Below are 57026 nucleotides of genomic sequence, written 5' to 3' on the forward strand. Positions count from 1 at the left end.
CCGGCGCTCGCCGAGGTCGCGGGCGGCGCGCTGGTCCAGCTCGGGTACACGCCGGTGCTGTGCACCCGTACCGCGGGCGGCCTCACCGAGGCCGAGTACGTCTCGATGCTCCTCGACCAGCACGTCTGTGGCGTCATCTTCTGCGGCGGACTCACCGAGACCGAACATGCCGCCCTCCTGAAGCGGGGGGTGCCCGTGGTGCTGCTGAACGCGGCCGTCGACTACGCGGGCTTCCCACGGGTGTCCACCGACGACGCCGCCGCCGTGCGCCAGGCGTACGCACATCTGTCGGCCATGGGACACACAGACATCGGGCTCATGGTCGGCCCCGAACACCACATGCCGTCCCGCCGCAAGGTCGCCGCCTTCACGCAACTGACCTCCGGCAGCGCGGGACGCCATCCCGTCGGCCACGCGCTGTTCTCCTTCGAGGGCGGCCAGGCCGTCGCCGCCGAACTGCTCTCGGCCGGTGCCACCGCCCTGATCTGCGGCAGCGACGTCCTCGCCCTCGGCGCGATACGTGCGGCCCGTCGCCGGGGACTCGCCGTGCCCGGCGACCTGTCGGTCGTGGGCTACGACGACTCCGCGTTCATGAACTACACCGACCCGCCGCTGACCACCCTGCGCCAGCCCATCGAGGCCATGTCCCGGGCCGCGGTCACCCTGCTCGCCAACCAGATCTCGGGGGAGAACCCCACCCCGCAGGAGCTCCTGCACGAACCCGAACTCGTCGTCCGCAACTCCACCGCCCCACCGCTGACCGCACGATGGGGAGCGGCACGCGGGGCATAGCCGCAGTGGGAGGCAGCACCTTGCTGACATTGGATCTGCACCCGATCTTCAGGAACAACCGCGACATCGAACTCGCTCTGCGGCAGGCCGTCTTCAGGGCGCGACACACCGGGGAGCCCCTCCAGATCATCCACGGAAAGGGCACCGGCCGCCTCAGGGACCGCGTCCTCGCGTTCCTCGGCCAGAAACACATCAGGAGCATGTACGACCACCTGGAGGTCGACCCGGCGTACCCGGGCCGCATCCTGGTCCACTTCGCGCCGCGCCCCTGAGCCCGATCCGACTCCGTCGCGAGGTCACCCCTCGGGACGGAGCGGCCTGCGCGAGGGCGCCTGCCATGCCGTCAGGCCGTCGGGGCGCCGCCGGTGACGGGCCGTTGCCCAACTTTCTGACGCTGCGGCGGGCGATGACCCAGTGGCTCCGGGGGTGTCCTCCGGAACAGGAGTCAGTCGATCACGGCGGACCGCCAGGTCTCCTCATCGGCGTCCAGGAGAGCCGCGAGGAGTGCGGCGTCCGGCAGCGGGCCGTGGTCGGCGGCGACCTTCAACGCCGAGGCCGCGGTGAGATGGCCGAGGCGCAGGGCGCGGTCCACGGGCAGCTGCCGCAGCACGCCGCCGAGGAATCCGGCGGCGAACGCGTCGCCCGCGCCCACGGGTTCGGCGACCCGCACCTTCAGGGCCGGCACACGGTGGACGGCGTCCGCGACGAACGCGGTGGCCGCGCGGGCCCCGTCCTTCACCACGAGGACGTCCGGACCGGGCAGGAGGTCACGAACCCCTTCGGCATCGGTGATCCCGTCCCCCCACAGGGCCTGGGCCTCGTCGAGGCCGACGAGGACGATGTCGGCCAGGTCCGCGAGCGGACGCAGCACGTCGGCCGCGGACCGGCCGGACCACAGGGCCGGGCGGTGGTTGACGTCGAAGCTGACGGGCCACGGGCGGTCGGGGCGCAGCGCGCGTTCGACGAGGGCCCGGCAGCCGGGCGACAGGGCGGGGGTGATGCCGCTGAGGTGGACCAGCGCGGCGTCGGTGAACGCCGGGTCGTCGAGTATGTCGGGGGTCAGGGCCGAGGCGGCGGATCCGGCGCGGTGGTAGTGGACGCGGGTGCCATGTGCGCCCGGGTCCTTGAACAGCAGTCCGGTGGGGCGTTCCGGGTCGATGCGGACGCCGCTGACGTCGACCCCGCCCGCGGCGATCCGGGCGCGGACGCGACGGCCGAAGGGATCGTCGCCCACCGCGGAGACCCAGCGGGCGGGAATGCCGTGGTCGGCGAGGTAGAGGGCGACGTTCGACTCGGCGCCCGCGATGTCGACGCGCAGCAGGTCGGCGCCGTCCAACGGACCCAGGGGGTCGGGGGCGAGGGCGGCCATGGTCTCGCCGACGCAGGTCACGGGGCCGTGACGCAGTGGCCGATCGGTGTTCATGGTGGGCTTCCTAGGGGGTTTCGGCGCGGTCCGGCGGGGCCGAGGCGGAGGGGATCGCGGGGCGGTACGGAGAGGCTCGGGTGCCGGGAACGTCGACCCGGACCGCGAAGACGGCACCGTCGAGGGGGCCCGGATCGGGCAGGCCGATGTGTGCGCTGGTGACGAGGAGTGTCCGGCCGTCCGGGCCGCCGAGGCAGAGTCCCGCGGGCTGCCCGGCGGGCAGTTCGACGACCCGGTCGAGGCTGCCGTCGGGCCGGTAGCGGTGGACCTGCCCGGCGCCCCAGACCGCGGTCCACAGGCAGCCCTCGATGTCGGTGGTCATGCCGTCGGGGCTGCCGGACGTGAGGGCGACGAAGGGTTCGGGCGTGCCCGGGTCGCCGGTCCCCGGGTCGACCGGGTAGCGGCGGACGACGCCCCGGGCGCTGTCGGCGAGATACATGACCGTTCCATCGGCGCTGAAGGCAGGGCCGTTGGGAATCGTGATGTCCTGAAGGACCCGGGTGACACGGCCGTCGCGGTCCAGGCGGTACAGGGAGCCCGCGTCGTCGGTGGCCTCGTACGCCATGCTGCCTGCCCAGAAGCGGCCGTGCGGGTCGGCGACGCCGTCGTTCATCCGCATCGGCACACGTGCGTCGTCCTCGGGGCGCGCGATCCAGTCGACGCGGCCCGCGGGGTCGATGTGGCAGATGCCGGTGCCCGCCGCGGCGATCCAGTGGCCAGGGCGCCCTTCCACCGGTGCCACGGCGCCCAGCGGGCAGGGCAGTTGCGTGATCTGCTCGAGCCGTTCGTCGGGCCGGTCGGGCAGGGCGAGCAGCCTGCCGGTGAGGATGTCGGTGAGCACGGCACGGCCGTCCGTCCAGCGGATGCCCTCGCCCAGCTCCAGACGGTCGCTTCCCAGGACCGGGGGAGTGGTCATGGGCGTGCCTGCGTGCGGACGACGTCCAGGAAGGCACGGGCGCGCTCGCGCAGGGCGGTGAGATCGCCACCCGCCGCGGCATCGCCGATCAGGGGAGAGCCGACGCCGACGGCCGTGGCCCCCGCGCGCAGGTAGTCGGTGGCCGCCGCGGCGTCCACTCCTCCGACCGGTACGAAGGGCAGGTCCGGGAAGGGACCGCGCAGGTCTCGCAGGTAGCCGGGCCCCCCGGCGCTGCCGGCCGGGAAGAGCTTCAGGGCGTCGGCGCCGAGCCGCCGGGCCTGGAGGATGTCGGTGGGGGTCATCACGCCCGCGAGGACGGGGAGTCCGAGTTCCCGGCCGGTGGCGATGGAGTCGCTGACCGCCGGGGTGACCAGGAACGCGGCGCCGGCCTTTTGGGCGGCGCGGGCGTCGTCGGAGGTGAGCACGGTTCCGGCGCCGAGCATCGCGTCGGCGCCCAGTGCGGCACGGGCCCGGGCGATGACGTCGAGCGCGTCCCGCCCGGAGAGCGAGACCTCGATGAGGGCGACCCCCTCCTCGGCGAGGGCGAGCACGGTGCTCAGCGCGGCGTCCGGGTCGCTGCCGCGGACGATGGCGAGCAACCGGTGGGCGCGCAGCGCGGCGAGCAGGTTCATCCGGAATCCCTTCTGGTGACGGGTGTTCAGAGGCGGCGGGTCTCGTGACGGGTGTTGCGAGTCGACCGGACCGGTGACGGGTGTTGAGAGCGGGCCGGTCCGGTGACGGGTGTTGAGAGCGGGCCGGTCCGGTGACGGGCGTTCAGAGGCGGCGGTCCGCGGTCACGGTCAGCCGCCAGGCGACCTCGCCGCTCGGCGGTACGACGGCGGTGTCGCCCTCGCCCGCCGCGGCGCGGTCGAAGACGCGCCCGAGCATCGGCTCGACGCCGACCGAGCGGTACGGCGCCTCCTGGGGGAAGCCGCCGAGGTTGCGCCACAGAGCGACCGCCACCGGCTGTCCGTCGGCCTCGACGGACAGGTGCAGGGTGTCGGTGCCGTCGTGCACGGACACCCGGGAGGTCAGGACGACCGCCCCGACGGCGCTGCCGTCGTCCGGGCCGAGCCGGTCCAGGGGCACGCCGCCGACGGTGGGCCAGGCCCCGGCGACCCATCGGTCGCCCTCGTCCGGGTAGAGCCGTGCGAGAGCCGGCCTGGCGACGCCGATGCGGGCGGCCGTGGAGAGGTCCAGCAGGGCGTGGGCGGCCCAGACGAAGCGGTAGCCGGGCTCGGCGGCGAGCGTGTAGTCGGCGACGACCGCGTTCCCACGTTCGCCGATGCGCCGGGTCAGGCGGAAGTCGGGGCACTCCACGGTGTCCTGGTCCCCGGCCCGCTGCCAGGACCGTGACCAGGCGTCCCCGTGGTCGGGCAGTCCGCGCACGGTGGGCACGCACTCCTCCAGCCCTCCGGCGTCGGCGAAGGAATCACCGGGCCGGACCAGGTGGCGGCGGGGTTCGTTCCGGTGCCACAGCCACTCGCGGCCGCCCGCGGTCAGCGATGTCCAGCGTCCGTCGTGGTCCATGTCGGTGGTGACACGGACGGGCAGCGAGGCGACCCTCACCATTCGGCGAAGGAGCCGTCGGCGTGCCGCCAGACGGGGTTGCGCCAGGCGTGGCCGGACCGGTCGGCATTCCGTACCGCGTCCTCGTCGACGGCGATCCCGAGTCCGGGGAGTTCGGTGCGGTGCGCCTGGCCGTCGACGAAGCGGAAGGGCTCGGTGTCGACCAGGTAGGACAGCAGGTCGGCGTCCTTGTTGTAGTGGATGCCCCGGCTCTGTTCCTGGATCAGGAAGTTCGGCGTGGCGAAGGCGACCTGGAGGCTCGCGGCGAGCGCGATCGGTCCGAGCGGGCAGTGCGGCGCCAGGTGGGCCCCGAAGGTCTCGGCGAGCGAGGCGATCCTGGTGACCTCGGATATCCCGCCGGCGTGCGACAGGTCCGGCTGGGCCACGGCGATGCCGGCCGTCAGCGCCGGGAGGAAGTCGGCCCGCCCGTAGAGCCGTTCACCGGTGGCGAGCGGTACCGGCGAGGCGGCGACCAGGCCCGGCAGCAGGTGTCCCTGCTCGGGCAGGACGGGTTCCTCGACGAACAGCGGGTGCAGGGGGGCTATCTCGTGCAGCACGCGCCGCGCGTTGGCGGCGCTGAAGCGTCCGTGGAAGTCGACGGCGACGTCCCGGTGCGGGCCCAGAACCTCGCGGGCGGCCGCCACGCGCTCCACGACGGCGGCCGTCTCGGCGGGGCTGCCGATCGGCGGGGTGCGCCCGGCGGCGTTCATCTTGACGGCGGTGAAACCGGCCTCCACCTGGGCGGTGACCTCCTCCTTGAGCCGGTCCGGTTCGTCGCCGCCGACCCAGGCGTACACCCGTACCGTGTCGCGGACCGGGCCGCCGAGCAGAGTGTGCACCGGTACCCCGAGGGACTGGCCGGCGATGTCCCACAGGGCCTGGTCGATACCGGCGACGGCGCTGGAGAGGACCGGCCCGCCCCGGTAGAAGCCGCCCTTGCTGAGCACCTGCCAGTGGTCCTGGATCCGCAGCGGGTCCTGGCCCACCAGGTACTCCGACAGCACCTCGACGGCCGACCGGACCACCTCGGCCCGGCCCTCCACCACCGGCTCGCCCCAGCCGACGACACCGTCGTCGGTCTCGATACGGCAGAACAGCCAGCGGGGCGGGATGAGAAAGGTCTCGACGCGCGCGATCTTCACTGTGCCTGGCCGTCCTTCTTCTCCGGTGAATCGTCCGCGCCCTGCGGCTCCTGCGGGCCGCTGACCCTGTCGAGATCGCGGGTCGCCTGGTCGAGGAGGGCGCGCATGGCGCGTTCCGCGGCGTCGGGGTCCCGGTCGCGCACGGCGTCGAGGACGGCTCGGTGGCTGGGGACCGGGTCCTCGCTGTGCGGGGCGCTGTGCACGAGCTGGTCCCGCTGGGCGAGGCCCGACTCGATGACCATCTCCATGCGTTCCAGCAGTTCGTTGTGGGTGGCCGCGAGCAGTGCCCGGTGGAAGGCGAGGTCGGCCTCGACGGCGTCGCTCGCGCCTCCCTGGAGGCCCATGGCGGTCAGGGCCGCCTCCAGCGCCTCCAGGTCGGCGTCGGTGCGGCGGTCCGCAGCGAGGCGTACGGCCGCGGGCTCGATGATGCCGCGGACCTCGCCGAGGTTGCGCAGCAGTGCGGTGTCCGCACCGGTGGCGCTGCTCTCGGAGAACTGCCAGCGCAGCATGTCGGCGTCGAGCAGGTTCCAGTCCGAACGTGGTCTGACGAAGGTGCCGCGCTTCTGCCGGGCGTCGACCATGCCCTTCGCGGCGAGCACCTTCAGGGCCTCGCGCAGAGCGGTCAGGCTGACGTCCAGCTCGCTCTGAAGGGCCGCCATGTCGAGCGTCGCTCCCTCGGGGATGGCGCCGCTGAGCACCCGGTGGGCGAGGGCCTCCACGGTCTGGCCGTGCACTCCGCGGCGTGCGTAGGGCGTCATAGGTATGCCTTTCTTGCTGTTCGGTCGGTGGCTGGAGCGGTTGGTTGTTGTGTCAGGCCGAGGACTTGGTGACGCTCCAGCCGCCGTCCACGAGCAGACTCGATCCGGTGATGTACGAGGCTTCGTCGGCGGCGAGGAAGGCGACGGCGGCGGCGACCTCCTCGGGGGTGCCGAAACGGCGGGCCGCGGTCTCCGCGACGCTGAGCTCGCGGTCGGCCTGCGGGACCCGGTCCCACGCGGCGGTCAGGATCGGCCCCGGCAGTACCGCGTTGACGCGGACGTCCGGGCCGTACTCGACGGCGAGTTGACCGCACAGGGAGAGCAGGGCGCCCTTGCTCGCCGCGTAGGCGGGGTGGCCGGGGATGCCCCGGTGCGCGTGCACGGAGGAGACGAGCACCACGGACCCGCCGTGTGCGCGCAGGTCCGGCAGTGCCGCCTTCACACCGAGGAAGGCGCCGGTGAGGTTGACCGAGAGCTGCCGTTCCCAGGAGGCGAGCGTGGTCTCGTGGGCGGGCGCGACGGCCACCGTGTACGCGTTGTTTACCAGGACGCCCATGGGCCCGAAGGCGTGCGCGGCGGTGACGACCCGTTGCCAGTCCTCCTCGCTCGCGACGTCGGCGGCCACGAACACGGCCCTGGCCCCGTCCTTGCGCAGCCGCTCGGCGGTCTCCTCGCCGCGCTCGGCGGCGATGTCGACGAGGACGACGGCCGCGCCCTCCGCGCTCAGGCGGGCCGCGCAGGCCGCGCCGATGCCTGACGCGGCGCCCGTGACGACGGCGACACGGTGGGTGAAACGGGCGGCTGGATTCATGGGGTGGATCTTCTCCTGTTCGAGGGGCCGGCGGGGCGCGGATTCGTCCGCTGTCGTCACTGACGGGTCAGGACGGTCAGCTCCGCGTCGTGTTCGGCGGTCCAGGCGTACGGCAGGCCCGAGTGCAGCAGATGGGCGCCGCTGTAGCGGGTTCCGGTGGCGGTGTCGGTGTAGACGGACGCCGGGGTGAGGCCGCGCAGGCGCAGCCGGGCGGGCCGTCCGGGCACCAGGGGCGCGCCGTCCAGCGGTCCGGTGTTCCAGGCCGTCACCACCACACGCGCACCGCCTCGTTCCTCGAACTGGAGACCGCACGTCGGGTCGGCGGGGCCGCCCAGCAGATGGACCTCGCCGTGGTGAACGACGTCCCGGATCTCCTTGTACCGGGCGATCCACCCTGCGGCCTCGGCACGCTGCGGCGGCGTCCAGTGGCGGATGTCAGCGCCGATGCCGAGCACGCCCGCCATGGAGTTGACGAAGCGGAAGGCGAGCGAGCGCGGCCGGGCATCGAAGACGCCGGGGGCGTCGGTGACCCAGGAGCTCATGGTGTGCGGGGCGTGTGCGTGGAGGTAGCCGTACTGGATGCGCAGCCGGTCCATGGGTGCGGTGTTGTCGCTGGGCCACACCACATCGGTGCGGGCGATGGTGGCGTGCTCGACGCGGGCGCCGCCGCCGGCGCAGCCCTCGACCGTGACATGCGGGTGGGCGCTGCGCAGATGGTCCAGGACGCGGAGGTAGCCGGCCACGTGCGCGGCGTCGAGGTCCTGCCGCTCCGGGTCGGGACCGTCCGGGTGACCCGGGCGGCCGCGTTCGGTGGGAGGCCGGTTCATGTCCCACTTGAGGTAGCCGATCGCGTGGGAGCCGAGCAGCCGGTCCAGGGTGCCGATGACGAACTCCTGGACATCCGCACGGCCGAGGTCGAGCAGGAGCTGGTTGCGTACGAGCGTCACCGGGCGGCCGTCGATCCGGTACACCCACTCGGGGTGCTCGGAGTACAGCTTCGAGCGGGGACTGATGCCCTCGGGCTCGACCCACAGGCCGAAGTCCATGCCGAGGGCGCGTACGTCCTCGACGAACCGGTCGAATCCGCCGGGGAATTCAGCCGGGTCGGGGTACCAGTCGCCGAGGCCGCCGGTGTCGTCGGGGCGGCCGGTGAACCAGCCGTCGTCGACGACGAAGAGTTCGGCGCCCAGCCCGGCGGCGAGCGTGGCGAGTTCGAGCTGGCCCGCGGCGTCGACGTCGAAGCCGGTGGCCTCCCACGAGTTGTACAGGACCTTGCGGGGACGGTCGATGCGCTCGCCGGTCAGGTGCCGCTCGTAGCGGTGCCAGACGCGGGCCAGGCCGTCGAGGCCGTGCGGGCTGAAGGCGCAGGCCAGGCGGGGCGTGACGAGGGTGGTGCCGGGGGCGAGGCGGACGGCGCCCTCGTGGGGCACCCGGCCGGCGCGCACCCGCACCGCGCCGCCGGGCTCGGCGTCGGCGGTGATCCGCCAGTTCCCGGACCACTCCAGCGCGAGACCGTACGTGGGGGTGGCTCCCTCGGTGGGGAAGGCGGCGTCCTGGACGGCGAGCCAGGGGTGGTAGGCGTGGCCGGCCGAGCCCTGGGTGCTCTCCATCTCGAAGCGCCCGCGGTGCAGTTCCACGTTCTCGAGCTGGAACTCCTGCGACCACTGGCCGGCCAGGTACGTCAGCCGCGCGCCGCCCTGGACGGGCACGTTGACGGCGGCGGAGTCGAAGCGCTCCAGCCGCACCTCGTCCTCGCCGGTGCAGGCGAGCTCCGTCCAGCGCAGGACGACATCGGTGCCGGGCACCGTCTCGTAGCACAGGGCGGTGCGCAGTCCGAGGAGGTCGTCGGCGAACTCCAGACGCAGCGCACGGTCGCCGTTCTGCGTGGCGCCGTCGAACCGCCACCAGCTGCCGCGGTCGCCGCCGGGGCGGGAGGCGATGAGGTCGGCGCCGGTGAACGGCCGCAGCCCGTAAGGGATGTACTCGGCCGGGGCGGCGTCGGCGGGGGTGATGAAGTGGGTGCGACGGGACCAGTCCATGGGCGACGGTCCGTCCTCGGCGCCGTGCGGCCCCCACGCGGCGAGTTCGGCCCAGCGTCCGTCGCCGCCGAGGGTGACGGCGTAGGTGGTGGTGTCGGTGCGCAGCAGCCACCGGTCGGGCGAGGTCACTTCACGGCTCCGAGGTTCAGTCCGGCCACGAAGTGGCGCTGGAAGCGGAGGAAGACGGCCACGGTCGGGGCGGCGGCGATCACCGAACCGGCCGCGATGACGTTCCACATGGACACGTACTGGCCTTGTAGCCCGATCAGTGAGGCGGTGACGGGCATCTGGCTGTCGGTGCGCAGCACCGTGATGGCCCACAGCAGGTCGTTGAAGATCCAGGTGAACGACAGGGCGGTCAGCGCCGCCAGCGCGGGGCGGGCCAGCGGCAGGATGATCCGCCAGTAGATCTGCCACGGGCTCGCGCCGTCGATGACGGCGGCCTGCTGGATCTCACCGGGGATCGCCCGCATGAAACCGTGCAGGACGAAGACGTAGAAGCCGACGCCGAAGCCGACCTGCACGCCGACCAGGGCGTACAACCGGTCGTAGATGCCGAGCACTTCACTCAGCTTGGAGACCGGGATCAGCAGGATCTGCGGAGGCAGCAGGTTGCCGCCGAGCATGAGCAGCAGCAGGACGCGCCGGAAGGGCAGGTCGTACCGGCTGAGCGCGAACGCCGCCATGGAGGCCAGACCGAGCGAGAGTGCCACGGTGGGCAGGGTGACCAGCATGCTGTTGATGAGAGCGCGCTGCTGGCCGCCGTCCACCCACGCCTGGCGGAAGCCGTCGAGGGTGAACGAGTGCGGCCGGCTGCCCACGCCGTGCGCGGCGATGTCGTCGAACGTGCGGGTACTGGTGACCAGCACGAGGACGATCGGCAGCAGCCACAGCGCGGACAGCGCTCCCGCGGAGAGGTGGAAGCCGGCCGTGCGCAGCCTGCGGCCGTCCAGGACGGGGCGGCGGGGCGTCGCGGTCTTGGCGGGTGCGGTGCGGACCTCGGTGTCCTCGGCGTGTGCGGCCGTGTGGGTGGCGGTCATCAGTCGGCCTCCCGGAAGGCGCGCACGAGGTAGCTCACGATGACGCCGAAGGCCAGGACGAAGATGACGACGGCGAGTGCGGAGCCGTATCCCAGGCGCAGGGACTGGAACGCGGTGGAGTACATGTAGGTGCTCAGCAGTTCGGAGGAATGGTAGGGGCCGCCGCGGGTGAGCGCCCAGACGACGTCGAACGAGCGCAGCGAGTCGATGACGATCACCGACAGGACGACCGCGTTGACGCTGCGCAGCTGCGGCAGGGTGATGTGCCGGAACTGCTGCCAGCGGGTGGCGCCGTCGACCTTGGCGGCCTCGTACAGGACGGGGTCGACGCCCTTGAGGCCGGCCAGGTACAGCACCATCACATAGCCGACCTGGCGCCACAGCGCGGGCACGATCACCGCGTAGAAGGCGGTGTCCTGGTCGGCGAGCCAGGCGTGCTTCCAGCCGCCGAGACCGACGGCCTCCAGCACGTTGTTGATCAGGCCGTCCGGCTGGTACATCGCCTGCCACACCAGCGCGGTCGCGACCAGCGAGAAGACCACCGGCAGGAAGAGCGCCGCCCGGTAGAACCCGATGCCGCGCCGCTCCTTCTGCAACAGCATCGCGGTGCCGAGCCCGAGGGCTGCGGAGAGCCCGCCGAAGAGCAGCAGCCACAGCACCGTGTTGATCGCGGCGGTGCGGAAGACCGCGTCGTGCACCATCTCGCTGTAGTTGCCCAGGCCGACGAACTTCGGGGCCGCCAGGCCGTCCCAGGAGGTGAGGGAGAGGTAGAAGCCCTGTAGGGCCGGCCAGAAGACCCAGAACCCCTCGGCGAGCAGCGGGACGAGGACGAAGGCCAGGACCACCGGGGGCACCCGGGTGGCCCTGGACCGTCGTGCGGAGCCGATCAGCGCCATCGTCACTGGCTCCAGATCTTCTGTGCGCTGCGCTGCCAGGTGGTGAGGATGGAACCGATCTCCTTGGGCTTGGCCAGGTAGTGCACCAGGGCCGTGTCCGCGGTCGGCTGGAGCGCGTCGCTGGAGTCCCGGTTGAAGAACTGGGTGAGCTCGGCGGCGCTCTCGATGAGCTTGCGGCCCTTGAGGACGAGCGGGGTGCCCGCGTCCTTGGCGTCCGGGTGGGTCGGCAGCGAGGTGCCGGACGAGCTCTTGAGGTAGAGCTCCTGCGCCTCGGCGGTGGCGAGGTAGCGCATCAGCTCCTTGACGTCGTCGGCACGTCCGGTGCGGGCGCTGGCGAAGTAGCCGTCGGTGGGCGCCTCTTCGGCGACCGGCACCTTCGGGTCGATGATGGGGAACTGGAAGAAGTCCAGGTCGCCCAGGGCGTCCTTGGGCGCGGCGTCGGCGAAGAAGGTGCCGATGAGCATCATGCCGGTCCGGCCCTGGAGCAGGGCGGTGGTGGCGTCCTGGAAGGGGATCGCCGTGCCGTTCGGGTCGAAGTACGGGCGGACCTCGTCCCACTTGTCGAAGACCTTGCGGACCTCGGGGCCGTCGAAACGGTGCTTCCCGGCCAGGAGTTCGCGGTGGAACGTGGCGCCGTTGACGCGGATGTCGAGGTAGTCGAACCATGCGGAGGCGACCCACGGGGTGTCGCCGCCGGCGCCGAGGCCGATCGGGGCGACGCCCTTGCTCTTGAGCTTGTCGCACAGGTCGAGGAACTCGTCCCAGGTCTTGGGCTCCTGCACGCCCCACTTCGCGAAGTTGGACTTGCGGTAGAACATGCCCCACCAGTAGTAGCTGGTGGGCACGAAGACCTTCTTGCCGCTGGAGGCCGAGGTGCACAGCTTCTTCAACGCGTCCGAGTAGCCGGAGAGCTCGGGCTTCGTCCAGATGTCGTCGAGGTCGAGGAGCAGGTCCTTCTTGGCGTACGACTCGGCGACGGAACCGGGGTACCAGGTGTAGACGTCCGGCGGGTTGGCCGACGTGAGGTAGGTCGGCAGCTGCGTGCGGAAGGTCTCCGAGGCGACGGTGTTGAGCTGCGCCTTGGCGTCGCCGCGCTTGTCGAAGGCGGCGACGATCTGCTGCATCGCGGTCTTGGCCTGCGGCGAGGAGAGGTTGGACTGCAGGGTCACGGGGCCGCCGGACTTGCCTCCGGAGGCGGACGGGCTCGAGGTGACGCAGCTGCTGAGCAGCGCGCCGGCGCCGACTGCGCCTGTTCCTATGAGGAATCTGCGGCGGGTGGCGTTGAAGGCGGTCATCTGTGCACTCCCTTGGTGCCATGGAACGGAGCTTGGGGCCCCCTGACGGCCCGGCTCAGGGCGCGGCAGGCACAGCTTGGCTCAGGGGTCGGAGGGCCGTCAAGATTAATTAGTAATTTATTTCGTGGAGGGTGTGCCCCAGGGCGAACAAGCCTCCAGGACACACCCGTTGGCGCGGGGTGAAGCCGGATCGGGCGGTGATGCGATGGTGCGGTGGTACGGAACGACGCAGATGGAACTGGACTGAACCGGCTGAAAACCTCTGGAACTTGATGGAACTCGATGGAACCGCGTCGGGCGGGTCGAGCGGGCCGAGCAGGTCGAGCAGGTCGAACGCGCAGCTCAGAGCCCGGTCTGGTGGACGCGCCCGTCCACTCCCCGGAAGGCGACCAGCACGTTCCCGTCCGGCCCGGCCACGGCACCGAGCGCCCCGTCGAAGGCGCCGCTGACGAAGCCGTCGACCTTGCTCCAGCCGGCCCAGCCGCCGGATGCCGTCCAGCTGCGGGTCCAGAGCGTGTAGTCACCGGCACGTGCGTACAGGTGCACCGCGCCGCCGGACGCCACCAGCGTCGGGCTGCCGCTCACCGTGCCGCCGAGGGCCGTCCAGTCCGACCACTCGCCGGAAGCGTCGCGCGTCCGCTCCCACACCGAGTCGTCGGAGGTGCGCACGGCCACGTGCAGACGGCCCGCGTCGTCCACGACGCCCGAGGGACGGCCGTAGAACGCCTGGTCCTGCGGGGCGCCCTGCGAGGTCCAGCCGGAGGCCGGGCCGCGCGACCACAGCCGGCCGTCCGCGCCGCGGGCGACGAGCGTCCAGTCGTCCGGGCCGGCGAAGGCCACGGTCGGCGCGTCCGTCAGTGTGCCGCCCAGGCTCTGCCAGCGGCCCCAGTGCCCGTTCGCGTACACGCGCCGGTAGGCGCTGTCGTCGGTGCCGCGTACGAAGACGTCGATCCGGCCGCCGGCGGAGGCGTACGCGGCGGGCTGGCCGAGGATCCGGCCGTGCGTCGGGCCGCCCAGATCGCTGCTGCGAGCCCTGGACCAGTCACCGCCACGGGCCGTCTGCGCCCGCAGGGACCCGTCCGTGCCGCGGGTGAAGACGGTCATGGTGTCGCCGTCGCGCACCAGGGCCGGGCTCGCCGATGCGCGGCCGGGCAGCTGCGCGCCGGGGGCCTGATCGGTGCCGGTCAGCTTCAGGAACGCGGTGCCGTGTGCGGGGACGCGCACGGTGTACGAACCGGTGAAGGTGCCGCGCGAGGTGCGGGCCCGCAGATCGCGGACGCCGACCTCACCCGTCAGGCCGGCGTCGGCGAACCTCACCGTACGGTCCTGCGCCTGGTCGGAACGGTTGAGCAGGACGACCGCCCGCCTGCCCGCGCCCTGGAGCACCTTGCTGTAGACGTCGCCGACGGAGTCGGTGGCCACACGGGCGCCCTGGATGCCCAGCGGGTCCTGGTCGACGGCGATGATCTCGGGATTGCGCAGGGTGTCGAGCATGGACTGCGACAAGGTGCGCGGGTCGCTGCCGAGCATCAGGGGCGAGGCCATCTCGGCCCACATCACGAACTGGGTGGTGGACTCCTCCTGGTCGAGTTCGTAGCCGCCGTCGGCGAGCTTGCGCATCGGGATGAGATAGTCCGGGTCGTTCCAGCGCCCGGGGCCCTGCGCCTCGGGGTGCCAGGCGTTGGCATCCATGTTGCGCAGGATGTTCGGCCACTCCCCGGCCGTCGGGGTGCCCCAGGCGATGTCGGTGCCGGTACGCCAGGAGTCGGCGGTCGTCGGCCCGTAGACGAAGGTGTTGTGCGCGTCCTGCGCGGGGGTGTGCGACATGCCCCAGTCGTCGGTGAGCGGGTTGCACACGTTGAGCAGCATCTTCCGGCCGGACTTGGCGACGGCGTCGCTGAACTCCTTGAAGGCCGGGCCCGGATCGAGTCCGGCGCCGATGCCGCACAGGAAGTCGGCCTTGATGGCGTCCACCTTCCACTCGGCGAACTGGCGCGCGTCCTGGGTGTAATGGCCGCGGCTGCCGAGCCCGCACCACGTGCCGCCGTCGTACTCGCCCGCGTCGGTGTAGATACCGGCCTTGAGACCGCGCTGGTGAAGGTACGTCACGAGTGCGGGGATGCCGGAGGGGAAGCGCGTGGGACTGGCCACGAGCCGGCCCGACTGCGGGTCGCGCGGCTGGTCGGCCTGCCAACCGCCGTCCAGCCAGACGATGTTGTATCCGCTGTCGCGCAGTCCGCTGCTGACGAGGTAGTCGGCGACCTTCTTGACCTGGTCCTCCGTCGGGGCGCCGAGCCCGTAGTAGGTGTTCCATCCCATGTACGGCGTGGCGGCGAGACCGCTGTCGTAGTACTGCGGCGCACCCTGGTCGTCCGCGGCGTGCGCCGTCGGAACAGCCGACCCGACCAGTACCGCGGCGCCGAACACCGCCGCGGTCCGCCGCACACGCGCCATCTCTGCACGATGCGAAGTCACTTGTTTCTCCCGAGAGTTGGGGGACACGAGGCACCCCCGCTCCGGCTGGTACGCCGGGGGCCGGTGCCACGGCGGAAACTGTGCCCAGGCCCCTGAAGGCTGTCAATATTAATTGCTAATTAACTTAAAAACGGGATCTCGAAGTGACGTAGGGTCGGCTGGGCTCACTGGGCCCGGCCCTCACTTTCAGCACTTGACCTTGACGCAACGGCAAGGTTCTTACTGGAGGCATGCGAATCGGAGAGATCGCCGCGCTCGTCGGGCTCACCACCCGGGCGATCCGGCACTACCACCACGTCGGACTGCTTCCGGAACCGGAGCGGCGCCCCAACGGCTACCGGGTCTACAACGTCCGCGACGCCGTCCTGCTCGCCCGGGTGCGCCGGCTCACCGAACTCGGTCTCAGCCTCGATGAAGTACGCGACGTCCTCGCCGATGACGCCGGGCGCGAACTGGCCGAGGTATTGGAGGAACTCGACGCCGACCTGGCGCGCCAGGAGGCCGCCATCCGAGAGCGCCGTTCCCGGCTCGGCGCCCTGCTCGCCGAGCCGCCCGGCGCGGCCGGGCCCGTCTCACCCGCCCTCGCAGCCCTACTGGCACAGGCTCCCAGGACGGACTCGCCGAGCGCGGCCAAGGACCGCGAGTACCTCACGCTGATGGACGCCGCCGGCGCTGGCGGCCAAGGGATTTTCGGGGTGTTCGGAACTCTGATCGCCGACCCCGCAGTCGTCGAACTGTATGAACGCCTCGACGCGCTCGCCGAAGCTCCCACCGACGATCCGCGGATCGCGCCCCTGGCAGCGGACCTGATGGCGGTCGTCCCCGAGGAACTGTTCGCCGCGATCCCCGCGGACGGGGTGGTCGTGACCGGGTTCAGGGAGGCGTTGCTCGCCGAGTACACCCCGGCGCAGGCGGAAGTCGTGGGCAGACTCATGGACGCGTTCATGGAAAGGGGCCGGGGGTGAACGGCCGACCAAGGGGCGTACGGGCGGCGCGCGTTGTGGTGGTCGCCGTGCTGCCGGGGGAGCTGGTCCTGGCGGCCTGCCCGGTGGCCGGGGTCCGGCCGTCCGGGTGGGCACTTGCCGGCGCCGAGGCGTCGGTGCTCGCGGCACTGTTGCTGGAGGCCTGGGCGCTGCGCTCGCTGTACGTCGCCGCGCGCGCCCGCGGCACGGCCCGCCGGGCGGCCCGGCGGGCCGCCGTACGGGAGGCGGTGCCGGTGACGGTCCGCCGCCTGGTCCACCACGAGCTGCGCGCCCTCGCCTCTCTGGGGCGGTGGGTCCGGCGGGGCACGCACGGGGTGCGCCGCGGGGACTTCGCCGCCGCGTACACCGGGCCCCGGACGGCGATGATGTACGGGTTGCTCTTCGTGGTGGTCATCGAGACGGTGGGCCTGGCCTTCCTCACCCCTGGCCGGCGGTCCACCGGGTGGTGCTTTTCAACGACGCGGTCCGCGCCCGTGCTTTCCTTCACCCGCCCGCTCGGCGCAACGGAACAGGCCCACGCCATCCGCTTCCACGCGGACGACCCGCGCGCACTGGTCACCGCACTCCGTCAGCCCGCCTGAGTACATGCCGCGCCGCATCGCCTCCTCGGGCCCGGCCGTCGAACAGATGGAGACGATCACCGGCGAGGTCGAACTCCACACCCCCCTGGACCGCGCCCTGGTCGTCGTATCCCTCAGGGCAGGGGGCTGGTGTGGCAGGCGTACGGCGATCTGTGATCGAGCCGTACGCAATCCCTGCCGCAGCGCTGTCACAAAGTAAGCACCTGTTCGGTCGATAGTGCAAAAGGGGCATATCCCCACCCGGCGCACCGCCGGAATTCCTGACCGTCCAAGGAGGGCGTCACCATGACCGCAGCGGCTTTTGGTGCGGTGACCGTAGGTAAGGCTCTGGCTGCTGCCGATGGGTCCGACACGGCGATCGCTCTGTTGGACGACGAGGGAACAGTGGTCGGTTGGACACAGGCCGCCGAGCAGCTCGTCGGATACTCCGCCGGAGAGATTGTGGGCCGGACCGCCGACCTCGTACTGGCGGAATTCACGCACATGCCGACGACAACCGGCTTCGTCGAGCAGTGTCACGTCCGGAACGGATGGTCGGGCACGACGGAGGTGTGCCACCGCGACGGTCGTCTGCTCGACGTCTGCCTGCGGATCTCGATGCTGCGGGGAGAGGGGGGCGCACGGCGCTGGCTCGTGTCCCTGACGGACGCCGGCGTACTGCACGGGGACGGGCTGAACGAATCGGTGCGAGGACCGCTCATCGCCGGTACGCCGATCGGCATCGTCGTCCGGGACCTGCAACTGCGGTGCACCTGGGTGAACGACGCGATGGGGAGACACGACGGCACTCCGCGTGATCAACGGCTCGGACGCTGGATCCGCGACGCCCAGCCCGACCACAGCGCCGACGTGCTCGAGGCGCTGATGAGGCAGGTGCTGCAGAGCGGTACCACCAAGGTTCACGAGTACCGGATGTGGCAACCCACGGGCCTGGGCGAGGAGCATCCGTTCTCGGTTTCCTTCCACTGCCTCCTGGACGCCGACGGGCAGGCGCTGGGGGTGTGCGTGATCAGCTCCGACGTCGTCGAGAACCAGCAGACGTCCGAGCGCCTCGCCCTGCTCGGCGAGGCCGGCGCGCGTCTGGGCAGCACCTTGGATGTGATGCAGGTCAGCCAGGAACTGGCCGACCTGGCCGTGCCGCTGCTCGCCGACTATGTCGCCGTGGACCTGGAACAGTCGGTCTCGTTCGGTGAAGGCCCCCCGGTCCGCATCGGCGCCGCGGGCAGGCGCCTCCCCGGCCTGCGGCGTGCCGGCCTGGCCTCGATCAGCCACGGGGTCCCCGAATCTCCGTGGGTGCGGGGTGAACTGGTCCTCGCCCCGTCGGTCTCGCCCCTCACCGCCGTCCTGAGCGCCGGGAAGTCCCGCCTGGAGCCGGCCCTGGACATCGCTCCGGGCACGTGGGTCGACGAGGTGCCGGAGCTGGGACACCGGATCCGCGAGAACGGAATGCACTCGCTCATGGTCGTGCCCATCCGTGCGCGGCGCACCATGCTGGGCGTGGCGCTGTTCGTGCGCACGAAGAATTCCGTGCCCTTCCACGGCGCCGACCTGGTGCTGGCCGAGACGCTCGTCCGCCGCGCGGCGCACTCACTGGACAACGCTCGTCAGTACGCGCGCCAGCACACCGCCGCTCTCACCCTGCAACGTCACTTGCTGCCGCGCCGTTTGAGGGGCGGCATGGCGGTCGAGGTGGCGTCGCGTTACCTGCCTGCGGACGCGGACCATTGTGTAGGCGGCGACTGGTTCGACACCATCCCGCTCTCCGGCGCGCGCGTGGCCCTCGTCGTCGGTGACGTGGTCGGCCATGGCCTCCACGCCGCCGCGACCATGGGCCGGTTGCGCACCGCCGTCCACACCCTCGCCGACATGGAACTGCCCCCCGACGAACTGCTGGCCCACCTCGACGACACGGTTCAAAGGCTCGGTGAGGAAGAGTGCGACGTCCCGGACCAGATTCCCGCGGTGACGGGCGCCACCTGCCTGTACGCCGTCTACGACCCGGCTACCCGACGATGCACCATGGCGTCGGCCGGACACCCGCCGCCCGCGATCATCGACGCGCAGGGCCGTGTCGTCTACCCCGACCTCGCCGCCGGTCCTCCTCTGGGGGTGGGACTCGGGGACCCCTTCGAGTCCGTGGAGCTGGAGCTGCCCGAGGGGAGCCTCCTCGCCCTCTACACCGACGGTCTGGTCGAATCGCGCGGCCACGACATCGAAGAAGGAATGGACCGCCTGGGCAGCGTGCTCGCGCAACCCGGCCGATCGCTCGAAGAACTCTGCGACATCGCGATGCAGAACCTTCCGGACCATGCGTTGTGCGACGACGTCACCCTCCTCCTCGTCCGCACCCGCGCGCTGAGCCCGAGCCGGACAGCGTTCTGGACCCTTCAGTGTGACGAGACGGCAGTCCGCAACGCCAGGGACCTTGCGGCAGAGCAGCTGGCCGAATGGGGCCTGGAATGTCTCGAGGACGCCACGAAACTGATCGTCAGCGAACTCGTCACCAACGCAGTCAGTCACGGAACCGGGCCGATCGGGCTGCGGCTCATCCGGCACCAGGCCCTGACCTGCGAGGTGTCGGACACCGATTCCTGCGCCCCGCGGACGCGTCTCGCACGTACCACGGACGAGCATGGCCGCGGTCTCTTCCTCGTCGCCAAGCTGTCCCGCCGGTGGGGGTGTCGCTCGGCACCGGGCGGCAAGGTCGTCTGGGCGGAACAGGACCTGCCTGTACATCCGGCCCGGAACCGGCGCCCGCCTGACCGGAAACCATCCACACCGCTGTCCATGGGCGTGGGGCCCACGGGGGCAGTCGCCGCGTGATGACCGGTCATGGCGCCTTGACCACCCAGTCAGGTCGGACCGGTTGCATCGGTGGTAGCACCCGTGGACGACACCACGGTGATCGGTGGTCGGGGACCTCGACATCTCCCTTTGCACCACCTCCCTGCCTGATAGCCGGGGGCGAGGCCGAGGATCCTGGCCCGGATCTCGTCGTGCTCTGCCGCCTCGACCAGACGGGTTGCGACGGGGAAGCGTTGTCCTGTTGCGAGGACCATGGCGTGCGGGGTGTGTAGGAGGTGGGCGGTCTAGTACTCCAGCAGGTTTTTGATGTCTGACCTGCGGGTTTCGCTGGGTCGGCTGGAGTGTGGCGGGCTGCGGAGGAGTCAGGGGCGGTCTTGGGCGCGCCGCCCGTCGTCGGCACGGTCGAGGCCCTGGGCGCCGAGGGCGACGCCGCGCCGCTCCTGTTCCACCGCGGACGCTTCGGCCGCCTCAGTTCCTGACGGGCTCTTCGCGGGGCTGGTTGTCGGGCTCCAGAATGTACAGGTCCCAGGCGTCGGGGTCGCCGACGAGCACGTACAGCTTCGGGTGCTCGGGGGTCCCGAACACCTCCCAGGGGCCCAGGCTCCCATCGCAGGCGTCGACGGAGACCCCCACATTCTGGGTCCACGACCCGTCGCCCGGGTGGTGGACCCAGGTGCCGGCACCGGTACAGGGCTGCCCCGCGTCGTGACGGTCGTCGTCGAAGCCGAAGGTCTTGACCCCGTCAGCCGTTACCTTGCCGTCCGCCGTGAAGGTGATCCTGCCGCCGTTGCCGTCGGACCACGTCCCGGCGAGCCGGTCCGCGGTCAGCCGCGGAGGCTCGTACCCGATCCCGGCGTACAGGGCGACACCGGCGAGCGCGGCGGTGACGACGACGCCGAGCGTCCCGTACAGCGCCACCCGACCGAACATTGCGATGCCGGACACTCGCGGGCGGCCCGGCAGCACCAGCCTGCGGACGACCAGCGCCGGGACGCCGAGCGCCGCAGCGCCCATGAACCACCCAATGAGGCCCGACGAGACGTTCTCCGGGAACCCGGCGGGCACCATCGACGCCGAGACGAGCCCCGGCAGGGTGCCGCCGGCGGCCGCCAGGAGCGGGATCCACCACCAGACGTCACGCCCCGAGACCGTGCGGCCGAGCCATCCGGCGACGGCCACGAGCTGCATCACCACGGCGACCGACAGCAGGACGGCGCCGACCGCCCCGGCCGCCACTCCGATCAATCCCATGACGAACAGGAAGAAGATGTTGAACAGGTTGTAGCCGAGGGCCGGGACCTCCTGGGTCTCCATCCACACGTAGAACACGATCGACCCGATCACGGCCTCGAAGAACACCACCGAGACCGACGCCGTGAACGCCGAGCCGAACCGGTCTCTCACCCGCATCCGTGTCTGCGCCCGGGCCGGAACCTGTGCCTGCCACGGGGCCCCTGCCTGCACCTGATCCCGCATTTTTGAACGCATTCGAATCCCCTCCGCCGTGGATCATCCTCCATGCGGGGCGGAGCCGCACCCCTGGGGCCGCGTAGTACTCCAGCCGACCCAGCGAAACCCGCAGGTCAGACATGAAAATCCTGCTGGAGTACTGGCCGGGTGGTGGGGGAGTCCGAAGTCGGAGCCGAGGACGGCGTAGCCACCGCGGTGCGGGATGTCGAACAGGGGAGTCTGCCTCGGTCGCTCGGTCGCTCGGTCGCTCGGTCGCTCGGTGCGGGCGCCGGTGCCCGGGCGGCATCGGGGTTGGAGGTGACGAGTGTGGGTGGCACCGGAAGGCGGGATCTTGAGACCACGAGCAGCCGATGGCAGGCTCATGCCGCATGATCGATGAATTCGCGAAAGGCAGCCTGCACGGGAGACTGCGGCGGGACCGCGAGGCGCTGCTCTGGAAACTCGACGGCTTGTCCGAATACGACGCCCGCCGACCTTTGACGGCGACCGGGACCAACCTCCTCGGCCTGGTCAAACACGTGGCCACCGTCGAGGCCAGGTACTTCGGCGAGGTCTTCGACCGCCCTTCCCCGGAACCGCTGCCCCGGTGGCAGGACTCCGACGGCAGCGATCAGTGGGCGACCGCGGACGAGACCCGCGATCAGATCATCGGGTTCTACCGGCGCACGTGGGAACACTCGGACGCGACGATCAACGAGCTTCCCCTCGACGCCCCCGGCCACGTGCCGTGGTGGCCGGAGCCTTGTCCCAACACGAACCTGTTCGCCGTCATGGTCCATGTCCTCGGCGAGTCCGTCCGGCATACCGGGCACGCCGATATCCTGCGCGAGGGCCTCGACGGCCGGACCGGGGTGCGCGCCGAACACGAGACACGGATCGACGAGGAAGCCCGTGCAGCCCACTGCGCGAAGCTCGAGCAGGCCGCCAGGTCGGCCGCACTGCGCCGGTAGCGGCGTCCTCCGATGTGAATGGTGGAGGTGGCTCGCCCCCCTGTCCGGGGCCGCCCTGACACTGCACGAAATCCTCCCCTGTCGTCCGCCCGGACCGGCCCGTGGTTGCCGGGCGGGGCGTGTACGCGTTGTCGTGTGAGTTCTTGTGCTTTCACTGCACGCGATCCGGTCCTCGAAGATCGGCGCGAAGGTGTGGGCCGCTTCGTAGATTCAGGTGGTCGCGATCGGGGCTATGGCTGCTGGTGGTGGGCGGTGGCCAGCCTGTAGGTGACGAGGCCGTAGACGAGGTGGGGTACGACGTCCGAGGTCCAGTCGGCGGCTGACCAGGTGTGGGGGTCGCTGAGGCCGAGGCGGGCGATCGGGATGTCGGCCACGGCCATGAGGAGTGCTCCGGTGAGTGCTCCTCCCAGCCACAGGGGCATTCGGGTGCCTGTGTGATGCAGGAGTGATACGGCGACGCCCATTCCGCTTCCCAGGGCGATTCCGGTCAGTGCTGCGAGGCCGGTGAGCCGGTTGTCCTTGGTGGCCGAGTCCTGGAGCGGATGCCCTGCCCGGGTGGTGACGGTGTCCACCAGCTTTTCCGGGACGGTGCTGGCGGGTCTGCCGCGCAGTGCCATGTCGGCATAGGAAACGGCGTTCAGAGCGGTCGTGCCCGCGGCTCCTGCTGCGCAGCCGCGCATGATGGTTCGGATCATGTTCCAGGCGGTCCCCGCCACTGTCCGCGCTTCAAACGGGTGCAGGCGGCAGGCCACTCGGATCACGGATGTCGTGGGGCTGTCTGGGCGGTGCTCGTTCGGTGCGATGGTGGCCGGCTCGTGCCGGTTGATCCGAGGGCGATGGCCGAGCCGGTTACGGGACGCCCTTGTGCTGGCGCCCGCAGGGCGGTGGTAGCGCGCCGGGCGACCAACGTGCCGTGCTCACGGCCGTCGTTCATGTGCTGGCCGGGGCAGCGGCCGGGATGAACAAGGCCCAGGATCCTGCCGTTCCCGGGCTGCCTGGTGGAGGGCCGTACGCACGTGTGGCGGCCCGTCTGAGGTGCGGTGCGGTCGGTGGCCGGTCGGGTGTGTGGTGTCAGCCGGTGCGTTCACCTTCAACTCATTGCAATGTTTCTGATGATGTCCGTTGCTTTAGATTCAGGATCGTTGCAACGATTTCCCGGCATCTGCCTGCAGAAATAGGAGAGTTACGCAACGAGTCTGTTGCCTGAATCTCGAATGCAACGTAGCGTTTCTCATGTCGGAAACAATAGGTCGAAGGAGAAGCACGATGCAGAAGTTCGCCACCCCCGCCCCCGTCCGGACCGTCCTGGACATCCCGGCCGGACGCATCCGGGTCATCGCCGCCGAGGGTGACACCACCACGGTCGACGTCCGGCCCGCGGACGCTTCGAAGGGCCGTGACGTGAAGGCGGCCGGCCAGGTCCAGGTCGCCTGCGCCGACGGCGTCCTGCGGATCGAGGCCCCGCAGGCGAAGAACCGGATCCTTGGCAACACCGGCTCCGTCGAGGTGACCGTCCAGCTGCCCGCCGGCTCCCGTATCGAGGCGAAGTCGGTCGCCGCCCAGCTGCGCGGCGTGGGACGCCTCGGGGACGTCGTCTTCGACGGCGCGCACGGACCGGTCGAGCTCGACGAGGCGGCAAGCGTCCGCCTCACCGGCCTCGACGCCACCGTCACCGTCGGCCGTCTGAACGGCCCCGGCGAGATCAGCACCCTCAAGGGCGACGTGACGATCACCGAGACCGCGGGCGGCACGCTCACGCTGAGCACGCAGCAGGGCGACATCACCGTCGGCGCAGCCCACGGCATCTCGGCCACCCTGGACGCCGGCACCGCATACGGCCGCATCCACAACACCCTCACCAACACCGGCAGCACCGCCGGCGTCGGCCTGACGGTCAAGGCGACCACCGCCTACGGCGACATCACCGCCCGCAGCCTGTGATCCCGGGCAGCTTTGCGTGAACGCAGCCCTGCCCGGCCACGACCACGCAGCAGTACTCGCTGCCCTGACCACCACCTTCACCTCGGGAGCGGTCGAGGGCAGCGTCACCAGGATCAAACTGCTGAAGAGACAGATGTACGGCGGGCCGACGTCGACCTCCTACGACGCCGCATCCTCCTGTCACCTTGACGGTTCGCGCGACGCTGACAGGTTGCACTTTGCCCAAATCCGGCGGTCGTTGGGTGACCGTGCTCGACCGGGCAGGGGTCGCAGTGGGACTGCCGTACCTTCACCCCTGCTCGACGAAATCATCTCCGAGGCCCGCAGCTGTTCCAGCACCACCTGGACATCTCCCGAACCCAACGCCTCAGGAACCTGCCCGTTGCCGACCAGACAGTGTTGGGCTCGGGCGGGAGTCGGGAAAGCCGGTGGCCATCAGGGCCGGGGCGCGCGGAGGTGTTGTCTTTCGGCCAGCTCCTCCGCGCCGACCACGGTCAGAACCGGGGTACCGACCGGCGCGAACATCGTCACGACCAGCTGCGACTGCGCGTCCGGAAGGTTGTTGGCGCCTTGGTAGTGGATCACGTCACCGCCGGGCTCGAACACGGCGTCACCGGCCTTGAGGACCCGGGGCGGCTGCCCCTCCAACTCGAAGAGGATCTCGCCCTGGGTCACGTAGCCGAAGAGCGGCCCCGGGTGCCGGTGCGGCGGCGCGCCGGGGTCACCGGGCTGCAAGGTGACCAGGACGGTCCTGGCCTCGGTGCCGACCGCGATCCGGGATGCGGCATCCGGCAGGGTCGCGATTATCTCAACGCCCGGGGGCAGGTGTGTGTGTTCGGTGCTCATCTCTACCTCCTGAAAGGGATGTCGACAGCAAAGACCGGACTGCATGCTCGTTTGTGACACGCCTGGGCGGCCGGGACATGTCCGGAGCCGCGCGCGCCGAAGCGGTCTTCCGGGGGGTGAGGGCACTGAAGTTCCCCTGCGACCTGGACAGCCTGCTACCGGGACGGTCGGTCCCGGAGGAAGCAGTCACAGGCAGTGAGCAAGTAGGGTGACGGGCCTGTCATCGCGAACTGATGCTCAGGCGGGCATCGCAGCCAGCTTTGTCGGGTTCATCATCCACAACAGCCGGTCGATGCCGTCCGGGGCGACACGTACCGAGATGGCGGCGAACACGACTCCGTCGCGGGAGAGAACCACCCCGGCCTGGCCGTTGATCTCGATCGGGTGCACCGTGGCATCGGCCCAGAACCGGTCGGCGAAGGCGTGGCAGTAGGCCGCCACGCGGTGTCGGCCCACGACGGGGAACTTCGACGCCCGGACGACTCCGCCACCGTCGGCGTACGAAACGACATCCGCCGCGAACAACTCCTCGAGCGCGGCCACGTTCCCCGCCTGCGCGGCGGCGACGAACGCCGTGAGGAGGCGCTGATGTTCGGCCGACTCGACACTCGACCGCTTTTCCGCCGCGAGGTGCTTGCGCGCCCGGCTCACCAGCTGCCGTGTGTTGGCCGGCGTCTGGTCGATGATCTCCGCGATCTGCTGGTACGGGTAGTCGAACGCTTCCCGCAGCACATACGCGGCACGCTCCGTGGGGGTGAGCTTCTCCAACAGCATGAGCACCGCGATTTCCAGCGCCTCCCTGTTGACGGCCCCCAGCGCGGGGTCGCTCCGGGTGTCGACCGGCTCCGGCAGCCAGGGTCCGACATACGTCTCACGGCGCACCCTGGCCGACTTCAGTACGTTGATTGCGAGTCTGGTCACCGTCGTGGTGAGAAAGGTCTTCGGGTTTTCCACCTTCGACCGGTCATAGGTCTGCCAGCGGATCCAGGCTTCCTGGATGATGTCCTCCGCGTCGCCGGCACTGCCAAGCATTCGATAGGCGATGCCGAACATGCTGCCACGGGCGTCACGGAACGCCTCTTCGGCCTCCTGAAGGCTCCGGGAATCATCTGCTGGATCGTTCTTCGACGGCATTCCTCGCCAATCCTTGCTGCTCAGTGAGTCCGCTACCGAAAGCGGGCGGCGCCTCGGCGACTGTGCCGACCGGCGTTGCGGGCGCCTTCCGGGGCGGTCAGGCCGTCGACGTGGACGCTGTCTGCCCTGTTCCGGGCGGGGCCTGCTCGTGGCCTTGGCCTGTTGTGTCCTTGTCCGACACGGCGCTGCACCTCCGTAGATCGGACTGTCTCAGATTTGCACGATTGCCGAACAGCCAGGGCCAGGGACACACCGCTTGTGTGCAGGTGCCGACGACCGCCCTCGCAGCGGTACCGGCGATCGCGCACGAGATCCAGGACGTGAGGTGGGGCATCGTTGCCCACGGCGGTTGCACTCGATCGGTCGTGTCAGGGGCAGGCCGCACACGTCCCTCGACGCATTGTGGCGTGCGGCACGTGGTCGAGCCGATCCGATCGCTGATCACCTCCGGGGCGGACGTGGATGAGCCGCTCCCGGCGGACGCCGACGTGCCCCTGGACCGCGTCCTTTCCTCACTGACCAGCGCCGCCGCGGTGTCACACATGGCTGGGGCGCGCGGTCGTGGTGCGTGACGGCCAAGGCGATCGGAGCGGACCGTGGCATTCACTGAACAGCGCATCCCGACCACGGTGCTGGTGATCGGCACCGGAGGAGCCGGACTGCGAGCGGCGATCGAACTCGCCGAGGCCGGTGCCGATGTCCTCGCCGTCGGCAAGCGGCCCACGGAGGACGCCCACACGGCACTCGCTGCCGGGGGCATCAACGCGGCGCCGGCCACGATGGATCCCGAGGACAGCTGTCAGCAGCACACCGCCGACACGCTCAAGGAGAGCCAGCTGCTCGCCGATCCCCGCACCGTGCAGACCGTCACCGAGGGTGCCGCGCGGGGCATCGACGACCTCGAGCGGTACGGCATGGCGTTCGCCCGGGAGGAGGACGGCCGGATGAGGACGTCTCGACCGAGGGAAAGCTCGCCGAGTGACGCCCCGAGCCCGCGCGCGCCGTCGCCCGTCGGGCCCCTGTCACAAACACCGTCGCTACCCGGTCTTTGCTGGTACACAGAGAACTTCCCGAAAGGATCCCCCCATGAAGGCCGTAGTCATCGGCGGAACCGGGCTCATCGGCTCGAAGGTCGTCCGCAAGCTCGACGACCACGGGCACGAAGCCGTCCCGGCCTCGCCCAAGACGGGCGTCAACACACTGACGGGAGAGGGCCTGGCCGAGGTGCTCCAGGGCGCGCAGGTCGTGATCGACGTGTCCAACTCGCCCTCGTACGAGGACGAAGCCGTGATGCACTTCTTCCGCACCAGCACCACCAACCTCCTTCAGGCGGCCGCGGAGGCCGGTGTCACCCACTACGTCGCGCTCTCCATCGTCGGTACCGACCGGCTCCCGGAGAACGGCTACTTCCGCGCCAAGCTGGCCCAGGAGAAGCTGATCAAGGCGTCGGGCCTCCCGTACTCCGTCGTGCACGCCACGCAGTTCTTCGAGTTCATGAACGGGATCGCGGACTCGGCGACCGAGGGCGACACGGTGCGCATCGCTCCCGTCAAGTTCCAGCCCATTCACTCCGACGACGTGGCCACCGCCGTCGCCCGCACCGCGGCCGGTACCCCCCTCGACGGGACGGTGGAGATCGCCGGCCCCGACACCTTCCGGTTCGACGAGCTGGTCCGCGACGTGCTCACCGCCCAGAACGACCCCCGCACGGTAGTCGCGGACCCGCACGCCCCGTACTTCGGATCCGAGTTGCAGGAAGCCTCGCTCGTGCCCGGTGCCGGCGCGCAGCTCGCCGGGACCCGGTTCGCCGACTGGTTCGCGCAGCAGAAGAAGTGACGTTCACGGATGGCGGATGGCCGTTGCCCGCCCCGCCTCCGCTTTACGGCGGGGGCGGGTGGCGCGGGTCCTCTGGTCGGCTCCGCGAGGCTTCGACACCCGCTCGGGGGCGTCCTGGTCTCCGGCCACTCCGGTACCGGTCATGCAGGCTGCCGCGAGGGCGGCGAGGTTGCGTGCGGCGTTGCCGCCCCGGCCGATGACCAGGTGGCAGGCGTCGCACTGGTAGGTCCGGACGTGCTGCACCGGCTTGGCGTTTCACCGTCAGGGAGCCCCTGGCGCGAGCGGCGAAAACGCTGATTACCCGCGCTTCGGGGAAAGTTCGCACTCACGCACCCCCAGTTCCCTGGACGCTACGACGAGTTCGGGAAGTTCTGAAGCGCAGTCCCGGAATCGAAGGGCGGCATGCCGGTCGCGGCGTGTCCGTCCTTCGAACCCGGGAGGGTCTGTTCGGTCCAGATGGCCTTTCCTTGAGTGGTGTAGCGGCTGCCCCAGCGATCGCAGAGGGCGCTGATGAGCTGGAGACCCCGGCCTCCTTCGTCCATCGCCGAGGCGCGCCGGATGCGGGGCATGGTCAAGCTCGCGTCGGACACTTCGCAGACGAGGGTTCCGCTGCACAGGAGGCGCAGCCCGATGGGCCCCCTGGCATGGCGGACGACGTTCCCGACGAGCTCACTGGCCAGCAGTTCCGTCGTCATGACCAGACCGTCCAGATGCCATTGAGCGAGCTGCTCCCGTACGTGGCGGCGGGCCTCGCCCGCGGCCTGCGGTCCCTCCGGCAGATCCCAGGAGGCCATCTGCCGGTCGGCCATGGGGTGCAGACGTGCGATCAGCAGGGCGGCGTCGTCGGTGGTGGGCTGTCCACCGGGCAGCAGGCCCGCGGTGACCTTGTCGCACAGATCCTCCAGATCCGGGCAACATGCGGTACGGGGGAGCAGATCGGCGAGCTGGGCCATCCCCTGGTCGATCTCCCGCTCCGGAGATTCCACGAGGCCGTCGGTGTAGAGGATCAGCAGGCTGTCCGCCGACAGTCGTAGTTGCGTCGTCTCGAACGGAGGCAGCGCGGCGCCCAGGGGAGGGTTGACGGCGACCTCGGGGAAGTAGGTGCCGCCGTCGGGCCGGACGACGAGCGGCGGTGGATGCCCCGCCCGTACCATGGTGCAAGACCCGTCGGTGGAGTCGTAGAGCGCGTACAGGCACGTCGCGTACGACTGATCGCCGAGAGCGCCGACGATGTCGTTGAGGTGGCCCATGATTTCGTCGGGCGGCAGTTCCAGGGCGGCCAGCGTGTGCAGGGCGGTGCGCAGGCGTCCCATGGTCGCGGCCTGGGGCAGACCATGGCCCATCACGTCACCGACGACCAGGGCGACCTGGCCCGCGGACAACGGGATCAGGTCGTACCAGTCGCCGCCCACGTCGCGGGTCTCCCCGGCCGGCAGGTACCTCGCCGCCGCGGTGACCTCGGGCACGGTGGGCAGCCGCAGGGGCAGCAGCGCCCGTTGGAGTTCCTGGGAGCGGGTGAGCTCGGCGTCGTAGAGCCGGGCTCTTTCCAGGGCGTGCGCCACGAGCGCGCTGATGGTGATGAGGAGCGTGCGTTCCTCGGACGTGAGATGCCGCGGGGTGTCGAAGGAGATGACACACACGCCGAAGGTGCGGTCGGAGACCGTCAACGGGAGGAAGGCCCAGGCCTTCTTGTCGGTCGGCGGCCGGGTGACCCCGTCGGGGAATGCTGAGACCCATTCGTCCTGGGACGAATAGAAGCGTGGCTCTCCCGTCAGGATCACCTGACCGGTGGGGTCGGTGTCGGACAGGTCCATGCCGTGCGATCCGCCCATGTGACGCAGAAAGGTGGTCGGGTAGCCGACGGACCCGATGTGCACCAGCTTCTGGTCCTCGGTGACCAGCACGAGCAGCCCTTGGGCGTCGAACGGTGGCAGGACGCGCTGGGCGACGGCGGTCACCACGTCCTGCGAGGTGGTCGCCGCCGCGAGCTGCGTGGTCAGCTCCGCCGTCCGCCTCGCCCGCTCGGCCGCGGACTGGATGGCCGCCGCCTGCTCGGCCTCTCGGCGGCGCCGGTCGGTGACGTCCGTGAAATACAGGGTGAGCCCGCTGGGTACGGGAACGAGCCGCAGGTGGTAGCAGCGGCCGGTATCGGCCATCGTGACGTCGAAGCCGACGGCGACGGACCGTTCGGCGTCGCTGCGGCACCGCCTCTCCAGGTCAGGCATCCGGCGCAGGGCGGGCAGGTCCCACAGCTTGCGTCCGAAGAGCTGTTCGTCCTGCGAACCGAGAACCTGTTCCGCCTCCAGGTTGGCGAACGTGATGCGCCAGTCGTCGTCCACGGACAGGAAGGCGTCACTCATGTGCTGCAACGCACGGCTCAGCGCGTCGCGGGTGGAGCGTGCGCCTTCGCTCGCCCACCCCTTGCCGATGATGCGCGTGACCTGGCCCTGGTCGTCGAGGACGACGTGACCGGATGCCCGCGTCCACGTGTAGTGCCCGCTGCCGTCCCGGACCCGGTATTCGGCTTCGAACGGAGCGTGCGTGCGGATGGTGCGTTCTGCGGCTGCCAGGGTGCTCGCCAGGTCGTCGGGGTGCACCACCCGCATCCAGCTCTGGACGGCGGGCACGAAGGCCGCCGGATCGGTCTGGTAGACCTTCATGGCGACCTCGTCCCACAGCAGCTCACCGGTGCGCACGTCCCACTCCCAGGAGCCGACCGGAGTGGCTTCGAGGTCGGTGGACAGGCGTGCGGGCGCCGGGATCCTTTGCAGTCGGTCCGCGGCCCACTCGGCCACCGAGGTGAGCAACGTCCACTGCGCGGGGGTCGGCTCCTCGTTGGCCCCGGTGAGACAGGTGATCGCACCGATGGCCCGGTGCTCAAGGATCAGGGGTACGGAGATGAAGCCGAGCCGTGAATGAAGCGGCGCGGCGGGTTCGGCCGGGTTGCGGAGGCGGGGGGCCACCCACACGTGCTCGCCCGAGCGTACGGCGCGTGCCGTCGCGGTGGGTCCGTCCTGGTCGACGATCTCCCAGGTCCGCACGAGGGACGACGGCAGCCCCACGGACGCCACCAGGCGCAGAGCCGACATGGGGCCTCGCAGGTAGACGCTTCCCCCGGCACAGCCCAGCTCCGCGACGGAGTGCTCAAGAGCGAGCCGAAGGATTTCGCTCTCCGTGATGTCGTCGTCAGCGGTGTCGAGTAGATCCAGCCGCTTGATCACAAGGACAATATAGGACGAAATATCTCAGATAACACCGATGGCTCCGCCCCCTGGTGTTCCTTGCCTGCTATGCGGTACATCGGCGGAAGCGTGTGTGGATGCGGTGGATCATCAGCCGTGGCCGGTGGTCGGCCCTGGTACAGATCGGCGCTGCCATGGACACTCGCTCGATGCCTTGCGCGGTGACCCGCACGACCCGGGTGCGGCCGCGGCGGCCCTCGGGCGGTCTCGGGCCCCGGTCTGCTTCGTCCGCGAAGCAGACCCAGGCGACCGGGTCCGCCGCGATGCCGATTCCCATGCGCCGGCCATGCCGACCGGGGGAGGTCACCGTCGCAGTGATCCTGGACTCCCGGTCCGCCAAGGACGCCGAGACGGCGGGCCAGGACACCCGCGGCTTCCACGGCGGGAAGTTGATCAATGGCAGGGAGCGGCACCTGGCCGTCGACACCTTCACCATCCTCATGGTCCGCCGTTTCACCCGCCCGCCCTCCCCGACCGCCTCGCGCGACGCCACACCCCGTCGATCCGGTGAAAGCGGCCGGCAAGCCCAAGCCCAAGCCCAAGCCCATCCGTCTCCGGCGGATACAGCCGCAGACGATCCGGCCGGCCCCCGCTGCCTTGCCTTGACCGCGCCGCCTCAGGCAGTAGGTCGCCTCTCGTCACCAGCTGCTCCATGCCGGCGCCGCTTCCTGGCGCCCCAGCCGTGCATGGGTCTCTACGGGCGCGTCGAGGCGGGAAGTCGAGCGTCTGGAACATCGACCAGATCTTCGTATCAAGAACATATATCTACAGAGCATCGCAAATCACCGACCGTGGCAGGGCTTCTCACCAGCATCAGGAATTGCAGATCGAGCTGTGGTCCGGGCTGGAAAGCGTTCAACCGCGGGAGCGCAGGATGCGGCGCATCCGGTCGGCCCGGTCCAGGAGGTTCCTGCGGACGACCGGGACGGCCTGTGCCGCCAGATCTTCCGCTCGTCCCACGAAGGTCAGGTCGACACCGAACAGCGGGAAGAGGTGTTTGGTGTAGGTCGTCGCCGGCATGGTTCCGCTGCGGTGGATGTCTGGCACGAGATTGAGGTAGGCCTCCGCGTGGGGCCTCAGCAAGTCGTTCTGGCCGGCGCTCCAGAACGGCGCCGCAACAGAGTGGACCGAAGCGAGAGGCACCGCACGGTCCGTCACCAGCGTCTGCCACACCGCTTTCTTCTCTGCCGCGTCAGGGGTGGCAGCGCGGACCTGGAGCCTGCTGACCCATGCTTCGGGGTCCGGGTCGCGGTCGAGCAGGGCCTGTGCTTCGGCTGCGGTCGGGCGTCCGAGCTGGGCCTTGCGAACCAGGGCTCGCCACTGGAGATCGATGTCCTCCCCGGCCTCGGTCTGGAGCCACGCAACATCCTCCGGCTCGGCCGCGGTGCGAGCGAAGCCGCGCAACGCCGCTTTGCGGTAGGCGCCGATGCCGGAGAGGCTGCGGCACGCCGCAGCCACTGCTCGCAGCAATTCGTCCCGCTCCGACTCCGGGCTCCACAGATCTGCGGCCTCGACAGCCAGGTTGAGATACGGCTCGATCACCGAGGCGGACGTCTCGACAGCAAGTACTCGGGTCAGGCAGTGCACGGCTTCGGCGGCTGTCGCTTCGCCGTTGATCAGCATGTCCCAGGCCGTGGTGACGGCGACACCTCGCGCGGTCGCAGAGGGCAGGCGGGCGGCGTTGTCGAAGAACGCGTCTCTGGTCGTGGCGTCAGGTCTCGTCGAGGCGAAGGTCAGGTCTTCATCGTTGACCAGATACAGGTCGGCCCCTGCTGGTAGGGCGAGCCGAGTCCGTTCGCCCGCCACCTGGACTTCGACGAGTGCCGTCCGCTCAAGGCGGTCTCCTGAACGCTCGTAGGCGCCGACGGCAAGCACATGCTGGCGCGGCAGGCCACCCGGGCCCTGAGCGACCAGGGCAAACCCGTCTTCGTCGTGGTCGAGCGTCAGCCGGTCGGTGCCCGCTGTTTCCAGCCATCCCGCGCGCCACTGGTCCAGGTCACGTCCGCAGGCGTCGGCGACCGCATCGATCAGGTCCTCCAGTGTGGTGTTGCCCCAGGCATGCTTGGCGAAGTAGCTGGTCAGACCCGCGGAGAACTGTGCCTCGCCGACGTACGTCATCAACTGCTGAAGTACGGACGCGCCCTTGGGGTAGGTGATGGCGTCAAAGGTCGCTTCAGCCTCGGAGACGTCGCGGACCTGCTGGCGGATCGGGTGCGTCGTCGGTCCCTGGTCCATGAAATAGGCTCTGAGTTTCTCGCCGGCCAGATGGGCCGTCCAGGCATCGGTGTACGACGTCACGCTCACCGCGGCCCAATTGCTCGCGAATTCCGCGAACGCCTCGTTGAGCCAGAGGTCGTCCCACCAGCGCATCGTGACGATGTTGCCGAACCACATGTGCGCGAGCTCGTGCAAGAGGTACCGCGAGAAGATGTCCCACTCCGCTCTGGTCGGCGTGCTCCTGCGCAGGAACCAGTCCATCCAGGTGACGCAGCCGAAGTTCTCCATCGCGCCGGGGAACTCGGGCGTGAAGACCTGGTCGTACTTGTGCTGCGGAAACGGCATGCCGAACTTGGCGGCGAAGAACTCGAGCCCCTGGGTGGTCAGGGTGAACAGCTCGTCGGCGTCCCGGTCCAGGATCGAAGCCAGCGACTGTCGGGCGAAGAGCCCGAGATCATGACCAGCTCCGCGACGGCGCAACTCGTAGTACGGGCCCGCGTTGATCACAGTGTTGTACGCCGCCAGCGGCGGCGTCGGCGGGAAGCTCCAGCGACGCACGGAGCCGAGGTCCTCGATGTGCGGGTCACCGCTGTTGCTCAACACCCGCCAGCCGGCAGGAGCGGTCACGGTGAACGCCCACGGCGCCTTGAGGTCCGGCTGATCGAAGCAGGCCAACACGTACCGGGCGTAGTCGGGACTGAAGTCGGTGTAGACATACGTCTCGCCGTCGGCGGGATCGACCGCCTTGTACACGCCCCGGGCATCGGCCGAGCACTCCGTCACCGAGACCACCGTGAGGACGTTGCGCTCGGCGAGATCGGTCAGTGCGATCCGGCCCTCGACAGCCGACCGCAGCACGACCCCGTTGAGCGTGGCGCTCTCGACCGTCGCCGCGCAATCGACAAAGGTCTCGGCGTCGGGCCGGTGACACGTAAAGGTGATGGTCGATTCGCAGCGGACCCGCGAGCCGGGCATCAGATCCGAAAGGTCGACGGCAACGTCATACCGCTCGACGGTCAGCATGCTCGCCCGCGTCTCGGCCTCGGTTTGGGTGAGACTCCTGCCGCTCATCGTCTTCCCTCTCGAAGATTCGTTGATTCCCTACGAACAAACCGCCCAGAAGCAAGAAACCGATGTGAATCGGCGTCTCCATCGTTGCGCCTGACGGACGGACGACCGGCCCTCCGCCACTACAGGCCGAGCTGAAAGTCGGCTCCGCGGGGGCCTCCTCGAACCCCGGCCGCTGCCGGAGGTCCAGCTGAGCGGCGGCTCCCGGACCTTGGAGGACAGAGCACCCGGAAATGATAAATGATCACCTCTCTGCCGCGTAGAGACCCCGAGCCGCCGCTGGAAGGGCGTGTGTGGGAGGGCGAGGTTTGCTCGTTGGCAGCGGCCGGTTGCAGAATGTCACTGATCAGCGGATCCGGCGCAGCTCCTGGAGGCCAGGGGAGTGCGTGATGTTCGTGGGCGGCGGCGGTTGTAGAAGGTCTCGATGAAGTGGAGGACCTCGGCGCAGGTGGCAGACGGTCGGCGCCGTTGTGGACAGCTTTGACCACACGCCATACCCGCTGGACAGCTCTGACACGCCCTGCTCGAAGGATTTCTACAACGAGTTCTACACGGGCAGGCTGTCCGTCGCTCCCGGCTGGAAGGTCGGTGGATGGACCCGTTGGGGCCTCACCGATCCTCTGCCCCGGCTCTGCCCCTCATGCGGCACCGAGATGGATCCGCTGCTGACCATCGCCTCGGGCGAATGGAACTCCAACTATCCCGACTGGATTCCCGACGAGGACCGAGCCCGCTCTCTGTCATCCACCACCGATCCCGAAGCGCACAACCCGACCATGATCGACCTCGCCCGAGGCTACGATCTGCAACTGCACGTCTGCCCGGTGTCCCCGGACCATCCGCACATCGAGCTGATCCAGTGAGCCGTTCCCCGGTCAGTGGCTGCGCCGCCCTCTGCCGTACTTCGGCGGCGGCCGTCTACAGGGCAGTGGCGGCGCGGACCAGCCCCGCGACCGCTGTTGAGCGGCTGTGTGGGGGCCAGGCGATGACCGTGGTGACGTGGGGGCGTCGGACACCGGTACGGCGGTGAGGTCCTCGCGCAGGCCGGTGCGGCCCGATTCCGGCACGACCGCGCAGGCGCGGCCGAGGGCGATGAGCTGGGTGAGTTGCGTGTGGTCGCGCACCTGTGGTCCGGGGCCGTCGGGGAAGGTGCCGTCAGGGCGGGGCCAGCGGGGCAGGGGCAGGTCGGGAAGGTCGGTGACCTCGGCGAGGCGCACGTGGGGGCGGGCGCTGAGAGGGTGGCCCGCCGGGAGGATCGCGACCTGACCCTCGCGGTGCAGGTCCTCGGTGTCGAAGCCGGCCGTGTCGTCGAACGGCCGGTGCAGCAGGGCCACGTCGGCGCGGCCGTCGTGCAGCAACCGTGTCTGCTCGCCCGGCCCGCACAGTACGACGTCCACGGCGACGGCGACGGCGCCGGGCTCGGCGGCGTAGGCGTCGAGGAGTTTGGCCAGCAGTTCACCGGAGGCGCCCGCCTTCGCGGCCAGGACCACGGCGGGGCGGCCGGTCGCCGCGAGGGCGGCCCGGCGGGTGCGCCGTTCGGCGGCCTCGACGGCGTCCAGCGCCGCTCGCGCCTCCCGCAGCAGCACCGCCCCTGCCTCGGTCAGGGCGACACCCCGGCTGCCGCGCTCCAGCAGGAGGGTGCCCAGGCGCCGTTCGAGCCCGCCGATCGCCCGCGACAGCGGGGGCTGGGCGATCCCGAGCCGCTGCGCGGCCCGGCCGAAGTGCAGCTCTTCGGCGACCGCGACGAAGTACCGCAGCTCACGTGTCTCCACCCCGCCAGCCTAACCGGGACGGCCTGGAGCGATACCCGGGCGGTATCGCCGTCCACCCAGTCGGTCTTGGACGCCCTGCCCGGCGGGGGAGAAGTATCGATGTCATGAGTGAGACGAACACCGTGAACCACCACAAGGTCGCGCTGGTGACCGGGGCCAACAAGGGCATCGGGTACGAGATCGCCGCCGGGCTCGGCGCCCTCGGCTGGTCCGTCGGAATCGGCGCGCGGAACGAGGAGCGGCGCGAGGCCGCCGTGGACAAGCTGCGCGCGGCCGGAGCCGACGCGTTCGGCGTACCACTGGACGTGACCGACGACGCCAGCGTGACAGCGGCGGCTCGGCTGATCGAGGAGCGGGCCGGGCGGCTCGACGCGCTCGTCAACAACGCGGGGATCACCGGCGGCGGACCGCAGGAGCCCACCACCGTCGACGTGGACCGGGTACGCGCGGCCGTGGAGACCAACGTGATCGGCGTCATCCGCGTCACCAACGCCCTGCTCCCGCTGCTGCGCCGCTCGCCGTCGCCGCGGATCGTGAACGTCTCCAGCAGCGTCGGATCCCTCACGCTCCAGACCACGCCCGGCCGAGAGACTGGCCCCATCTCCATTGCCTACGCTCCCTCGAAGACGTTCCTCAACGCCGTCACCGTGCAGTACGCCAAGGAACTGGCCGGCACCCACATCCTGATCAACGCCGTCTGCCCCGGCTTCACGGCGACCGACCTCAACGACTTCCGGGGAGTGCGCACCCCCCAGCAGGGCGCAGTCGCCGCGATCCGGCTGGCCACCGTACCGGCCGACGGACCGACGGGCCGCTTCTTCGACGACGAGGGAGAGGTGCCCTGGTGACACGCTTCCGGTTCGCGCCACCCCGGGGAGACGGCGCATGCGCGTCCTCGTGACCGGCGCCGTCACGCCATGTCGGTACGGCCGTCGAGCCCGAGCAGCCGTGGACCACGAGGTGAGGAATCGAAAGGCACCGAGCGTCTGTGACACGTGGCCTGCCTTCCAGGTGACGACCAGGCCGCTTCGGCCCGGCCCTTCTGCCGACCTTTTCGGCTCCGCCAGTGACGACTATCGAGCCTCGGCGCAGTGGGACTGAGCTGTTCAGTTGCCCAGTGAGTGGTTGATGTGGCCACTTGGGCGTCCGGCTTGCGGTCAGTGCCTGTTCCGGGACACGGGTGGCAGCGCTTTTGCTCGGAGCTGATCTCTTGGGAGACGAGCCGATGTTCAGGCCCGTTGCCGACCGCGCCCGGATGAAGCCGGCCGCCCCGAAATCAACTGGGCGGCCGGTCCCTACCGTGTAAGGATGCCGGTTCAAGGACGGGGGAGGCGGGGCGGTATGGGACTGGACTACAGCTACGAGATCTTCATGCCTCCTCGCAACGTTGGGAGGGCACTGACCCGGCTGGCCGAGCTCGCCCCACAAGGCCGCGACACGCCGCCGCTTTTGGTGAACCTGCCGGGTGGAGAGCAGTTGCTCCTGCCGTTCACCTCGAAATTCAAGAGCGAACCGGTCGACTGTTCAGCAGGCGGCACGCTCGAACTGGACACCTCGATCGTCATCGGCGTCGACGACGCGATGCGCGAGTTCTTCCTCTCCGGTCTCGGCAGGGCCGACGAGCGGGGACGAGTGCCGATCGGGTGCATCTACCTGACTGTCAGGTTCTCACCCGCATGGCACCCGGACTTCGCCTCGATGCAGTTCACAGCGGCCACCTCGGGCATGAGCCGGATGTTCGAGCAGTCCGCGAGCGTCAGGAACGTGTTCACCGACCTCACCGCCGCCACCGGTGGTGTGTGCTGCCTGCTCGACACCGAGTGCGACGTCTTCGACATCTGCTGGCTCAATGGCGAGACGGTCAGTGGTGAGACTGTTCCGGGCGCCCGATTCTCGCGCTTCCACGATCTCGTCGCCGCCTGGCGCGAGCCAGTGGGGTAGAACGTGGCGACGACCGGTCGTGGTCGCATCGCGTCGACAGCGGCGGCGAGTTGGTCGGCATGGTCGTCGAGCTGTCACATCGGCAGGGTTGTTGTCACCGACGCTGTTGTGTGACGGTGGGCTTCAGCTGACAACTGGCCGTCAGCCGCACCGTCGGGTCCGTCTCGGCGTGCCACTGCTCCAGTAGCACGCCGACACCCTCTCCGAGGGGCAGGGCTTGTCTGCGTACCTCGGGCAGGGGGTTCGCGAGCAGGGCCCGGATCTGCGGGCGTTGGGCCTGCCATGTCTGGTGCCATCCGGGGTCCACAAGGCCCGGGTCGGCTTCGGCCACCGCCTTGGACAAACTCGCCAGCAGCTCGACGAGCGTGGCCCGGGCGCCCATGTCCGGATCGTCGGCGTGTGCAACGACGAACGGCAGTGCGGCGGTTGCGACGGAAGCCACGCGTCCGGTGCCCAGCGCGAAGCAGTCGAACAGGGGATAGCAGTCTTCCTCGGTCGTCGCCTCGCCCTTGAGCGCCAGGCGACGCAGCGCTCGCCGCATCTCTTTGGCCGGGTAGTGCTCGAGCGCCGACTCCAGCCGCTCCCACGGGACATCGACTGGGGTCCGCGTCCAGGAAGGATTGTCGGTGCCGACCCCTAACCTGCGTGCATGACCACCGATGACTCCGGCGTCACCTCAGAGGCGACGTTCGAGGAGTATCTCACGCTGATAAACGAGCTGCTCGCGCAACCTTTTCCGGAGACGAGCTTCAGTGACGTCGACGGGTACGGAGGGCCGGGGCATCGTGTGGGCTACCTGCACGTCAGTCAGGAGTTCTGGGACGACGAGGACGGGCAGGCCTGGCGCGAGGTCGAGGCGCGGCTGCGGGCCTGCCTGGACGCCCTGGCCGCGGCACTCACCGAGCGCTGGGGCGATCCGCTCGCCGTCGACCTGTGGTCCTGTCTCAAGGATGTGTGTGCGGGTGAGACGGTGCCCGAGCCGCTCCGCTCCCTCTGCCAGAGTGCCGTCAGCTTGCAGGCGTGGCCGCTGCGGGACCGCGACCGTTGGATCGGGCTTGCCCTCGGCCAGGACGACAAGGAGCTGCCGCTCGTCCTGTATGCGACTGTCGGTCGGACCTCTGCTACATGGATGGGACAGAAGGTGTACGCCTAACCCGCCAAGACCTCCTACTTGTACTGGAATCCCCAGTACAAGTAGGACACCGCACCAAGCGCCACACTGCCTCGTGATCGGGCCGTTAACGCCTCCTCACCGGCGGGATTGGCCGCACCTCATCAGTCCGAGCGGACTGATCCACTCAGTAGTGGACATCCGATTCCCCGTCGCGGGCAGCGCGTATCCGCGTCCAATGCGGCACGGTCCAGGGCAGACAGGTTCTCGCGCACCCCAGAAGCCTCCGTTGATGGCGATCCGCGATCCGTCCGTGAGGTCGGCCGCCTGGTAGAGCCCGACGTGGATCGAGAGGCGCTTGCGTACTGACCATGGCTGGTCCGCTGCCGTCACTGCGGTGCCGTAGTTCTTGCCACACGCCCGCTGGACGGTCTCTTCGACCACCTTGGACCTGGCGGCCTCTTTGATCACGAGGGGCTGGGAGTTGGTCCGGAGCTCCACGAGGACGGGCGGGATGATGTCGGCGAGCGCGGTCTGGAGTTCGTCGCGCAGCATCAGGTCCGGTTCGGCGGCGCCGTTGCGCCAGCTGAAGTCGAAGGGGTCCCGGCGTGGGCGAACGGTAGGAGTCCCCTGGATGGGCGGGATGACTGTGCGTGCACGGGACATGGTTCCACAGCGTTTCCTAGGTCTGTCCTGGTCCGTGGAGCGGAGTTCCAGAATTCCAAGTCGTACGTCAACGCGGCGAGTTGCCGTCAGGTGATGTGCTGCAGCAGCGCGGCGACCGCCGGCGGTGCCTCGCCGGGAGGTCGTACCACCATGATCTTCCAATTCGGTGCGTGTCGGTCGAATCGGTACTGCGGCAGATCGGGGAAGCGGTCCGCAATGGACTTGGGCATGATGCAGACGCCCAGGTCGTTGCGGACCAGTTCGGCTGCCGCGCCGATGTCGTTCACCTCGAACGTCGTGCCGTGGTCGACGCCTGCGGCCCGGAAGGCCCGGTCGACCGCGTAGCGGATGGCCCAGCCGGGCGTGAAGTCGACCAGCGGCAACCGGGCGATGTCGGCGAGCCGGACCTCGCCGTTCGGTGTCGCTCCGGCGAGCACCCGCCGGGGCGCAGCCAGCAGCACCATGTCCTCGCGGGAGAGCAGCCGGGTCGTGAGCCCGCGCTGCTGTTGGCGGTCGAGTGCCACCACGGCCAGATCCACCGTGCCCTCACGCAGCGCCTGCCGGATGTCGGCGACGGCCGCCTGCCGCAGTTGCACGACCACGCCGGGATGCTCCGCACGCAGCGCGGCCAAGGCGTGGTGGAGTCCCGCCCATACCCCCTGCATCGTGCCGACCGTCACCCGCCCGCGCAGCTGCCCTCGTACGGCATCGACGGCCTCCCGGGCCAGTTCGGCGGCGCGAAGCGTCGCGCGTGCGGCGGGGACGAACGCCTCGCCGGCCGGAGTGAGGGCGACGCGGTGCGTGGTGCGGTCGAACAAGGGCGTGCCCAGTTCGCGTTCGAGGGCGCGGACTGTGCCGGACACGGCCGACTGGACCACGTGCAGCCGTCGTGCCGCCGCCGTGAAGCCGCCCGTGTCCGCCACCGCGACGACGACCTCCATCTGCCGCAGATCCATCATCCGCTCCCTGCAAGCAGCGCTCCGTCCGGCGCGAAGGCGATGGGGCTCGATCCTGGCTGCATCGTATGCGGACGATGGGGCGTCCTGCGTGTGCGCCGGTTCACGCCCCCGCAGGTGTCCGGGTCACGTGGGACGGACCGAGGCGCAGGCCTTGCTCAGGCGCGGACCAGCGGCGTGTCGACCAGATGCTCGGCCAGGAACCACGCCTGCCGTTCGCCGGTCCGGATCACCTGGGAGACCAGCAGGTCGATGGTGCCATCGTCCCCGAACTCGGCGGTCCGGGCGGTCGCGTCATGGGCGTCGATGAGGATCGTCTCGTGGGCTTCCAGCAGCCGGGAAAGCATGGCCGGCACCTCCTCCACGCCGTTCGGGGGACGCGGGATCGAGGTGATTTCGGCGACGTGCCGCGGGTCTCCCACCGCGACGCCGCCCAGGGACTGGACGCGTTCGGCGAGGGTGTCGATGATGTCGAGCTGTTCGCTCGCGTGCTTGTCCAGGACCAGATGCAGCTGGTAGAAGGTCGCGCCGCGCATCAGCCAGTGGTGTTTCTTGTAGAGGCCGTAGAGGATCTGTGTGTCCGCGAGGACCTGGTTCAGGCGCTGGCAGGAGTACATCCGCGCGTCGTGGGTGAGGGCGATGGGGAACTGCTTCACGGTCCCGAACTTCTGGATCACTTCGCCCTTCTGATGCAGTCGGGGCTGGCTGCTGTGCGGGGTTGGCAAGTCGGTGGTCATGGTCCGCCTCCTGCGGGGTCGTGCTGTGCGTACCCCGATGACGCTAGGTGCCCGGTCGAGGGGTGCCTTGACCGGTAGCGCATGCGGTGGCGCCCGCCAGCGCACTTCGCTGGTCCTTGTCCTCGGTGTTCGCGCTCGGGCAAGTATCCGTGCGTCGGCGGACTCGGGTCCTCCGTCGGCCGCTCTAGCGTCGGCGGAACAGCCCATGCCCAAAGAGCTGGCGGAACGAGGAGAGGCATGAGCGCGAACGAGCGGACGGATGTGGTGGTCGTCGGGCTGGGGCCGGGCGGCGAGTACGTTGCCGGCACGCTGGCCGAAGCGGGACTGGGCGTGGTGGGGATCGAGTCGGAACTTGTCGGAGGCGAGTGTCCGTACTGGGGGTGCGTGCCCAGCAAGATGATGATCCGGGCCGGGAACCTGCTTGCCGAGGTGGGGCGGGCGTCCGCCCTCGCCGGTGAAGCGGTCGCGACTCCGGACTGGGCCAGGGTCGCCGGACGGATCCGTGACGAGGCCACCGACGACTGGAACGACAAGGTGGCCGCAGACCGCTTCACGGCGAAAGGCGGTCGGCTCGTCCTGGGGACGGGGCGCCTCGCCGGGCCGCGACGTGTGACGATCGGCGACCGTACCTTCGAGGCCCGGCGCGGTGTCGTGCCGGCCACCGGCACCCGGCCCCGGATTCCCCCGGTGCCGGGGGACACGGTGCGGCTCGATCCGGCGGCGGGAGTCGTTCCGACGGACCGGCGGATGCAGGCCGGGGAGGGACTGTGGGCGGTCGGCGACATGACCGGCCGGGTCGCCTTCACCCACGTGTCGATGTATCAGGCCGAGATCGCCGTCCGGGAGATCCTCGGGCAGCCCGGACCCGCCGCCGACTACCGGGCGCTGCCTCGCGTCACGTTCACCGATCTGGAGATCGGCGCCGTCGGCCTGACGGAGCGACAGGCGAGGGAGAAGGCGCTGCGCTTGCGCACCAGCGTGGTGACTGTCGCCGCCTCCACGCGCGGCTGGATCCACGGGCCGGGCAACGAAGGGTTCATCAAGCTCCTCGAGGACGCCGACCGGGGCGTGCTGATCGGTGCGACCTCGGCGGGGCCGATGGGCGGCGGGGTGCCGTACGGGCTGAACGTGGCCGTCCATGCCGAGGTATCCGTCGACCGGCTTCGGCACATGATCTACACCTATCCCACCTTCCACCGGACCATCGAGGCGGCCCTGGGAGCCCTCCGCTGAGCCGCGCCTCGACCATGCGGACGAACCCGGTCGCCGGGCATTGGCGCACCATGATGGGCCGAAGCTCTGACGAGCAGCACCGGTCCGCCACGTCCCTGGAGCTCTTCTTCGACCTGTGCTTCGCCGTGGTGGTGGCGCAGGCGTCCGCGAGCCTGCACGGCACGCTGACGCGGGGGGACTTCGCCGATGGCGTGCTGCGCTTCGCGCTGGTCTTCTTCACCATCTGGTGGGCGTGGATGAACTTCACATGGTTCGCGTCCGCCTACGACCCGGACGACGTCACGTACCGACTGGCGGTGCCCGTGCAGATCACGGGGGCACTCGTCCTCGCCGCCGCCGGTGTACGCCGCGCGTTCGAGGACAGGGCTCTGCGCGTCATCACGCTCGGGTACGTGGTGCTGCGTACGGCGTTGGCCGCACCGTGGCTGCGTGCCGCACTGTCCGACTCCGTCAGACGCAGGACCGCGCTACGCTCCGCCGCCGGTGTGGCGATGTGTCAACTCGGCTGGGTGGAACTGCTGTTCGTGCGGTCACTGTTCTGGCGGCAGTCTTCCTGATCACGGTCTGGGTCGTGGACCTGCGGCCACACCAAAGAAGCTGGGCCGAGTGGATTGCGTTCCCCGTTGCCGTGGTCGGGGTCCTGCTGGCCGCCTGGTCATCGGCACCCGCGCTGCTCGCCGGTGTGCTGACGGCGGCACTGGGCGCGGTGGTCACGGTGCCCCGTCGGTGACCAGCCTCCACGGCAGGATCCCGGGGCGGGCCAAGACGAAAGGGCCGCGCGGACGGACCCCGTACAGGAAGTCTCTCCGCGCGGCCGCAACGTCGCCTTGTCGGCCCATCGTTCGTACCGCCGTACCGATCGGATTGGCCACCTCCTCGGGCCGGGACGGAGGTGAGGGCGGTGCGTGGTGTCAGCCCGCGTGGAGCGCCGTGTGCAGGACGCCGGTGGCCAGCGTGATGGCGGCCTCGGCGGCATGAGTCTCGCGCAGCGCGTTGAGCATCACGAAGTCGTGGATGATGCCCTGGAAGCGCACCGCGGTGACCGGGACGCCGGCCTCGCGCAGTTTGTTGGCGTAGGCCTCGCCCTCGTCGCGGAGCACGTCGGCCTCGCCGGTGATGACCAGGGCCGGGGGCAGACCGGTGAGCTGCTCGGTGGTGGCGCGCAGCGGGGACGCGGTGATCTGGGCGCGCTCGGCCTCGTCGGTCGTGTACTGGTCCCAGAACCACTGCATGCCGTCGCGGCGCAGGAAGTACCCGGTGGCGAACTGGTGGTAGGAGCCGGTGTCGAAGCTCGCGTCGGTCACCGGGTAGAACAGCACTTGCTGGACCAGCGGGATCCCGCCGCGCTCCTTGGCCATCAGGGTGAGCGCGGCGGCCATGTTGCCGCCCACGGAGTCGCCGGCCACGGCCAGCCGGGAGCCGTCCAGGTCCTTGGACGAGCCCTGCTCGACGACCCACTTGGCGACCGTGTAGTTCTGCTCGATGGCGACCGGGTAGCGGACCTCGGGGGACAGGTCGTACTCGGGGAAGACCACGGCGGCGCCCGCGCCGACGGCGAGCTCGCGCACCAGACGGTCGTGGGTGTGGGCGTTGCCGAACACCCAGCCCGCGCCGTGGATGTAGAGGATCACCGGCAGGACGCCCTCGGCGTTGGCAGGCTTGACGATGCGGGCCCGGACACTGCCCGTCGGACCACCCGAGACGGTGATCCACTCCTCGTCGACCGCCGGCTTGTCGAGCTCGCCGGACTGCACCTCGTCGACCGCCTTGCGGCCTTCGGCCGGGGGGAGGTCGAAGAGGTAGGGCGGGTTGGCCGTGGCCTCGGCGAATGCGGCTGCGGCGGGCTCCAGGACCGGCTGGACCGGTGCGACGGCGTCGGACATGTGAATCTCCCGGGTTGATGTGATGCGCCGGTCTCTCCGGCGAGGTGAGGCGGCTCCCGGCAGGCGCAGAGGTCCGTGGAGTCGCCAATCGCGATGCTAGGCGCGCACAGGCGGCGGGAATTGTCCACGAGCGCACTGGAGCTGTCCCGACAGCGCAGGACAAGGCAGTGCACTGTCGGAACGTATCCAGTGCACTGCTGGGGATACACCGACGCTTCGGCTCGAAATAGCGTGACGGCACAGCAGTCGAGAGTCGCCGGGTCCGGACCTTTGCAGCGCACGGAGTTATCGCCCGGAGAGCGGATAGGTCGAGGCTGGGACGCGGTCGTCGCGCATCCTCCGATGCTCTCCTTTCGTCGCTGTTCACACACAGGGAAGTCGATGCCGACGCAAGCGCAATCGACGCCGTTCATCCCGCAGAAGGTTGCCGAAAGGAGTCCACGCCCGTCGGTGGGCTGGTTCCCCACGCCACCGACAACGCCGCGGACCCGGTCGTCCACAACGCGAAGATCCACACCGGAGACCTGGTCCGCCCGCAGGCCGAGGCGATCGCCATCCGTGCCGGTGTCGTCACGGTCGTCCGTGACGACAACGACGTCGCCTCCCACGTCGGCCCGGACACGAAGGTGGTCGAGGCCCTCGGCCGCCGGATGGTTCCAGGCCTCAACGACACGCATCTGCATGTCATCCGAGGCGGGCTCAACTACGTACTGGAGCCAGAGAGACCGTCAGCCCTGTGCGGTCCGCACACTGGCGCAGCAAGACTACTCCGGCATGCCCGACCAGCCTCTTCCCATCCGCCCCCACCGACAGCCGACGGTCCCACCCTGTACTCTCGACCACCAGAAAAGTGTCCTGACTCGCGCACCAGATCCGACCTCAGCAATGAAGTCTTCGCTACCGGTTGACGCTTTCTTTCGGGGGGATGAGTACCCAGAGTGTCTGGGCCTACGTGGTGATTACTGCCACCTGTATCGCCCTCATCTATACGCACGCTGACGGAAACGTCTACCAGTTCAAGAAGGGGAGCTTTCGGACCCCCGTGCGTTCGGGTGAGGAGCTCGATGCACTGTATGACCCCGCCGGATATGCACCGCCGACGATCACTTCGAGAGTCACCGGAAAGCGAGCCTTCCCGTACTTCACGGTGGTTTGCCTCCCGCTGCTTGTAACGGCAACGAGCACCTTCGTCAATGGCCTTTGACTCCTAGGAAACCCATTCCAGATGCTCGATCACCGGAAAGGTGCCCCGACTCCTTCACCGAAGCCGCACACGACACCTGCGTCCTTGCAGGACAGCCACACCATCCTGCTGTCAAGCCGCCACCTGACGTAATTACGCTGAATAGTCGGGGTCAACCGTGCGCTGCTCACCGGACAGGCCGTGAATCTGCCAGTCGCGAGGTGACATGCCGTAAGCAGCACGGAAAACACGGCTGAAATGGCTGGGGCTCACGAACCCCCAGCGTCGGGCGATGGTCGCCACCCCGAGTCCCCGAGCCGGGGACCGCAGAAGATCCCGACGGCACCGCTCCAGCCGCTCCGCCCGGATCCACTCCCCGACGGTGGTTCCCTCCAGCTGGAACAACTTGTGCAGGTAGCGCACCGAAATGAAGTGAGCGGCGGCGATCGCGGTGGGTGACAGGTGCGGGTCGGAGAGGTTCTGCAAGATGTGGTCCTTCACTCGCGCCATCATGGCCGTGGCGGTCTCAGGAGCCTGCGGCCTGAAGCGGCCGCGCCGCTCGTTGATGACCAGCGCCAGCAGGTCGAGCCCGGTGGCGACGAACTGGCGGCCGACGACTTCGTCGAAGCCCGCCGCCTCGCGCGCCATGCGCGCAAAATAGGTCGCCACCAGTGCGGCACCTCCGTCACGACCCGAGAACGCACTCGCAGTCGACGCGTGAAGGTCTTCGTCCCGCACGCGTAGCTCCTTTCGAGGGAATTGAAAGGAGGTGAAGCGGAAATCGCCCTCAACTTTCTTTCTGAACACGCGAGACGAATCAGAAATGGAGAAATTTCCCGGCTCTATCAGGCACTCTCTCCCGTCCTGCTCCTTGACGGCGCTTCCTCTGCGCTGAAGCGTGAGGATGAGGTATTCCTTCCCGTCCCTGGCTATCAGGCGCTTGCTGCGCGTCACCTCTTGAGAGCCGGCCTGGACGTCCGACACCTGTGTGGCACCCAATTGATGGGTGACGATCCTCCCTGGTGACGGATCTTCCTCCAGGATATTGACATCGAGCGGTACGAACGTCCGGGACACCGCTTCATGCCAGCGCTCGCTGCGGTCGGCTGCGGACAGCTCCGCGGTGGAAAGGACGACGGACATGGGGCCCCTTGAGAACGTCATCGACAGGCGGTTCGGATCCGGTCACCGGACAGCCCGATAACCGAAGAACCGCCGTTCCTACCGGAACACCGTGCCAGCTGGCCCGCGCCGGCACATCGCGTGAATCCGCTAGATCGGCCGAGGGTGACGGACCGAGGCGCCTCTCACTCGATGGCTCCGCCGGTGGCACCGGCGGCGGCGTAGCGCCGAGCGACGATGAGCATGACGGCGGCTGGGTCGGACGCCATGACTGTGGTGGCCATGATGGCGTTCCACTGGTTCGTGTGGGCATCGATGTACTGGTAGATGCCCAGGGTGATCGGCAGCCGAAGAACAGCAGCAGGTGTGCCGCGGCGGACACGATGTACATCCACGGGGCCAGCCGCTCCTAGAAACGCGCCCGGGCCGGGTCAGTTACTGGTCGCGATCTGCTGGGCATGGCTGAGGGCTTCCTCCGGTGTCTGCTCGCCCGTCAGCGCGGCCTGGATCGCGGTGTGTATCCCGGTCGCCGCCTTGGGCCACTTGACGCCGAGCTTGGCGGTACGGGGCCGCGCCGATTCCACGCTCTGGACGAAGGCAGCCATCGACGGGACCTGCTCGGCGTACTGGGAGGCCACGGTGGAGCGGGAGGGCACGGTGAAGTGCTGCTTGGCCAGGGCGAGCATGCTGGAGGAATCGTTCAGGCAGGCGAGGACCTGGGCGGCCTTCTCCTGCCGGGCCTTGGAAGGGCTCTGCGGAACCGTCCACACCTCACCGCCGAGCGGCGTGACCGGGGTCTGCCCGGTCCGGGGAACGGGGACGGAGGCCACTCCCCAGTGCAGGTTCTCGTCCTTGTTCAGGGCCGGGATCCGCCACGGACCGTTGAGCATCATGGCTGTCTTTCCGTTGGCGAACTGGTCGTGGACGTCGGCCTGCGTCCAGTTCAGCACCGACTTCGACATGGAGCCGCTCTTCACCAGGTCGACCCACAGCTGGAGTGCCTGCGCGGCCTGCGGGGTGTCCAGTTGCTTCTCGTCCCCGCCGTTGGACCACAGGAAGGGCAGGAACTGCCAACTGCTCTCGAACGTGGCGTTCGCGTCGACCGCCATGCCATAGCGCCCGGGACGGGTCAGCTTGGCCGCAGCGGTCTTCAGCTCGTCCCAGCTCCTCGGCACGGCGACACCGGCCTTGGCGAGCATGTCCTTGTTGTAGAAGAGGGCGACCGTGCTGACGTCGGGCGCGAGACCGTACACCTTGCCCTGGTAGGTGCCCGCCGACAGGATGCCCTTGGCGAAGCCGCTGGAGTCGATGCCGTACTGGTCCAGCGGGGTCAGCACGCCGGTCTGCGCGATCTGTTGCAGGTCGGGGTTGTCCAGCATCAACAGGTCGGGAAGGGTGCGCGACGACGCCTGCCGCAGGACCCTGGGGACGAGCGACGCCGTCGGAACGCTCGTCTGCTCGACCTTTACGCCGGCGGTCCTGCCGCAGGCGGTGAGTATCTCGCCCCATTGGCTGTGTTCGGATGCGTCGGTGTAGTAGTCGAGCGCCGTGATGGACGTGACCTCGCTGGTGGCGGACCCGGTGCCGGTTCCGCCACCGCACCCGGTGGCGGCCAGTGCCAGGGCGATGGTTCCGGTCAAGGCGGCGTCGATCCGCCGCGCCGGCGGTCTGGCCAGTGAGAACATGCTGATGCCTTTGCCGAGGGACGTCTCCGACGCATGTTATAGGGCTCTGTACGAAGACGTTTGACCACCCCTTTCCCCTGCTCAGAGGGGCTGTCGAAGCTCGTTGCCGTCGCCGCGACCGGTGCCCTGTCCGGCGGCTTCCCGGATCATCGCCACCACGGCGTCGGGATGCGACAACATGACGGCGTGTGAGCCGTCCAGCAGGTGTTCGGTGGCCGCCATGCGTTGTGCCATGAAGCGCTGAGCGGTGGGGTTGAGCATCCGGTCTGCGGTCGCGATGGCGTACCAGGACGGCTTTACGGCCCATGCCGGCGCGCCCGATCTGCTGGTCAGCGCGCTGTGGGCGATCGGGCGTTGTGCCACGGACATCACCTTCTTCAGATGGGGCGGCAGGTCGGCCGCGTACACCTCCGGGAACCGTTCCTCGCTGATGTAGAGCTCGCTGTCCGGGCCGCCGGGAAGCTGCGCCGGAAGGTCGGCGGCGAAGGTCGCGTCGGTCGCCGGCATGGGGGGAAATCGGCTTGTGATGTCCAGGACGCACTCGCCGGCGTCGAGGCCGAACGCCGCGACGTAGCACAGCGCCACGACGTTGTCGGCGTCGGTGGCGGCGTGCGTGATGACCGCGCCGCCGTAGCCGTGGCCGACCAGCACGACAGGGACACCGATGTCGGCGACCACGCTCCTGATGTAGGCAGCGTCCTGCGTCAGGCTGCGCAGCGGATTCGCCGGGGCGCGCACGGTCGAACCGGCAGCGTGAAGGAGGCTGATGACCCCCGCCCAGGACGAGGCATCGGTGAACGCCCCGTGCACGAGCACGATGGTCGGCCGTGGGGGGACAGGTGGCATGACGGTGCCCTCCGATTGAGTTCGCTGTCCCAGCCAAGTGGGTTCAGGCGCGGAGGGGCATCGCGTGAACGTACCAATCATCCTCAGGACCGGTCGGCGTCGGGCACGGCCATGACCATGTTGGCGAGCTGGACCCGGGAGTTCACTGCCAGTTTGCGGAAGACGGAGGTCAGGTGTGTGTTGACCGTATGCGGTGAGACGACGAGCATGTCGGCGGCCGACCGGTTGGTGTGACCCTCGGCGATCAGGCGCGCGACCTTCTTCTCCGAGGCCGTGAGGGCGCCCCATCCCTGGACGGGGCGCTGCTTGGTCACCATCCTTCCGCTGCCGGCCCCCGCGCCGTCCAGGTCAGGCCGCAGGCGGGCCGCCGCGGCGTGGGCGCCCGACTCGGCGAACATGGCGTGAGCCTGCGTCAGGGCGGCCGCTGCCTGGGGGTTTCGGCCCGCTGCGAGGAGTGCCTGTCCGAGATCGGCGTACGCTGCGGCGCGGACCAGCGGGCGCGGGCTTGCCTTGAGCAGTGCCACAGAGTGTTCGAGGAGGGCGAGATCGTTCTTGGCGAGCCCAAGGGCCTGGGCAGCGATACCCGTGGCGGTCGGCGTGGCGGGGTTCCGTTCGGCGTGTGTCTCGGCCTGTGCGGCCAGGTCCTCGGCGAGCTCCCGATCCGCACCGCGCAGGGCCATGCGTATCGCGGAGTCGACCCAGTCGCGCAACAGCCGCCAACGCATGAAGACACCTTCTCGCTGCACCTGTCGGATCTTGTCGACGGCAAGCCCGAAGTCTCCGTCGGCCTCGGCGTGGACGGCTTCCAGGAAGCGCACCGCGGCCGTATTGCCCGGGTTCGGTTTGACCAACAGCCTTTCCCGCGCCGCCACCAGGTGTTCCCGCGCCGCTTCCCGGTCGCCGCGCAGCAGAGCGATCCGGGAGCGGATCACGCGAGCGTTCACCTGCTGGACGGGTACCTGTACGTCGTCTTCCAGGCGCTCCACGGTCGCGAAGTCGGCGTCGGCGTCGTCGAGCCGACCGAGCCCCAGATCGTGCTGGCCCTGTGCCCACAGCATCATCGCCTGACGCATCGTCCCGGCGTTGTCCGCTGCTTGCATGAGCAGTCGTCCGCCGCACGCGAAGTCGTCCATATGCAGGTGCGCGACGATCTCTTCGGGAAGAAATGCGGAATCGATGGTGCTGAGCGCGGCGAAGCGCTCCAGAGCGACGGCGTTCTCACCCGCGTTCTGCGCGATCTCGCCGAGCCCGGACAGGGCCAGGACGTGCGCCTCCCGGTCACCGATCGCGGTGGCGGCCCGCAGCGCGGTCTCGCCGGCCTCACGGGCCGCGGCGAGATCCTGGCCCCGGGACAGAGCCAGCGCCCGCAGGGCGGCCAGCCTCGCCGCGGCCTCCGGAGCGGCGCCTCCGACGGCGAGGGCCGATTCGGCCCGGCGGCGCAGCTCATCGGCGAGATCCAGGTTCCACAGCGTCGCACCGAGGGCGGCCTGCAGCCGGCTGATCACCTCCAGCGACGGTCGGCAGGCCAGCAGCCGGTCACCGATCGACAGCGCTTCTCGACTCCTGCCGGCCCGGGTCAGGCAGAGGATCGTCTGCTCACCCACCTCGAACCTCAAAGGCCGTGCGGGCGACACCAGTTCGAGCGCACGCGTCATCAGGTCGGCCGCGAGCCCCGGCGTGACCGGCTGCACATTCTCGGCGGCTCGCCGCAGCAGCGCCACGGCCTCCTCGTCCCCGGGCAGAGCGCCCCTGAGGATGTGCGGCACCGCGTCGATCGGCTGGTGGCCCGCGGCCACAAGGCGGCCGGCAGCCTCCCGATGCAGAGCCTTTCGTGCGGATGGCGGCACGTCGACGTAGACGGCCTGGCGCAGCAGATCATGTCGGAAGACCAGCTGGTCGCCGTCGTCGTCCAGAAGTCCGGAGCGCACCGCCTCCTCGAGCGCCGAGATCAGCATGGCGGGCGGTTGGCCGTACAGCGCGGCGGCGTCGTGGAAGCCGAACCTGCGCCCCAGCACGGCTCCCATCTGAAGGAAGCGCAGGGTGCTGGGTTGCAGGGATTTGAGTCTGCCGCGCACACCCAGCACGAGCGTCGAGGGCACGAGATCCCCCGAGGCCTCGGGGCTGTCCAGTCCCGCGAGCATCTCGACCGCGAGAAACGGGTTCCCTCCGGCCCCGTCGAGCAGGTGCCGTATCCGCTCGTCAACGGCCGCTCCCAAGGTGTCGGCTGCCAGCTGGCGGATGGCCGCGCCGGACAGCGGCGCCAAGGGCACAGTGACCGTCGGAAGTCCGTCGGCCGCGGCCGCGACGATCTCTTCCGCCGGTCCGGCGGGATCCAGGCGCCCGGCCAGCATCCACAGGACCGGCGAGGTCCTCAGGCGTGCCGGGAGCTGCTTCAGGGCAAACCGGCTCAGCGGGTCGGCCCACTGCGCGTCGTCCAGGCCGATCAGCACCGGCGCACTGCAGGCTCTGCCTTCGATCGCCTCCGCGAGGCGCTCCACCAGCCAGATCCGCTGATCCTGATTCCGCGCGAGATCGGCGAAGGCGTCGTCGGACAGCAGCGGCTGGTCGCCGTGCAGGACGCAGGCCGCCAACGACGAGAGGGGCACGATGTGGTGCAGCTCGTCGGCCTTGCCGAGGCCGACGGAGAATCCCGCCGCCCTGGCCCTGGTGACGGTCTCGGCGAGCAACGTGGTCTTGCCGATGCCCGGTTCCCCCTGGATCAGGGCCAACCCGCCGCTTCCGGTGCGGGCCACCGAGGCGATCAGTGCTTGAAGTTGTTCGAGTTCGGCCTCTCGGCCGCGCAGACCGCTACGCGTCAGCGATTCGCCTGACCCCATCACTTACGCCCCTTCCGGCCCGCACTCGCCGGCCGGAGCCAGGATCCGCCCCATGCCGATGCGCGGCCGCACCGTTCGGCAGTGGATCCCTTCTTCCGAGAGCGTGCAATGCGAAGCGGCCACCCTGCGCGCTCGCGGGCGGCTTTCAGGCGGGCGAGTCCGACCCCGGAGGCGATATTGAGCTTGGTGAGCGCGAACCACAGGTGCGAGCTTACGGTGTGCGGTGGGATCGAGAGGCAGCGCGTGACCTGCTGGTTCGTGAGGCCGTCGGCCACCAGCCGGATCAGCGCGGCCTCCGGGGCGGTCAGTTCCGGCCGCACCTAGAGGACCCCTCGGGGTCACCGCCCGGGAGCAGAGGGCGAGTGCCCGCTCGAGGTGGGGCACGGGTGTCGGGCAGTCCCGGGCGTGCGTGACTGACGCTGCCAGGATCGGGAACCGCGGGTTGCGGGCTGCCCGACGCCCCGCCCTGATGCCGGCCGGCATCACAGGCTCGCGATACCCCGCTGCGCCGCCGCTCGCTGTCGGCGCTCTGTGGTCCAGTAGAGGAGAGCCATGAAGGGGAGGGCCGCGCCGAGGGCGGTCAGGGCGATCCAGCCTCCGGAGTGATAGACGACGGAGCCGAGTTGCGAGCCGACCGCGCCGCCGACGAAGAAGATGGCGATGAAGGCGCTGTTGAGGCGGGCGCGGGCAGCCGGGTCGAGCTGGTAGACGGTGTGCTGGCTCAGGATGAGGGTGGTCTGCACGGCCGTGTCGATGAGGATCGCGGCCAGGGCGATCAGTACGACGCTGTGTCCGCCGAACCCGGCGAGCACGAAGGCCAGGGCGGCGACCACGAAGGCGATGCCGGTCATGGGGCGTACGAGTCCCCGGTCGGCCCAGTGCCCGGCGAACGGGGCGACGGCCGCTCCGGCCGCGCCGACGAGGGCGAACACGCCGACCCCGACCGGGGAGTAGTGGAAGCGGGGACCGGTCAGGACGAAGGAGACCGTGGTCCAGAACGCACTGAAGGCGCCGAACATCGCCGCTTGGTAGAGGCCACGGCGTAGGAGTACCGGGTGCGTGCGCACCAGCCGGACGGTGGAGCGCAGCACGTGGTGGTACGGGATGGTGGTGGTCGGCGCGTGCCGGGGCAGGGCCGCGCGCAGGGCCATGGCGAGCACGGCCATCAGGGCGGCGGAGCCGAGGAAGACGACACGCCAGCCCGCGAGGTCCGAGACCAGACTGCTCAGCGTGCGGGAGAGCAGGATGCCGGTGAGCAGGCCGCTCATCACCCGGCCGACGACGCGGCCGCGGGCGTGGTCGGGAGCGAGGCTGGCGGCGAAGGGCACCAGGATCTGGGCGACGACCGAGGTGGCGCCGCTCACCAGCGAGGCGATCAGCAGCATGGGGAAGCTGGTGGCGAGTCCCGCCGCCACGAGGGCGAGCGTAGTGACCGTCAGCAGGACAGTGATGAGGTTGCGCTTCTCCAGCCGGTCGCCGAGGGGGACCAGGAAGAGCATGCCGATCACGTAGCCGACCTGGGTCAGCGTGATCAGTGTGCCGGCGGTGGCCGTGCTGGTGTGGAAGACACCGCTCAGCGAGGACAGCAGTGGCTGGGCGTAGTAGAGGTTGGCGACGGTCATGCCGGAGGCGACGGCCAGGAGCGCGACCAGCCAACCCGGCACGCCGTGAGGGGCCGCTGGGGCTGCCGACCGGCGCAAGTTCTGGAGCTCGGATGCGGCGGACATGTGCACCTTCTTGACGGGGCAAGCCGGAAGACCGGCGTGGGTGGAAGTGCTGCGGGTGGCCGGCAGCTTCCTCGATGCCGTCACACAGGCAGAAGCGTCGTTCTGCCCCCAGTGATTCCTCATCCGAGGCGATGGTTCGGGATGTCAGTCATCTCAATCAGAGATAAGCCCCGCAGAGTCGTACCGCTGGTGGCTCACGGCCCGCCCGCGGCGGCCGAAGCGCAGGGCGTGAACCGGATGACTTGCACGGCACTGCGAGGTCGAGGTCGGCCGGTCAGTGCGCCGGCGCGGTCTTCAGCCACCGCAGGGCCTCGGGGGTCACGGCGTCGGCTGTGTCGGCGAATTCGTCGTGCTTCTTGAGGAACTTCGCCACGTAGGGGCAGACCGCAACGATGCGTTTCCCGGAGGCACGTACGTCGGTCAGCGCCTGCTGGACGAGGAACGAGGCCGGGCCTTGCCCGGCGATGGCGTCATCGATTTCGGTGTGGTGGAAAACGCGCTGGTCACCATGGTCGCGGTATGCGGTAGGACCGGCGGTCCTGCCGTCGATGAGGATTTCGTAGCGGTGCTTGGTATCGACTTGCCGGACCGTCGGAGCGGCGGCGGGCTGTGTCGTCGTGAGCCTTTCAGTGGCGCGCCGGGTTCTTGCACGGCGCGATGGTGGCGTTCGGAAGGGCGGGCGCGGGAAGGCGATCGCCGTCGTAACCGTCGACGCTGCCGAAGCGGTCGGATGCGTTCTCCCAGGCTTGCCTGGCTTCGACGATGTCTTCGTGGGTGCGTCCGCTGAAGTTCCACCACATGACGATCGGTTCTTCGAACGGCGTCCCGCCGAGCAGAACTGCCCGAGCGGGAGCGTCCGTCTCTTTCGTCAGAGTCAGCGTGTCGTTCCCCGTGCCGAGACAGCCCAACTCCGCCGCGCGCAGGAGGGTTCTGGTCATGCGGACCTCCCCTTGGTCGACGAGCAGGCCGTGCTCGAAGCCGGCATCAACGGGGAGTGTGGTCGTGGAGCGCGGGTCGAGGACGAGTTCGGCTCCGAGCAAGGGCGTGAAGGTGTGTACGGGGGGTGAAGGGGTGCACAGGGGAGGTGTCACCGGCGAGGGATCCCAGGAAGACCCTGATTTCCGCACCGCCCATCCGGACCGGGTTCGGTACGTGGTGCCGGAAGTCGCGGTCGGTGTGCCGGTGCTCTTCGGGCAGAGCCACCCACAACTGGACGCCATGCAGGATCGTCGTGCTGACGGTGGAGACTTCCGAGTGGCTGATGCCGTACCCACCCGTCATCGGATTCAGCTCACCGGGCCGTACGAACGCGTGGCTGCCCAGGCTGTCGCGGTGCTCGAGCTCCCCGCTGAACAGCCAGCGCACGGTCTGCAGGCCGGTGTGGGGATGGGGAGCGACGTCCATGCCGCCCGTGCGGGCGACGTCGTCCGGGCCGTAGTGGTCGATGAAGCACCAGGCACCGATCAGCGTGCGAGCCCGCTGCGGCAGCGCGGACCGGCGCTCGCGGCGTCCGAGCCGGCGATCGACCGCAGGCGTGGACAGCACCTTAGGGACCGCCGGCGGAGGCGTCTTGTCTGCCGGCGCATCACCAGTGGTCCGTCCGCGCCCGCGAGAGGCGCAGGCGACGGGCGCCTTCGAAGAGCTTGGCGTGCAGCGTGTCGAGACAGTTTTACGTCCGGGCGCTGCCAGGCAATGAGCGGTGCGCTCGTGGGCAACAGGGGGCGGAACGTTCGCCCTAGCGTGCTGACATCCCGTGCGGCGAATGTCGCGCGCCAGTCACTCCGAGCGAAGGAACTAGACCTTGCCTTACATCACTGTTGGTCAGGAGAACTCCACCACCATCGATCTCTACTACGAGGACCACGGCACCGGGCAGCCGGTCGTCCTCATCCACGGATTCCCGCTCGACGGCCACTCCTGGGAGCGGCAGAGTGCCGTGCTGCTGGACGCGGGCTACCGCGTGATCACCTATGACCGCCGAGGCTTCGGGCAGTCGAGCCAGCCGACGACCGGCTACGACTACGACACCTTCGCGGCGGACCTGAACACGGTCATGGAGACCCTCGACCTGCGGGACGCCGTCCTGGTCGGCTTCTCGATGGGCACCGGCGAGGTCGCCCGCTACGTGTCCGCCTACGGCACCGCCCGTGTCTCCAAGGTCGCCTTCCTGGCCTCGCTGGAGCCCTACCTGCTCAAGACGGACGACAACCCCGACGGGGTCGCTCCCAAGGAGTTCTTCGACGGCGTCGTCGCGGCCGTCAAGGCGGACCGCTACGCGTACTACACGGACTTCTACAAGGACTTCTACAACCTCGACGAGAACCTCGGTACCAGGATCAGCGAGGAGGCCGTACGCAACAGCTGGAACGTCGCGGCTGGTGGTGGCTTCTTCGCCGCGGCTGCCGCGCCGTCGACGTGGTACACCGACTTCCGGGCCGACATCCCGGCCATCGACGTACCGGCCCTGATCCTGCACGGCACGGGCGACCGGATCCTCCCCGTCGAGGGGACCGCGCGCCCCTTCCACAAGGTGCTGCCGTCCGCCGACTACGTGGAGATCGAGGGCGCCCCGCACGGGCTGCTGTGGACTCATGCGGAAGAGGTCAACTCCGCGCTCCTCGCCTTCCTGGGGAAGTGACCCGGCCGCAGGCCCGCGCGACGGGCCTGCGGACCGAGGCTGCCGTCGTGATCGCCGGGGACGGGGATCACGACGGCGCCGGCGTGATCGGAGACGTTCCCGCGGCCACCAGTGCATGCCGAGCTGGTCGAGTTCGGCGCAGCGAAGTGGTTCATCCGTTGCCTGGGCTGCTGGCCGTGTGCCCAAGGTGTTGGTTCAGTGTCCGCCCGGGTTCTCCACGCACGGACCGGCCGGGGCTGGTTCGGCATAGATGCCGTACACCTCGGTCACTACGTCCTGCGGGGTGATCACGGCGGAGACGCAGGCGTGACCGTTGTAGAAGGAGAGCGACACCCGCTTGTATTGGGGAGCCTCGGAGAAGACCGCGAGCCCGTTGTCTGCGCCGCAGTCCCACCTGGCCAGGACGGCCCGTACGTCCTTCTCGGTGAACTGCCGGTCTTTGCGCATCGCTTCCAGGGCC

Annotated in this window: 49 protein-coding genes and 6 pseudogenes (1 of these 55 running past the window's edge); 19 read left to right on the forward strand and 36 right to left on the reverse strand. The window is 69.7% G+C overall.

Going from position 1 to position 57026, the window contains the following annotated elements:
* Together FNH09_RS07940 and FNH09_RS07945 are read left to right on the forward strand one after the other, a co-directional pair.
* On the forward strand, positions 1–792 hold a 792-nt coding region (locus FNH09_RS07940; protein ID WP_152886046.1), incomplete at its 5' end, for a LacI family DNA-binding transcriptional regulator.
* Between the two features lie 20 nt (positions 793–812).
* Positions 813–1064: a Smr/MutS family protein gene (locus FNH09_RS07945; protein ID WP_152886047.1), complete on the forward strand. Its 252-nt coding sequence runs from the start codon at positions 813–815 to the stop codon at positions 1062–1064.
* Positions 1065–1237: 173 nt separating this feature from the next.
* On the opposite strand, the gene FNH09_RS07950 is transcribed toward FNH09_RS07945, so the two are convergent.
* The 12 genes from FNH09_RS07950 to FNH09_RS08005 form a co-directional block, all read right to left on the reverse strand.
* Entirely contained in the window at positions 1238–2215 is a 978-nt protein-coding gene (locus FNH09_RS07950; protein WP_152886048.1) for a sugar kinase, read from the reverse strand.
* Between the two features lie 10 nt (positions 2216–2225).
* Entirely contained in the window at positions 2226–3131 is a 906-nt protein-coding gene (locus tag FNH09_RS07955; RefSeq protein ID WP_152886049.1) for an SMP-30/gluconolactonase/LRE family protein, read from the reverse strand.
* A complete protein-coding gene (locus FNH09_RS07960; RefSeq protein ID WP_152886050.1) occupies positions 3128–3763 on the reverse strand; it encodes a bifunctional 4-hydroxy-2-oxoglutarate aldolase/2-dehydro-3-deoxy-phosphogluconate aldolase in 636 nt (211 codons plus the stop codon). Before FNH09_RS07960 ends, FNH09_RS07955 begins: the two co-directional genes overlap by 4 nt.
* 142 nt (positions 3764–3905) lie before the next feature.
* The gene (locus FNH09_RS07965; RefSeq protein ID WP_152886051.1) at positions 3906–4703 is read right to left on the reverse strand and encodes a hypothetical protein; all 798 of its coding nucleotides are present in this window, start codon (positions 4701–4703) and stop codon (positions 3906–3908) included.
* Positions 4697–5842 (reverse strand): galactonate dehydratase, encoded by a 1146-nt coding sequence (gene dgoD, locus FNH09_RS07970; protein ID WP_162468249.1) that lies wholly within the window; start codon positions 5840–5842, stop codon positions 4697–4699. Before dgoD ends, FNH09_RS07965 begins: the two co-directional genes overlap by 7 nt.
* Positions 5839–6600 carry a FadR/GntR family transcriptional regulator gene (locus FNH09_RS07975; protein WP_152886052.1) on the reverse strand — a complete coding sequence of 254 codons (762 nt, stop codon included), beginning with the start codon at positions 6598–6600 and terminating at the stop codon, positions 5839–5841. The genes dgoD and FNH09_RS07975 overlap by 4 nt, the downstream gene beginning before the upstream one ends.
* Positions 6601–6652: 52 nt before the next feature.
* Complete coding sequence (locus FNH09_RS07980) at positions 6653–7411, reverse strand: SDR family NAD(P)-dependent oxidoreductase (protein WP_152886053.1); 759 nt, start codon at positions 7409–7411, stop codon at positions 6653–6655.
* A 56-nt stretch (positions 7412–7467) separates the two neighbouring features.
* On the reverse strand, positions 7468–9579 hold the full coding sequence (locus tag FNH09_RS07985) for an alpha-galactosidase (protein ID WP_162468250.1): 2112 nt from the start codon (positions 9577–9579) through the stop codon (positions 7468–7470).
* Complete coding sequence (locus FNH09_RS07990) at positions 9576–10490, reverse strand: carbohydrate ABC transporter permease (RefSeq protein ID WP_238426534.1); 915 nt, start codon at positions 10488–10490, stop codon at positions 9576–9578. The genes FNH09_RS07985 and FNH09_RS07990 overlap by 4 nt, the downstream gene beginning before the upstream one ends.
* Entirely contained in the window at positions 10490–11386 is an 897-nt protein-coding gene (locus FNH09_RS07995; protein ID WP_152886054.1) for a carbohydrate ABC transporter permease, read from the reverse strand. Before FNH09_RS07995 ends, FNH09_RS07990 begins: the two co-directional genes overlap by 1 nt.
* Positions 11387–11388: 2 nt before the next feature.
* Positions 11389–12681: an ABC transporter substrate-binding protein gene (locus FNH09_RS08000; RefSeq protein WP_152886055.1), complete on the reverse strand. Its 1293-nt coding sequence runs from the start codon at positions 12679–12681 to the stop codon at positions 11389–11391.
* Between the two features lie 342 nt (positions 12682–13023).
* The gene (locus tag FNH09_RS08005) at positions 13024–15135 is read right to left on the reverse strand and encodes a DUF8189 domain-containing protein (RefSeq protein WP_152886056.1); all 2112 of its coding nucleotides are present in this window, start codon (positions 15133–15135) and stop codon (positions 13024–13026) included.
* A 251-nt stretch (positions 15136–15386) separates the two neighbouring features.
* On the opposite strand from FNH09_RS08005, the gene FNH09_RS08010 reads away from it, so the two are divergent.
* The 3 genes from FNH09_RS08010 (at position 15387) to FNH09_RS08020 (ending at position 19543) form a co-directional block, all read left to right on the forward strand.
* Complete coding sequence (locus FNH09_RS08010; protein ID WP_152886057.1) at positions 15387–16121, forward strand: MerR family transcriptional regulator; 735 nt, start codon at positions 15387–15389, stop codon at positions 16119–16121.
* The gene (locus FNH09_RS08015; protein WP_162468251.1) at positions 16118–16720 is read left to right on the forward strand and encodes a hypothetical protein; all 603 of its coding nucleotides are present in this window, start codon (positions 16118–16120) and stop codon (positions 16718–16720) included. Before FNH09_RS08010 ends, FNH09_RS08015 begins: the two co-directional genes overlap by 4 nt.
* A gap of 285 nt (positions 16721–17005) precedes the next feature.
* Entirely contained in the window at positions 17006–19543 is a 2538-nt protein-coding gene (locus tag FNH09_RS08020; RefSeq protein WP_152886058.1) for a SpoIIE family protein phosphatase, read from the forward strand.
* A gap of 450 nt (positions 19544–19993) precedes the next feature.
* Here the strand turns inward: FNH09_RS08020 and FNH09_RS08030 are convergent, their stop codons facing one another.
* Positions 19994–20929: a hypothetical protein gene (locus FNH09_RS08030; RefSeq protein ID WP_152886059.1), complete on the reverse strand. Its 936-nt coding sequence runs from the start codon at positions 20927–20929 to the stop codon at positions 19994–19996.
* Between the two features lie 434 nt (positions 20930–21363).
* Between FNH09_RS08030 and FNH09_RS08035 the strand changes: the two genes are divergently transcribed.
* Positions 21364–21945 (forward strand): DinB family protein, encoded by a 582-nt coding sequence (locus tag FNH09_RS08035; protein ID WP_152886060.1) that lies wholly within the window; start codon positions 21364–21366, stop codon positions 21943–21945.
* Positions 21946–22175: 230 nt separating this feature from the next.
* Here the strand turns inward: FNH09_RS08035 and FNH09_RS08040 are convergent, their stop codons facing one another.
* Positions 22176–22640: a hypothetical protein gene (locus tag FNH09_RS08040; RefSeq protein WP_152886061.1), complete on the reverse strand. Its 465-nt coding sequence runs from the start codon at positions 22638–22640 to the stop codon at positions 22176–22178.
* A gap of 571 nt (positions 22641–23211) precedes the next feature.
* On the opposite strand from FNH09_RS08040, the gene FNH09_RS08045 reads away from it, so the two are divergent.
* The gene (locus tag FNH09_RS08045; protein WP_152886062.1) at positions 23212–23886 is read left to right on the forward strand and encodes a DUF4097 family beta strand repeat-containing protein; all 675 of its coding nucleotides are present in this window, start codon (positions 23212–23214) and stop codon (positions 23884–23886) included.
* A 40-nt stretch (positions 23887–23926) separates the two neighbouring features.
* A pseudogene (locus FNH09_RS50080) lies at positions 23927–24075 on the forward strand (transposase); the annotation flags it as partial.
* A gap of 246 nt (positions 24076–24321) precedes the next feature.
* On the opposite strand, the gene FNH09_RS08050 reads toward FNH09_RS50080, so the two are convergent.
* A complete protein-coding gene (locus FNH09_RS08050; protein ID WP_152886063.1) occupies positions 24322–24732 on the reverse strand; it encodes a cupin domain-containing protein in 411 nt (136 codons plus the stop codon).
* 237 nt (positions 24733–24969) lie between these two features.
* Complete coding sequence (locus tag FNH09_RS08055; RefSeq protein ID WP_152886064.1) at positions 24970–25866, reverse strand: RNA polymerase sigma-70 factor; 897 nt, start codon at positions 25864–25866, stop codon at positions 24970–24972.
* A gap of 596 nt (positions 25867–26462) precedes the next feature.
* On the opposite strand from FNH09_RS08055, the pseudogene FNH09_RS08060 reads away from it, so the two are divergent.
* Both FNH09_RS08060 and FNH09_RS08065 read left to right on the forward strand, forming a co-directional pair.
* Positions 26463–26864, forward strand: a pseudogene (locus FNH09_RS08060) (FAD-binding protein); the annotation flags it as partial.
* A gap of 88 nt (positions 26865–26952) precedes the next feature.
* Positions 26953–27702, forward strand: a complete 750-nt coding sequence (locus FNH09_RS08065; RefSeq protein WP_152886065.1) for an SDR family oxidoreductase — start codon at positions 26953–26955, stop codon at positions 27700–27702.
* Between the two features lie 3 nt (positions 27703–27705).
* On the opposite strand, the gene FNH09_RS08070 is transcribed toward FNH09_RS08065, so the two are convergent.
* The 4 genes and pseudogenes from FNH09_RS08070 to pepN form a co-directional block, all read right to left on the reverse strand.
* Positions 27706–27945: a hypothetical protein gene (locus FNH09_RS08070; RefSeq protein WP_238426535.1), complete on the reverse strand. Its 240-nt coding sequence runs from the start codon at positions 27943–27945 to the stop codon at positions 27706–27708.
* Between the two features lie 107 nt (positions 27946–28052).
* Complete coding sequence (locus FNH09_RS08075; protein ID WP_162468252.1) at positions 28053–30923, reverse strand: SpoIIE family protein phosphatase; 2871 nt, start codon at positions 30921–30923, stop codon at positions 28053–28055.
* Positions 30924–31017: 94 nt separating this feature from the next.
* A pseudogene (locus FNH09_RS50085) lies at positions 31018–31206 on the reverse strand (IS630 family transposase); the annotation flags it as partial.
* Between the two features lie 593 nt (positions 31207–31799).
* A complete protein-coding gene (gene pepN / locus FNH09_RS08085) occupies positions 31800–34232 on the reverse strand; it encodes an aminopeptidase N (RefSeq protein WP_152886066.1) in 2433 nt (810 codons plus the stop codon).
* Between the two features lie 467 nt (positions 34233–34699).
* Between pepN and FNH09_RS08090 the strand changes: the two genes are divergently transcribed.
* Positions 34700–35092, forward strand: a complete 393-nt coding sequence (locus tag FNH09_RS08090) for a hypothetical protein (protein WP_152886067.1) — start codon at positions 34700–34702, stop codon at positions 35090–35092.
* Between the two features lie 55 nt (positions 35093–35147).
* On the opposite strand, the pseudogene FNH09_RS08095 reads toward FNH09_RS08090, so the two are convergent.
* Positions 35148–36001 (reverse strand): annotated as a pseudogene (locus tag FNH09_RS08095) (LysR family transcriptional regulator).
* 104 nt (positions 36002–36105) lie between these two features.
* On the opposite strand from FNH09_RS08095, the gene FNH09_RS08100 reads away from it, so the two are divergent.
* Positions 36106–36849, forward strand: coding sequence for an SDR family oxidoreductase (locus tag FNH09_RS08100; RefSeq protein WP_152886068.1), 744 nt, complete (start codon positions 36106–36108; stop codon positions 36847–36849).
* Between the two features lie 493 nt (positions 36850–37342).
* Positions 37343–37942 (forward strand): hypothetical protein, encoded by a 600-nt coding sequence (locus FNH09_RS08105; RefSeq protein WP_152886069.1) that lies wholly within the window; start codon positions 37343–37345, stop codon positions 37940–37942.
* Between the two features lie 94 nt (positions 37943–38036).
* Here the strand turns inward: FNH09_RS08105 and FNH09_RS08110 are convergent, their stop codons facing one another.
* Positions 38037–38483 (reverse strand): hypothetical protein, encoded by a 447-nt coding sequence (locus FNH09_RS08110; RefSeq protein WP_152886070.1) that lies wholly within the window; start codon positions 38481–38483, stop codon positions 38037–38039.
* A 108-nt stretch (positions 38484–38591) separates the two neighbouring features.
* On the opposite strand from FNH09_RS08110, the gene FNH09_RS46640 reads away from it, so the two are divergent.
* Entirely contained in the window at positions 38592–39095 is a 504-nt protein-coding gene (locus FNH09_RS46640; protein WP_156110807.1) for a hypothetical protein, read from the forward strand.
* Positions 39096–39191: 96 nt separating this feature from the next.
* Here the strand turns inward: FNH09_RS46640 and FNH09_RS08120 are convergent, their stop codons facing one another.
* The 3 genes from FNH09_RS08120 to FNH09_RS08130 form a co-directional block, all read right to left on the reverse strand.
* On the reverse strand, positions 39192–39719 hold the full coding sequence (locus FNH09_RS08120) for a hypothetical protein (protein ID WP_152886071.1): 528 nt from the start codon (positions 39717–39719) through the stop codon (positions 39192–39194).
* An 86-nt stretch (positions 39720–39805) separates the two neighbouring features.
* Positions 39806–40678 carry a LysR family transcriptional regulator gene (locus tag FNH09_RS08125; protein WP_238426536.1) on the reverse strand — a complete coding sequence of 291 codons (873 nt, stop codon included), beginning with the start codon at positions 40676–40678 and terminating at the stop codon, positions 39806–39808.
* Positions 40679–40833: 155 nt separating this feature from the next.
* Entirely contained in the window at positions 40834–41412 is a 579-nt protein-coding gene (locus FNH09_RS08130) for a Dps family protein (RefSeq protein WP_152886072.1), read from the reverse strand.
* Positions 41413–41649: 237 nt separating this feature from the next.
* Between FNH09_RS08130 and FNH09_RS08135 the strand changes: the two genes are divergently transcribed.
* Genes FNH09_RS08135 through FNH09_RS46645 form a run of 3 tightly spaced genes read left to right on the forward strand, consistent with a single transcriptional unit; the run spans position 41650 to position 43375 of the window.
* Positions 41650–42645 carry an FAD-dependent oxidoreductase gene (locus tag FNH09_RS08135; protein WP_152886073.1) on the forward strand — a complete coding sequence of 332 codons (996 nt, stop codon included), beginning with the start codon at positions 41650–41652 and terminating at the stop codon, positions 42643–42645.
* Positions 42646–42659: 14 nt separating this feature from the next.
* On the forward strand, positions 42660–43202 hold the full coding sequence (locus tag FNH09_RS08140; RefSeq protein WP_152886074.1) for a low temperature requirement protein A: 543 nt from the start codon (positions 42660–42662) through the stop codon (positions 43200–43202).
* A 14-nt stretch (positions 43203–43216) separates the two neighbouring features.
* On the forward strand, positions 43217–43375 hold the full coding sequence (locus tag FNH09_RS46645) for a hypothetical protein (RefSeq protein WP_156110808.1): 159 nt from the start codon (positions 43217–43219) through the stop codon (positions 43373–43375).
* 181 nt (positions 43376–43556) lie between these two features.
* Here the strand turns inward: FNH09_RS46645 and FNH09_RS08145 are convergent, their stop codons facing one another.
* Complete coding sequence (locus tag FNH09_RS08145) at positions 43557–44528, reverse strand: alpha/beta hydrolase (RefSeq protein WP_152886075.1); 972 nt, start codon at positions 44526–44528, stop codon at positions 43557–43559.
* A gap of 455 nt (positions 44529–44983) precedes the next feature.
* Here FNH09_RS08145 and FNH09_RS48290 point away from each other — a divergent pair.
* Positions 44984–45244, forward strand: a pseudogene (locus FNH09_RS48290) (amidohydrolase); the annotation flags it as partial.
* 620 nt (positions 45245–45864) lie between these two features.
* Here FNH09_RS48290 and FNH09_RS08155 read toward each other — a convergent pair.
* The 9 genes and pseudogenes from FNH09_RS08155 to FNH09_RS08195 all read right to left on the reverse strand — a co-directional run bounded on the left by FNH09_RS08155 (position 45865) and on the right by FNH09_RS08195 (position 55473).
* Positions 45865–46854, reverse strand: coding sequence for an AraC-like ligand-binding domain-containing protein (locus FNH09_RS08155; protein ID WP_152886076.1), 990 nt, complete (start codon positions 46852–46854; stop codon positions 45865–45867).
* 164 nt (positions 46855–47018) lie between these two features.
* On the reverse strand, positions 47019–47228 hold the full coding sequence (locus FNH09_RS08160; RefSeq protein ID WP_152886077.1) for a hypothetical protein: 210 nt from the start codon (positions 47226–47228) through the stop codon (positions 47019–47021).
* A gap of 36 nt (positions 47229–47264) precedes the next feature.
* Positions 47265–48473, reverse strand: a complete 1209-nt coding sequence (locus FNH09_RS08165; RefSeq protein WP_238426537.1) for a sugar ABC transporter substrate-binding protein — start codon at positions 48471–48473, stop codon at positions 47265–47267.
* Positions 48474–48599: 126 nt separating this feature from the next.
* Positions 48600–49364 (reverse strand): alpha/beta fold hydrolase, encoded by a 765-nt coding sequence (locus FNH09_RS08170; RefSeq protein WP_152886078.1) that lies wholly within the window; start codon positions 49362–49364, stop codon positions 48600–48602.
* A gap of 83 nt (positions 49365–49447) precedes the next feature.
* Positions 49448–52201 carry an ATP-binding protein gene (locus FNH09_RS08175; protein ID WP_152886079.1) on the reverse strand — a complete coding sequence of 918 codons (2754 nt, stop codon included), beginning with the start codon at positions 52199–52201 and terminating at the stop codon, positions 49448–49450.
* The gene (locus FNH09_RS08180; protein ID WP_162468254.1) at positions 52201–52521 is read right to left on the reverse strand and encodes a LuxR C-terminal-related transcriptional regulator; all 321 of its coding nucleotides are present in this window, start codon (positions 52519–52521) and stop codon (positions 52201–52203) included. The genes FNH09_RS08175 and FNH09_RS08180 overlap by 1 nt, the downstream gene beginning before the upstream one ends.
* Before the next feature lie 162 nt (positions 52522–52683).
* On the reverse strand, positions 52684–53865 hold the full coding sequence (locus tag FNH09_RS08185; protein WP_338017509.1) for an MFS transporter: 1182 nt from the start codon (positions 53863–53865) through the stop codon (positions 52684–52686).
* A 337-nt stretch (positions 53866–54202) separates the two neighbouring features.
* Positions 54203–54484: a GNAT family N-acetyltransferase gene (locus FNH09_RS08190; protein WP_338017510.1), complete on the reverse strand. Its 282-nt coding sequence runs from the start codon at positions 54482–54484 to the stop codon at positions 54203–54205.
* Positions 54485–54554: 70 nt separating this feature from the next.
* Positions 54555–55473 (reverse strand): annotated as a pseudogene (locus FNH09_RS08195) (pirin family protein).
* A gap of 256 nt (positions 55474–55729) precedes the next feature.
* On the opposite strand from FNH09_RS08195, the gene FNH09_RS08200 reads away from it, so the two are divergent.
* Positions 55730–56566 (forward strand): alpha/beta fold hydrolase, encoded by an 837-nt coding sequence (locus FNH09_RS08200; protein WP_152886081.1) that lies wholly within the window; start codon positions 55730–55732, stop codon positions 56564–56566.
* Between the two features lie 195 nt (positions 56567–56761).
* Here FNH09_RS08200 and FNH09_RS08205 read toward each other — a convergent pair whose 3' ends face one another.
* A protein-coding gene (locus FNH09_RS08205; protein ID WP_152886082.1) for a hypothetical protein crosses the window boundary here: on the reverse strand, positions 56762–57026 show its end. 332 nt of this gene lie beyond the right edge of the window; only the last 265 of its 597 coding nucleotides appear in the window; its start codon lies beyond the right edge, outside the window; it ends in the stop codon at positions 56762–56764.

The organism is Streptomyces adustus (genome assembly GCF_009377175.1).
GTDB classification, from domain to species: domain Bacteria; phylum Actinomycetota; class Actinomycetes; order Streptomycetales; family Streptomycetaceae; genus Streptomyces; species Streptomyces adustus.

What these genes read in the sequence shown, in the direction of transcription:
- FNH09_RS07950 (WP_152886048.1), bottom strand. Translation starts at nt 2,215, where the DNA reads ATGAACACCGATCGGCCACTGCGTCACGGCCCCGTGACCTGCGTCGGC.
- FNH09_RS07955 (WP_152886049.1), bottom strand. Translation starts at nt 3,131, where the DNA reads ATGACCACTCCCCCGGTCCTGGGAAGCGACCGTCTGGAGCTGGGCGAG.
- FNH09_RS07960 (WP_152886050.1), bottom strand. Translation starts at nt 3,763, where the DNA reads ATGAACCTGCTCGCCGCGCTGCGCGCCCACCGGTTGCTCGCCATCGTC.
- FNH09_RS07965 (WP_152886051.1), bottom strand. Translation starts at nt 4,703, where the DNA reads ATGGTGAGGGTCGCCTCGCTGCCCGTCCGTGTCACCACCGACATGGAC.
- FNH09_RS07975 (WP_152886052.1), bottom strand. Translation starts at nt 6,600, where the DNA reads ATGACGCCCTACGCACGCCGCGGAGTGCACGGCCAGACCGTGGAGGCC.
- FNH09_RS07980 (WP_152886053.1), bottom strand. Translation starts at nt 7,411, where the DNA reads ATGAATCCAGCCGCCCGTTTCACCCACCGTGTCGCCGTCGTCACGGGC.
- FNH09_RS07990 (WP_238426534.1), bottom strand. Translation starts at nt 10,490, where the DNA reads ATGACCGCCACCCACACGGCCGCACACGCCGAGGACACCGAGGTCCGC.
- FNH09_RS07995 (WP_152886054.1), bottom strand. Translation starts at nt 11,386, where the DNA reads ATGGCGCTGATCGGCTCCGCACGACGGTCCAGGGCCACCCGGGTGCCC.
- FNH09_RS08000 (WP_152886055.1), bottom strand. Translation starts at nt 12,681, where the DNA reads ATGACCGCCTTCAACGCCACCCGCCGCAGATTCCTCATAGGAACAGGC.
- FNH09_RS08005 (WP_152886056.1), bottom strand. Translation starts at nt 15,135, where the DNA reads ATGGCGCGTGTGCGGCGGACCGCGGCGGTGTTCGGCGCCGCGGTACTG.
- FNH09_RS08010 (WP_152886057.1), top strand. Translation starts at nt 15,387, where the DNA reads ATGCGAATCGGAGAGATCGCCGCGCTCGTCGGGCTCACCACCCGGGCG.
- FNH09_RS08020 (WP_152886058.1), top strand. Translation starts at nt 17,006, where the DNA reads ATGACCGCAGCGGCTTTTGGTGCGGTGACCGTAGGTAAGGCTCTGGCT.
- FNH09_RS08035 (WP_152886060.1), top strand. Translation starts at nt 21,364, where the DNA reads ATGATCGATGAATTCGCGAAAGGCAGCCTGCACGGGAGACTGCGGCGG.
- FNH09_RS08040 (WP_152886061.1), bottom strand. Translation starts at nt 22,640, where the DNA reads ATGATCCGAACCATCATGCGCGGCTGCGCAGCAGGAGCCGCGGGCACG.
- FNH09_RS08045 (WP_152886062.1), top strand. Translation starts at nt 23,212, where the DNA reads ATGCAGAAGTTCGCCACCCCCGCCCCCGTCCGGACCGTCCTGGACATC.
- FNH09_RS08050 (WP_152886063.1), bottom strand. Translation starts at nt 24,732, where the DNA reads ATGAGCACCGAACACACACACCTGCCCCCGGGCGTTGAGATAATCGCG.
- FNH09_RS08055 (WP_152886064.1), bottom strand. Translation starts at nt 25,866, where the DNA reads ATGCCGTCGAAGAACGATCCAGCAGATGATTCCCGGAGCCTTCAGGAG.
- FNH09_RS08065 (WP_152886065.1), top strand. Translation starts at nt 26,953, where the DNA reads ATGAAGGCCGTAGTCATCGGCGGAACCGGGCTCATCGGCTCGAAGGTC.
- pepN (WP_152886066.1), bottom strand. Translation starts at nt 34,232, where the DNA reads ATGAGCGGCAGGAGTCTCACCCAAACCGAGGCCGAGACGCGGGCGAGC.
- FNH09_RS08100 (WP_152886068.1), top strand. Translation starts at nt 36,106, where the DNA reads ATGAGTGAGACGAACACCGTGAACCACCACAAGGTCGCGCTGGTGACC.
- FNH09_RS08105 (WP_152886069.1), top strand. Translation starts at nt 37,343, where the DNA reads ATGGGACTGGACTACAGCTACGAGATCTTCATGCCTCCTCGCAACGTT.
- FNH09_RS08110 (WP_152886070.1), bottom strand. Translation starts at nt 38,483, where the DNA reads ATGCGGCGAGCGCTGCGTCGCCTGGCGCTCAAGGGCGAGGCGACGACC.
- FNH09_RS46640 (WP_156110807.1), top strand. Translation starts at nt 38,592, where the DNA reads ATGACCACCGATGACTCCGGCGTCACCTCAGAGGCGACGTTCGAGGAG.
- FNH09_RS08120 (WP_152886071.1), bottom strand. Translation starts at nt 39,719, where the DNA reads ATGTCCCGTGCACGCACAGTCATCCCGCCCATCCAGGGGACTCCTACC.
- FNH09_RS08125 (WP_238426536.1), bottom strand. Translation starts at nt 40,678, where the DNA reads ATGATGGATCTGCGGCAGATGGAGGTCGTCGTCGCGGTGGCGGACACG.
- FNH09_RS08130 (WP_152886072.1), bottom strand. Translation starts at nt 41,412, where the DNA reads ATGACCACCGACTTGCCAACCCCGCACAGCAGCCAGCCCCGACTGCAT.
- FNH09_RS08135 (WP_152886073.1), top strand. Translation starts at nt 41,650, where the DNA reads ATGAGCGCGAACGAGCGGACGGATGTGGTGGTCGTCGGGCTGGGGCCG.
- FNH09_RS08140 (WP_152886074.1), top strand. Translation starts at nt 42,660, where the DNA reads ATGCGGACGAACCCGGTCGCCGGGCATTGGCGCACCATGATGGGCCGA.
- FNH09_RS08145 (WP_152886075.1), bottom strand. Translation starts at nt 44,528, where the DNA reads ATGTCCGACGCCGTCGCACCGGTCCAGCCGGTCCTGGAGCCCGCCGCA.
- FNH09_RS08155 (WP_152886076.1), bottom strand. Translation starts at nt 46,854, where the DNA reads ATGTCCGTCGTCCTTTCCACCGCGGAGCTGTCCGCAGCCGACCGCAGC.
- FNH09_RS08170 (WP_152886078.1), bottom strand. Translation starts at nt 49,364, where the DNA reads ATGCCACCTGTCCCCCCACGGCCGACCATCGTGCTCGTGCACGGGGCG.
- FNH09_RS08175 (WP_152886079.1), bottom strand. Translation starts at nt 52,201, where the DNA reads ATGGGGTCAGGCGAATCGCTGACGCGTAGCGGTCTGCGCGGCCGAGAG.